Origin of the sequence: Streptomyces sp. NPDC014733 (genome assembly GCF_043083385.1) — a bacterium.
Classification (GTDB): Bacteria; Actinomycetota; Actinomycetes; order Streptomycetales; family Streptomycetaceae; genus Streptomyces.
This window is the reverse complement of sequence record NZ_JBIBYO010000024.1, coordinates 1-41006: the sequence shown is the minus strand read 5'-3', so window position 1 is coordinate 41006 and position 41006 is coordinate 1. Positions and strand designations below refer to the sequence as shown.

General features: G+C 70.4%; 31 protein-coding genes and 7 pseudogenes. 23 read left to right on the top strand and 15 right to left on the bottom strand.

The window, feature by feature from the left end:
* The 3 genes from ACF1BH_RS30290 to ACF1BH_RS30280 form a co-directional block, all read left to right on the top strand.
* A partial coding sequence (locus tag ACF1BH_RS30290; protein ID WP_391647607.1) for a type I polyketide synthase occupies positions 1-5313 on the top strand: 5313 nt, incomplete at its 5' end.
* Positions 5313-10349: a type I polyketide synthase gene (locus ACF1BH_RS30285; RefSeq protein ID WP_391647606.1), complete on the top strand. Its 5037-nt coding sequence runs from the start codon at positions 5313-5315 to the stop codon at positions 10347-10349. The genes ACF1BH_RS30290 and ACF1BH_RS30285, both read left to right, overlap by 1 nt.
* The gene (locus ACF1BH_RS30280; RefSeq protein ID WP_391647609.1) at positions 10235-10741 is read left to right on the top strand and encodes an alpha/beta hydrolase fold domain-containing protein; all 507 of its coding nucleotides are present in this window, start codon (positions 10235-10237) and stop codon (positions 10739-10741) included. The genes ACF1BH_RS30285 and ACF1BH_RS30280 overlap by 115 nt, the downstream gene beginning before the upstream one ends.
* A gap of 93 nt (positions 10742-10834) precedes the next feature.
* Here the strand turns inward: ACF1BH_RS30280 and ACF1BH_RS30275 are convergent, their stop codons facing one another.
* From ACF1BH_RS30275 to ACF1BH_RS30260, 4 genes are all read right to left on the bottom strand, one after another.
* A complete protein-coding gene (locus tag ACF1BH_RS30275) occupies positions 10835-11509 on the bottom strand; it encodes a LysR family transcriptional regulator (protein WP_391647605.1) in 675 nt (224 codons plus the stop codon).
* Between the two features lie 302 nt (positions 11510-11811).
* Entirely contained in the window at positions 11812-14187 is a 2376-nt protein-coding gene (locus ACF1BH_RS30270) for an NACHT domain-containing protein (protein ID WP_391647604.1), read from the bottom strand.
* A gap of 771 nt (positions 14188-14958) precedes the next feature.
* Positions 14959-15447 (bottom strand): hypothetical protein, encoded by a 489-nt coding sequence (locus ACF1BH_RS30265; protein ID WP_391647602.1) that lies wholly within the window; start codon positions 15445-15447, stop codon positions 14959-14961.
* Positions 15448-15449: 2 nt separating this feature from the next.
* Positions 15450-16016, bottom strand: coding sequence for a hypothetical protein (locus ACF1BH_RS30260; protein ID WP_391647611.1), 567 nt, complete (start codon positions 16014-16016; stop codon positions 15450-15452).
* Between ACF1BH_RS30260 and ACF1BH_RS30255 the strand changes: the two are divergent.
* Positions 15932-16426: pseudogene (locus ACF1BH_RS30255) on the top strand (cell division protein SepF); the annotation flags it as partial. The gene ACF1BH_RS30260 and the pseudogene ACF1BH_RS30255 sit on opposite strands and share 85 nt — an antisense overlap.
* Positions 16427-16539: 113 nt before the next feature.
* Positions 16540-16677 carry a hypothetical protein gene (locus ACF1BH_RS30250; protein WP_391647610.1) on the top strand — a complete coding sequence of 46 codons (138 nt, stop codon included), beginning with the start codon at positions 16540-16542 and terminating at the stop codon, positions 16675-16677.
* A gap of 536 nt (positions 16678-17213) precedes the next feature.
* Here ACF1BH_RS30250 and ACF1BH_RS30245 read toward each other — a convergent pair.
* Entirely contained in the window at positions 17214-17594 is a 381-nt protein-coding gene (locus ACF1BH_RS30245) for a hypothetical protein (protein WP_391647601.1), read from the bottom strand.
* Positions 17595-17604: 10 nt separating this feature from the next.
* Between ACF1BH_RS30245 and ACF1BH_RS30240 the strand changes: the two genes are divergently transcribed.
* From ACF1BH_RS30240 to ACF1BH_RS30230, 3 genes are all read left to right on the top strand, one after another.
* Positions 17605-18222, top strand: a complete 618-nt coding sequence (locus ACF1BH_RS30240; RefSeq protein WP_391647600.1) for a hypothetical protein — start codon at positions 17605-17607, stop codon at positions 18220-18222.
* Positions 18219-18578: a hypothetical protein gene (locus ACF1BH_RS30235; RefSeq protein ID WP_391647599.1), complete on the top strand. Its 360-nt coding sequence runs from the start codon at positions 18219-18221 to the stop codon at positions 18576-18578. The genes ACF1BH_RS30240 and ACF1BH_RS30235 overlap by 4 nt, the downstream gene beginning before the upstream one ends.
* Positions 18579-18656: 78 nt before the next feature.
* Positions 18657-20786 carry a site-specific integrase gene (locus tag ACF1BH_RS30230; protein WP_391647598.1) on the top strand — a complete coding sequence of 710 codons (2130 nt, stop codon included), beginning with the start codon at positions 18657-18659 and terminating at the stop codon, positions 20784-20786.
* Between the two features lie 129 nt (positions 20787-20915).
* On the opposite strand, the gene ACF1BH_RS30225 is transcribed toward ACF1BH_RS30230, so the two are convergent.
* Both ACF1BH_RS30225 and ACF1BH_RS30220 read right to left on the bottom strand, forming a co-directional pair.
* On the bottom strand, positions 20916-21164 hold the full coding sequence (locus ACF1BH_RS30225) for a hypothetical protein (RefSeq protein WP_391647597.1): 249 nt from the start codon (positions 21162-21164) through the stop codon (positions 20916-20918).
* A gap of 30 nt (positions 21165-21194) precedes the next feature.
* Positions 21195-21437 (bottom strand): NUDIX domain-containing protein, encoded by a 243-nt coding sequence (locus tag ACF1BH_RS30220; RefSeq protein WP_391647596.1) that lies wholly within the window; start codon positions 21435-21437, stop codon positions 21195-21197.
* A 186-nt stretch (positions 21438-21623) separates the two neighbouring features.
* Here ACF1BH_RS30220 and ACF1BH_RS30215 point away from each other — a divergent pair.
* The 7 genes and pseudogenes from ACF1BH_RS30215 to ACF1BH_RS30185 form a co-directional block, all read left to right on the top strand.
* A pseudogene (locus ACF1BH_RS30215) lies at positions 21624-21881 on the top strand (hypothetical protein); the annotation flags it as partial.
* A gap of 34 nt (positions 21882-21915) precedes the next feature.
* Positions 21916-22743: a HipA family kinase gene (locus ACF1BH_RS30210; protein ID WP_391647595.1), complete on the top strand. Its 828-nt coding sequence runs from the start codon at positions 21916-21918 to the stop codon at positions 22741-22743.
* Positions 22740-23135 carry a DUF3037 domain-containing protein gene (locus ACF1BH_RS30205; protein ID WP_391647594.1) on the top strand — a complete coding sequence of 132 codons (396 nt, stop codon included), beginning with the start codon at positions 22740-22742 and terminating at the stop codon, positions 23133-23135. The genes ACF1BH_RS30210 and ACF1BH_RS30205 overlap by 4 nt, the downstream gene beginning before the upstream one ends.
* Positions 23136-23368: 233 nt before the next feature.
* On the top strand, positions 23369-24130 hold the full coding sequence (gene fabG / locus ACF1BH_RS30200) for a 3-oxoacyl-ACP reductase FabG (protein ID WP_391647593.1): 762 nt from the start codon (positions 23369-23371) through the stop codon (positions 24128-24130).
* A gap of 29 nt (positions 24131-24159) precedes the next feature.
* Positions 24160-24930 (top strand): SDR family oxidoreductase, encoded by a 771-nt coding sequence (locus ACF1BH_RS30195; protein ID WP_391647592.1) that lies wholly within the window; start codon positions 24160-24162, stop codon positions 24928-24930.
* A 212-nt stretch (positions 24931-25142) separates the two neighbouring features.
* Positions 25143-25823 carry a uracil-DNA glycosylase gene (locus tag ACF1BH_RS30190; RefSeq protein ID WP_391647591.1) on the top strand — a complete coding sequence of 227 codons (681 nt, stop codon included), beginning with the start codon at positions 25143-25145 and terminating at the stop codon, positions 25821-25823.
* 177 nt (positions 25824-26000) lie between these two features.
* The gene (locus ACF1BH_RS30185; protein ID WP_391647590.1) at positions 26001-26663 is read left to right on the top strand and encodes a hypothetical protein; all 663 of its coding nucleotides are present in this window, start codon (positions 26001-26003) and stop codon (positions 26661-26663) included.
* A gap of 80 nt (positions 26664-26743) precedes the next feature.
* Here the strand turns inward: ACF1BH_RS30185 and ACF1BH_RS30180 are convergent, their stop codons facing one another.
* On the bottom strand, positions 26744-27205 hold the full coding sequence (locus tag ACF1BH_RS30180) for a hypothetical protein (RefSeq protein ID WP_391647589.1): 462 nt from the start codon (positions 27203-27205) through the stop codon (positions 26744-26746).
* Between the two features lie 323 nt (positions 27206-27528).
* Here ACF1BH_RS30180 and ACF1BH_RS30175 point away from each other — a divergent pair, with 323 nt between their 5' ends.
* Positions 27529-28452, top strand: coding sequence for a Gfo/Idh/MocA family protein (locus ACF1BH_RS30175; RefSeq protein WP_391647588.1), 924 nt, complete (start codon positions 27529-27531; stop codon positions 28450-28452).
* Between the two features lie 235 nt (positions 28453-28687).
* Here ACF1BH_RS30175 and ACF1BH_RS30170 read toward each other — a convergent pair whose 3' ends face one another.
* Positions 28688-29113 carry a hypothetical protein gene (locus ACF1BH_RS30170; RefSeq protein WP_391647587.1) on the bottom strand — a complete coding sequence of 142 codons (426 nt, stop codon included), beginning with the start codon at positions 29111-29113 and terminating at the stop codon, positions 28688-28690.
* A 99-nt stretch (positions 29114-29212) separates the two neighbouring features.
* On the opposite strand from ACF1BH_RS30170, the pseudogene ACF1BH_RS30165 reads away from it, so the two are divergent.
* Together ACF1BH_RS30165 and ACF1BH_RS30160 are read left to right on the top strand one after the other, a co-directional pair.
* Positions 29213-29676: pseudogene (locus tag ACF1BH_RS30165) on the top strand (transposase family protein); the annotation flags it as partial.
* A gap of 16 nt (positions 29677-29692) precedes the next feature.
* Positions 29693-30076 (top strand): annotated as a pseudogene (locus ACF1BH_RS30160) (gfo/Idh/MocA family oxidoreductase); the annotation flags it as partial.
* On the opposite strand, the gene lnt reads toward ACF1BH_RS30160, so the two are convergent.
* Complete coding sequence (lnt, locus tag ACF1BH_RS30155; RefSeq protein ID WP_391647586.1) at positions 30042-31601, bottom strand: apolipoprotein N-acyltransferase; 1560 nt, start codon at positions 31599-31601, stop codon at positions 30042-30044. The pseudogene ACF1BH_RS30160 and the gene lnt overlap by 35 nt on opposite strands.
* Positions 31602-31792: 191 nt before the next feature.
* Positions 31793-33706: an ABC transporter ATP-binding protein gene (locus ACF1BH_RS30150; RefSeq protein WP_391647585.1), complete on the bottom strand. Its 1914-nt coding sequence runs from the start codon at positions 33704-33706 to the stop codon at positions 31793-31795.
* Between the two features lie 404 nt (positions 33707-34110).
* Between ACF1BH_RS30150 and ACF1BH_RS30145 the strand changes: the two genes are divergently transcribed.
* From ACF1BH_RS30145 to ACF1BH_RS30135, 3 genes are all read left to right on the top strand, one after another.
* Positions 34111-34494 carry an STAS domain-containing protein gene (locus ACF1BH_RS30145; protein WP_391647584.1) on the top strand — a complete coding sequence of 128 codons (384 nt, stop codon included), beginning with the start codon at positions 34111-34113 and terminating at the stop codon, positions 34492-34494.
* A 56-nt stretch (positions 34495-34550) separates the two neighbouring features.
* Positions 34551-35039: a glutathione peroxidase gene (locus ACF1BH_RS30140; RefSeq protein WP_391647583.1), complete on the top strand. Its 489-nt coding sequence runs from the start codon at positions 34551-34553 to the stop codon at positions 35037-35039.
* Between the two features lie 1256 nt (positions 35040-36295).
* Positions 36296-36646, top strand: coding sequence for a hypothetical protein (locus ACF1BH_RS30135; protein WP_391647582.1), 351 nt, complete (start codon positions 36296-36298; stop codon positions 36644-36646).
* Between the two features lie 27 nt (positions 36647-36673).
* Here ACF1BH_RS30135 and ACF1BH_RS30130 read toward each other — a convergent pair.
* A pseudogene (locus tag ACF1BH_RS30130) lies at positions 36674-37555 on the bottom strand (IS5 family transposase).
* A gap of 581 nt (positions 37556-38136) precedes the next feature.
* Here ACF1BH_RS30130 and ACF1BH_RS30125 point away from each other — a divergent pair.
* Positions 38137-38331: a hypothetical protein gene (locus ACF1BH_RS30125; RefSeq protein ID WP_391647581.1), complete on the top strand. Its 195-nt coding sequence runs from the start codon at positions 38137-38139 to the stop codon at positions 38329-38331.
* A gap of 97 nt (positions 38332-38428) precedes the next feature.
* On the opposite strand, the pseudogene ACF1BH_RS30120 reads toward ACF1BH_RS30125, so the two are convergent.
* A pseudogene (locus ACF1BH_RS30120) lies at positions 38429-38557 on the bottom strand (integrase core domain-containing protein); the annotation flags it as partial.
* Between the two features lie 77 nt (positions 38558-38634).
* Here ACF1BH_RS30120 and ACF1BH_RS30115 point away from each other — a divergent pair.
* Positions 38635-39174: a GNAT family N-acetyltransferase gene (locus ACF1BH_RS30115; protein WP_391647608.1), complete on the top strand. Its 540-nt coding sequence runs from the start codon at positions 38635-38637 to the stop codon at positions 39172-39174.
* A gap of 18 nt (positions 39175-39192) precedes the next feature.
* Here the strand turns inward: ACF1BH_RS30115 and ACF1BH_RS30110 are convergent, their stop codons facing one another.
* Together ACF1BH_RS30110 and ACF1BH_RS30105 are read right to left on the bottom strand one after the other, a co-directional pair.
* A complete protein-coding gene (locus ACF1BH_RS30110; RefSeq protein WP_391647580.1) occupies positions 39193-40440 on the bottom strand; it encodes an IS110 family transposase in 1248 nt (415 codons plus the stop codon).
* Between the two features lie 472 nt (positions 40441-40912).
* Positions 40913-41006: pseudogene (locus ACF1BH_RS30105) on the bottom strand (integrase core domain-containing protein); the annotation flags it as partial.

Genomic DNA, 41006 nt, shown 5'->3' with positions numbered 1-41006 from the left:
ACCGGCACGACTTTGGGTGATCCCATTGAGGCGCAAGCACTTCTCGCCACCTACGGCCGTGATCGTGATGAGCCGTTGTGGTTGGGGTCGGTGAAGTCGAATCTCGGGCACACGCAGGCCGCTGCCGGTGTCGCGGGTGTGATCAAGATGGTGGAGGCGATGCGGCACGGTGTGTTGCCGCGGACGTTGCACGTCGACGCCCCGAGCCCGCATGTGGACTGGTCTGCGGGTTCGGTGGAGTTGTTGACGTCGGAGCGGCCCTGGCCGGTGGGTGACAACCCCAGGCGCGCGGGTGTGTCGTCGTTCGGGATCAGCGGCACCAACGCGCACGTGATCATCGAGGAGCCACCGGCGGTCGCGGCGGAGGAGTCGGACTCGGTGCTGCCGGCGGTGCCGTGGGTGTTGTCGGCCAAGACCGCTCCCGCCCTAGCCGAGCAAGCCCGCCAGCTGCTCGCACACGTCGAGCAACGTCCCGACCTGGACGCCTGCGACATCGGCTATTCCCTGTCGAGCCGGCCCTTGTTCGAACACCGGGCGGTGGTGGTCGGCGCTGACCGGACCGAACTGCTCCAGGGCCTGGCCGGCCTGGTCGAGGGCGAACCGGGTCGCGGCGTGGTCCAGGGCCGCGCTGAGAGCGGCGGCAAGACGCTGTTCGTCTTCCCGGGCCAGGGATCGCAGTGGATCGGCATGGGCGCACGGCTTTTGGAGACCTCGCCGGTGTTCGCGGAGAAGATCCGGGCCTGCGCGGCGGCACTGCACGAGTTCGTGGACTGGTCGCTGGTCGATGTCCTGCGCGGGGCGCAGGGCGAGCCGGAGTTGGACCGCGTGGATGTGGTGCAGCCGGTCCTGTTCGCCGTCATGGTGTCGTTGGCCGAACTGTGGTGCTCGTCGGGCGTGCGCCCGGACGCGGTGATCGGACACTCTCAGGGCGAGATCGCGGCGGCCCACGTGGCGGGGGCGTTGTCGCTGCGAGACGCCGCGCGAGTGGTCGCGCTGAGGAGCAAGCTGTTGACGGCGGTGGCGGGCGCGGGCGGCATGGTCTCCCTGGCATGCGACGCGGAACGCGCGAAGACGCTGATCGAGGACAGCGGTCACGAACTCGACATTGCGGCCGTCAACGGCCCCGCGGCCGTTGTGGTGGCGGGTGAACGGGCCGGGCTGGACGAGCTGATGAGCCGGTGCGCCGCCGACGGAGTGCGGGCCCGGCGGATCGAAGTCGACTATGCCTCGCACTCGGCCCAGGTCGAGGCGATCCGTGACGACCTGAACGCCGCGCTGGCCGGCATTGAGCCGCATTCGGCGGAGATCGTGTTCTTCTCCACGGTCACCGGTGGCCCGGTCGACACCGAGACGCTGGGCGGCGAGTACTGGTACCGGAACATCAGGAACACCGTGCAGTTCGAGGCGGCCGTGCGGGCCGCCCGGGACCAGGGGCACCGGTTCTTCATCGAATCCAGCCCGCATCCGGTGCTGATCGCCGGCATCGACGACGAAGGCGTGGTGACCGTCCCGACGCTCGGGCGCGGCGACGGCGGCCAGGACCGGTTCCTGACGTCGCTGGGCGAGGCCCATGTCCGGGGCGTCCGCGTCGACTGGTCGGCCCTGTTCGGACCCGGTCGGCGGCGGGTGCCGCTGCCGACCTACGCCTTCCAGCACCACCATTACTGGCTGCGGGGTTCCGGCGTGCCGGCCGACGTCAAGCGGTTCGGGCTGGAGGACACCGGCCATGCCCTGCTCGGTGCCGTCATCGAGCAGCCGGACTCGGGCGAGCTGGCGCTGACCGGCAGGCTGTCGGTCCAGGCCCAGCCGTGGCTGGCCGATCACGCCGTGGCCGGAACGGTCCTCTTCCCGGGCACGGGCCTCGTGGAGCTCGCCATCCGGGCCGGCGACGAGGTGGACTGCGGCGTCGTCGAGGAACTCATGCTGCGGGCCCCGCTGGTGGTGCCGGTCGGTGGCGTGCAGGTCCGGGTCGCCGTCGGCGAGGCCGAGGAGTCGGGCCGCCGCCCGGTGGCGGTGTACTCCCGTGGCGACGCCGACTGGGTGCTGCACGCCGAAGGCGAACTCGGCCCAACCACTCAGGCGCCCGACGTCGCAGACCTGTCGGTATGGCCGCCGGCGGGGGCGGAGACGATCGACACGACCGACGCCTACGAGCGCCTGGCCGACCGGGGCTACGAGTACGGGCCGACGTTCCGTGGGCTGACGGCCATGTCGCGGCGCGGCGAGGAGCTGTTCGCCGAGGTCACCCTCCCGCCGGACGTGGAGGCGGCCGGGTTCGGGCTTCACCCGGCGCTGTTCGACGCAGCCCTGCACGCGGCGGCGGTCGCGACCGGCGGTGCGGAGCTGGCGCTCCCCTTCGCCTGGGAAGGGGTTTCACTGCACGCAGCCGGCGCGACCGCGGTGCGGACGCGGATTGCGCCGACCGGGCCGAACGCCGTGTCGATGGAGTTCGTCGATGCCACCGGGTTGCCGGTGTTGTCGGTGCGGTCGATGACCGTCCGCGCGGTGTCGCCGGAGCAGCTGCGGGCCGCCGGGCCGGCCTCGGACCGGTTGTTCGAGGTGGCGTGGTTGCCGGCCTCGGCCGGGCCGTTCCCGGCCGTCTCGACGGCGTCCTGGGACGAGCGCCAGGAATCCACCGCAGACGCGGTGGTCTTCGAATTACCCCGGACAGCGGATGCGGTGGTGGCCGGTGTGTACGCCGCCACGCACCGAGCGCTGGAGGTTGTGCAGACCTGGCTGTCGGAATCCCGTGACGGCAAGCTGATCGTCCTCACCCACAAAGCCGTGGGTCTGCCGGGCGAGGACGTGGTCGATCTGGCCGGCGCCGCGGTCTGGGGGCTCGTCCGCTCGGCACAGAACGAGAACCCGGGGCGGCTCGTGCTGGTCGACACCGATGCCGGCCTCGACGCCGGCGCCGTGCTCGCCCTGGACGAACCGCAGCTCGTCAGCCGGGACGGAAAGATCCACATTCCCCGGCTGGCCGCCGCGCCGACCGAAGGCGTGCTGGAGCTCCCCGCCCAGCCGTGGCGACTGGGGCTCACGGAGAAGGGCACGCTGGAGAACCTGACCGTCGAGCCCTTCCCGGCGGCCGATGCGCCGCTGTTGCCGGGGCAGGTGCGGGTCGAGGTGCGGGCCGCCGGCATGAACTTCCGCGATGTGCTGATCGCCCTCGACATGTACCCGGACAAGGACGCGATCCCGGGCGGCGAGGGCGCGGGCGTGGTGCTGGAGGTCGGGCCCGGCGTGACCGATGTGGCGGTGGGCGACCGGGTGATGGGCGTGTTGGTCGGCGTCGGCCCGCGGGTGGTCACCGACCACCGCCTGATCGTCGCCATTCCGTCGGACTGGTCCCTCACCGACGCCGCCGCCGTCACCGTGGCATTCATGACCGCGTACTACGCACTGGTCGACCTCGGCCGGGTGCGGGCCGGCGAAGCACTGCTGGTGCACGCGGCGACCGGCGGCGTCGGCATGGCCGCTGTCCACCTGGCCCGGCATCTGGGCCTGGAGGTCTTCGCCACGGCCAGCCCCGGCAAGTGGCAAACCCTGCGCCGGATGGGATTCGACGACAGCCACATCGCCAGCTCACGGACCGTCGAGTTCGAGGAGAAGTTTCTGGCCGGCACATCAGGCCGCGGCATCGACGTCGTGTTGGACTCGCTGGCCGGCGAGTTCGTCGACGCTTCGCTGCGACTGCTGCCGCGCGGCGGGCGCTTCCTGGAGATGGGCAAGACCGACGTGCGGGACGCCGATGCCGTCGCCGCCGCCCACCCTGGGGTCCGCTACCGGGCGTTCGACCTGTTCGAGTCGGGCGCCGACCGGCTCAAGGAGATCCTGACCGAGCTGCGGCGACTGTTCGAGGCCGGGGTGCTGCGGCCGCTGCCGGTCACCACCTGGGACGTGCGCCAGGCCCCGGCCGCGTACCGGTTCCTCAGCCAGGCCAGGCACACCGGCAAGGTCGTGCTCACCCTGCCCGGCTCACTGGCCGACGGCACAGTGCTCATTACCGGCGGCACGGGCATGGCCGGCGCGATCATCGCGCGACATCTGGTTGCGGCGCATGGGGTGCGGGACCTGCTGCTGGTCAGCCGCCGCGGCGCCGAGGCTGATGGCGCTGCGGCGCTGATCGCGGAGCTGTCCGCTCTCGGCGCGAACGTGCGGGTGGTGGCCTGCGATGTCGCCGATCGGGCGGCGCTGGCCGAGGTGCTGGCCGGCGTTTCGCTGACCGGCGTGGTCCACGCGGCCGGTGTGCTCGATGATGCGGTGATCGGTTCGTTGACGCCGGATCGCGTCGACGTGGTGTTTCGGGCGAAGGTCGACGCGGCCTGGAACCTGCACGAGCTGACCCGGGACCTGGAACTGTCGATGTTCGTGCTGTTCTCCTCGATGGCCGGCACCGTCGGCGCGCCCGGACAGGGCAACTATGCGGCGGCCAACACGTTCCTCGACGGGCTGGCCGCGCATCGCCGGGCACTCGGACTGCCGGGCGTGTCGCTGGCGTGGGGTCTGTGGGCGCAGGCGAGCGCCATGACCGGCCATCTGGGCGCGGCGGACCTGGCCCGGTTGGGTCGGGGCGGTTTGCTGCCCATGGCCACCGACGAGGCGGTCGAGTTGTTCGACCAGGCGGTGCTGGCCGGTCGGGCCCACCTGGTGCCGGCGCGGGTCGACGTGGCCGGGCTGCGTAGCCGGCGGGCGGGCGGAGTGTTGCCGCCGCTGTTCGCGCGCTTGGTACGGGGCCGGACACGTCGAACCGTCGACGGCGATCGCGCGGCATCGGCGTCGAAGTCGGCGCTGGTGCAACGGCTGGCCGGGCTGCCGGAACCGGAACGCGACGCCGTGGTGCTGCAGCTCGTGCGGTTGAATATCGCGACTGTGCTCGGGCATGCAGCCCCGGACGACGTCGATCCCGATCGTGCCTTCCAGGACCTCGGATTCGATTCCCTCACCGCGGTCGAACTACGCAACCGGCTCAAGAGCGCGACCGGCGTGACGCTGTCGGCGACGGTGGTGTTCGACTACCCCACGCCGAAAGCGCTGACCCGGCACATCCGGGACAGCATCGCGATCGACACGGCCGGGCCGACGCCATCCGCGGATCGGGAAGAAGGGGAGATCCGGAGGCTGATCGCCTCCATTCCGGTTGGGCGGCTGCGGCAGGCGGGCGTGCTGGACACCCTCATGGACCTGGCCGGTCAGGACGCCGGTGCGGCGACCACCGCGGAGCGCGCCGGAAAGGACCTCGCCGACATGGACCTGGAAGACCTTCTCGGCGTCGCTCTCGGCGGCCACGACAACGTGCAGGAGACTGACTGATGCCCACCAAACTGGACCAGGCAACCGAGGCGCTGCGCACCGCGCTGGTGCAGGTCGAGCGCCTGAAGCAGCGGAACAAGGCTCTGACCACCCGTATGACCGAGCCGATCGCGATCGTCGGCATGGCGTGCCGGTATCCGGGCGGTGTCGATTCGCCCGAGGACCTGTGGGAGTTGGTCGTCGGTGCGCGGGATGTGGTCTCCGGGTTCCCGGCCGATCGCGGCTGGGATATCGAACGTCTTTTTGATCCGAATCCCGATGCAGTCGGTCGTTCATATACGCGTTCCGGCGGGTTCCTGTCCGATGCGGCTGGCTTCGATGCCGGGTTCTTCGGTATTGCGCCGGCTGAGGCGTTGGCGATGGATCCGCAGCAGCGGCTGCTGTTGGAGTTGTCGTGGGAGGCATTGGAGCGCGCCGGCGTTGACCCGCTTTCCTTGCGCGGCAGCGCCACCGGCGTGTTCGCCGGCATCGCGACCCAGGGCTACGGGATGGTGTCGACCGGCGGTGGCGAGGGCTACCGCATGACGGGCCTGACCTCGAGTGTGGCATCCGGTCGAGTGTCGTACGTGCTGGGCCTGGAAGGGCCGGCGGTATCGGTGGACACGGCGTGTTCGTCGTCGTTGGTGGCGCTGCATCTGGCGGCGCAGTCGTTGCGGCTCGGTGAATGCGACCTGGCCTTGACCGGTGGTGCGACGGTGATGGCGTCGCCGTCGATCTTTTCGGAGTTCAGTCGGCAGCGTGGATTGTCGGTCGACGGTCGTTGCAAGGCTTTTGCGGCTGCCGCGGACGGCACTGGCTTCGCCGAGGGCGCCGGCGTGCTGGTGGTGGAGCGGCTGTCGGATGCCGAACGCCACGGCCACGAGATCATGGCCGTGGTGCGGGGTTCCGCAGTCAACCAGGACGGCGCCTCCAACGGGCTCACCGCCCCCAACGGCCCCTCACAGCAACGCGTCATCCGCGCCGCGCTGGCCAATGCCTGCCTGTCCACTTCGGACGTTGGCGCTGTGGAGGCACATGGCACCGGCACCACACTCGGCGACCCCATCGAGGCGCAGGCCCTCCTCGCGACCTACGGCCGCGACCGTAGCGAGCCGCTGTGGCTGGGTTCGGTGAAGTCGAATCTGGGTCACACCCAGGCCGCTGCGGGTGTGGCGGGTGTGATCAAGATGATCGAGGCAATGCGGCACGGCGTGCTGCCCCAAACTTTGCATGTCGACGCCCCGACTCCGCACGTCGACTGGTCGGCGGGCGCGGTCGAACTGCTGACCGAGCAACAGCCGTGGCCCGTGAACGGCAAGCCTCGGCGGGCGGGTGTCTCCTCGTTCGGGATCAGCGGCACCAACGCGCATGTGATTCTCGAGCAAGCGCCGGCAATCGAGGGAGCCTCGCAACGGACGAGCCCGGCGATGCCCGCGGTGCCGTGGGTGTTGTCGGCCAGGACCGGCCAAGCTCTGGCCGGCCAGGCCAGCCGACTGCTGGCGCATGTCGAGGGGCATCCCGATCTGGACGTGGCCGACGTCGGCTTCTCGCTGGCGGCTCGTTCCCTGCTCGAGCACCGGGCCGTGGTGGTCGGCCGGAACAAGGCCGAACTGGCCGAAGGGCTCGCGGAACTGGTCGTCGGCGAGCAGGGGCGTGGCGTCGTGCGCGGCCGCGCGGACAACAGCGGCAAGACGGCCTTCGTGTTCCCGGGGCAGGGAACGCAACTGCTCGGCATGGGAGCGGAGTTGTATGCGGCCTTCCCCGCCTTCGTCCAGGCATTCGATGCCGTGGCACAGGAGTTGGACAAGCATCTCCGGTTGCCGGTGCGCGAGGTGATGTGGGGCGAAGACGCCGAACTGCTGAACGCGACGGAGTTCGCGCAGCCGGCGTTGTTTGCGGTGGAGGTGGCGTTGTTCCGGTTGCTGGAGAGCTGGGGCGTGCGGCCGGACTTCGTCATGGGGCATTCGGTAGGCGAGCTGGCAGCAGCGCACGTGGCCGGGGTGTTGTCGCCGGCCGATGCGGCGACACTGGTGACCGCGCGCGGGCGGTTGATGCAGGAGCTTCCGGCGGGTGGCGCGATGGTGGCGATCCAGGCCGGACCCGATGAAGTAGCGGCGTCGCTGGTGGAAGGGGCCGTCATCGCGGCCGTCAACGCGCCGGACTCGGTAGTGGTTTCCGGTACCGAGGACGCCGTGAGCGAGATCATCCAGAAGTGGCGGGAGCGGAGGACGCACCGGTTGGCGGTGTCCCATGCCTTCCACTCGCCGTTGATGGAGCCGATGCTGGCCGAGTTCGGCAAGATTGCCGCGAGTATTGTCCCAAGCGCTCAGGCGATCCCCGTGGTGTCGAATGTGACGGGTCAGCTCGCCGCGAGTGATTACGGCTCTCCGGCGTACTGGGTGGAGCACGTCCGGGAGCCGGTGCGGTTCGCTGACGGGGTGCGGAGCCTGGCGACGGCGGGGGCGACCAGGTTCGTCGAGCTGGGCCCGGCAAGTGGACTTACCGCAATGATCCAAGGCGCGCCATGCGTTTCGATGCTGCGCAGAGAGCGGCCGGAGACGGCATCGGTGATCACTGCCTTGGGGCGGCTGTCCGTGGCTGGTGCGGCGGTCGAGTGGCAGCCGGTGTTCGCCGGACGGGACGTCAGGCGGGTGCCGCTGCCGACCTATGCCTTTCAGCACCGGCGGTTCTGGCTGGAAGGGCCAACGCCAACGGGCGACGCGGCGAAGCTGGGCCTGACGACTGCTGGGCACGGATTGCTGGGCGCTGTCGTCGAGCAGCCGGACACCGGCGGTGTGGTGCTCACGGGCTGGGTGTCCTTGGCGGCACAACCCTGGCTGGCCGATCACGCGATCGCGGGAACGGTCCTCTTCCCGGGCGCGGGCTTCGTGGAGCTGGCGGTCCGTGCTGGCGCCGAAGTGGACTGCCCCGTCGTCGACGAGCTGATGCTGCGCGCGCCGCTGGTGTTGCCGGCCGAGGACGGAACGCAGATCCGAGTCGTGGTCGGCGCGGAAAGCGAGCAGGGGCGCCGACCGGTGATGGTGTACTCCCGTGGCGAGGAGGCGAGCTGGGTGCTCCACGCCCAAGGCATCCTGGGCTCCTCGGCAGAAACCGCCGAATTGTTGGCGTGGCCGCCGACGGACGCGGAAGCGGTGGACGCGACCGGCATCTACGAGCACCTGGCCGACCGCGGTTATGAGTACGGGCCGGCGTTCCGAGGGCTGCGCGGCATCTGGCGTCGCGGCGAGGAGCTGTTCGCCGACGTTGCCCTACCCCCGACGGCGGACGCGTCGAAGTTCCACATACATCCGGCCTTGCTGGACGCGGTGCTGCACGCGGTCGTGGTGGCCACCGACAGGCAGGAGCTGGCGCTTCCCTTCGCCTGGGAGGGGGTTTCGCTGCACGCGCCGGGGGTCACGGCGGTGCGTGCGCAGATCATGCCTGCCGGGACCAACTCGATGTCGTTGCGGCTTGCCGATGCCGAGGGCCGACCGGTGTTGTCGGTGCGGTCCATGACCACCCGCCCGGTGTCCGAAGATCAGCTGCGGGCGGCCGCCAGCGGCCTGTCGGACCGATTGTTCGAGGTCGTGTGGTCGCCGGCCCCAAGGCATGGCTCGCGGCCGACCGGCGAGGCGGTGGTGTTCGAGATGCTGCGCAAGGAGCCGGTGGTCGACGGTGCCCATGAGGCCGCGCATCAGGTTCTCAAGGCATTGCAGGACTGGGGGAGCGGTCGGGACGACGGCAGGCTGATCGTCGTGACACGGGGGGCCGTCGGGCTGCCCGGCGAGGACATCGTGGACCTTGCGGGATCGGTGGTGTGGGGGCTGGTGCGCTCGGCGCAGACGGAGAACCCGGAGCGGATCATCCTGGTCGACACCGATGGCGAGATCGACGCCGGAGCCATCCTCGCCGCCGGTGAACCGCAGCTCATCGTCCGCAACGGAACCCTCCACGCCGCCCGTCTCAGCCGTACGGCGAACCCGCCGGTCACCGCCAAGCCCGCTCTTGGAGAAGGCACGGTGCTGATCACCGGCGGCACGGGCATGGCCGGCGGGGTCCTGGCCCGTCATCTGGTCACGGCGCACGGGGCGCGGGACCTGCTGCTGGTCAGCCGGCGTGGTCTTGCGGCCGACGGTGCTGAGTCGCTGGTCGCGGAACTGGCCGCCCTCGGTGCGGACGCGCGGGTAGTGGCATGCGACGTCGCCGATCGGGCGGCGTTGAAGGAGGCACTGGCCGGCGTCCCGCTGGTCGGCGTGATCCACGCGGCCGGCGTGCTGGACGACGCGGCGATCGGATCGTTGACCCCGGATCGGATCGACAGGGTGCTGCGGGCGAAGGTCGACGCCGCCTGGAACCTGCACGAGCTGACCCGGGACCGGAACCTGTCGATGTTCGTGCTCTTCTCGTCGATAGCCGGCACGGTCGGCGCCCCCGGGCAGGGCAACTATGCCGCGGCCAACACCTTCCTCGACGCCCTTGCCGCGCATCGGCGCGCGTTGGGGCTGCCGGCGGTGTCGCTGGCCTGGGGACTGTGGGCGCAGGCCAGCGAGATGACTCGCAACCTCGGCGCGGCGGACCGGGCGCGGATGAACCGCGGCGGCCTGCTGCCCATGCCCATCGACGAGGCGACCGGCCTCTTCGACGCGGCGGTTGCCGCGGGCCCAGCGAACCTGGTTGCCGCACACCTCGACCTGACCGCGTCCGGCGGGACGCCGGTCCCGCCGCTCTTCCAGGACCTTGTGTCGATCCGGCGCCAGGCCCGGCCGACGGCTGACTCACAGCTGCCTGATCTCGCTGGCATGAGCATCGACGAGCGTCGATCCCGATTGACGGCCATCATCCGCGAGGAGGTCGCCTTCGCCCTCGGGCACGACGGCCCTGACGACATCGACCCGGATACCCCGTTCGAAAACCTGGGTATCGACTCGATGAGCGCCCTCGAATTGAGGAACGCGATGACAGCGGTGGTCGGCCGCACGCTCTCGCCAGCGCTGGCGTTCGAGTACCCGACGACGACCGCGCTTGCCGATCACCTGGCGACCGAACTCGTGCCGTAGCCCTGGAAGTCCCGTTCCGGTCGACCAGAGAGGGCTCGCCGTGCCCGCCAACACCGAACTCCCGAGCAGCCGCCCTGACCTGGATCGCCGGCAACCCGGCCGAACTCGGCGCAGACCCCACCCGCATCGCGGTCGCCGGCGGCAGCGTCGGCGGGAACATCGCCGCCTCCGCCGCGCTCCGCGCCCGCGACCAGGCGGGCCCGCACCTGCTCTTCCAGTCCCTGACCTACCCCGGCCTGGACGGCAGCCTCCCAGCGCCTCGGCACAGGAGCTGCGCACTCCTCGCACGAGTTCGGCGAGTTCGGGGGCGGCATCGAGGTTCACGGGGACGTAAGCGTGGACGAGGGAAGTCGATGCGGGATCCCACAGCCCCGTGCCCTGCTGAAAGGTGAACGGCCTCATGGGTGTTCAACGTACCGACCCGGGCGTGCTCGGTGGTCTGAACGACGAAGTTCGCCTCGTTGAGCAGCGTTCCCCGGCCGGGCTCACCGAGTGCTCTCGTGGTCGAGGTGAGCGGTGAGGCGGTCGGTGTACGGCTGGGCGGTGGCGAGGACGGTGTTGCCGAAGGCGGTGGGCCTCATCCGGTGGCCGCATTGGCCGCGGCCGAGGAGTTGTCCTTGGAGGTCGCGTTCGAGGTGCTGGATCTGCACGGTCAGGCTGGAGGCGGATGCCGGCCTCCCGGCAGAACGCCGCGAGCGAGGGGTGAGGGGCGGCCTGCAGGAACCTGTGCAGTCGGAGGCGGCCGGCAACCGTCCGTACGGCGGGCTGCAGGAGTTCGGGGAAGGCGTCGGTGCCGGGGCGTCGTCGGGGCGGGGACGGGGCTTGCGTGGGGTGCGGGGCGGGCGGTGTCTCATCGCGCGATCCCAGGTCTGCCGGGGGCTGTCGGCCAGGGTGTGCGCCCACGTCTCGATGGCCTCGATGACGTCGCGGCCGAGCGGGGTGACCTCCAGGTGCCGGCCGCGTCCCGCGCGGATCAGCAGCGGGCCGCCGAGGTCCTGCTCCAGGCGTTTGAGTTGGTTGGTGAGCGTCGCTGCTGCGATGCCGTGGACCTGGCACGCCTCGGTGAGGGTGGGGTGGCGGGCAACCTGGAGAAACACGCGGAGGCGGCGGATCGCGTAGGTGTTACCCAGGGCTGGCCGGAGCACGTGCGGCGCCGACATGAACTCCTGGCGAGGGAAACGGTGGGTAGGAAGGAGGACACGCCCCCCTTCCTGGATCTCGACATGCGTCCGGCAGAACCGTTGAGCTCGTTCTTCCTGGAGGTGCGGAAAGCCGCTCGAGACCACACGCGTAGGACGTCTTGGACCTCTTCGCTTCCTGGATCGACTCCCGCTCGCAACCGACCTGTTGCCGGAAGTAGCGGAAGGTCTGATTTTCCACCGAGAGGACGGCACCGAGCACCGTGAGCGCCGGACAAGCCGCCACACGGCGAAGGCGCCGGTCGACGATCAACAACTGCGCTTTACCGGGGGCGCGGCTGCTCGGTGGCCGCGTCCGGTTCAGGCCCGCGGCAGGTGGTCAGGAGGTGCTGTTGAAGGCGGGCATGGCGGAATTGGTAGACCGCCCCGGTCTGCCGGAGCACGCCGCGGCGGTAGGCATCGGTGAGGAACGCCTGGACACGCCACGGCAGGTGGCCGGTGACCGGCAGCCATCCACGTACCAGTACCAGCCAGTGAACCCAGGCGCTCGTAGCACGCACACTCACGAATCCCGCCAGCACCGCGGCCGCGACCCCGAACGGGAGGCTGTACATGGCAGAAACCATAAGGCCGACCGCCAGCCCTACCACGAGCCCTTTACGGATGGCGTTTCGCCGGTCCCGGGCCAGCGATTCCGCCGCACCGACCACATCGGCCGGATGGGCGGGTGCCTCAAGCCCGAACGCGAGCGCGGCTACGAGAGCAAGCACGAGCCCCACCACCGACAAGATCACGAACGCGTCTCCGAGCACATCCGTTCCCCCGAACGAGAGCCCCTCCGCTACCCGGGCAGCGGCGCCGCTCCCGAAGCTGAAGATCCCGTTGGCGAACCCGTTCACAAGCCCCAGCAGCAGCCCGACGAGCATCCCCGCCACGAACCTGCCGGAGATGAACCGGACCCGGCCACGGATCTGAAGGCGCGTGCCGGTCGGTTGAGGGCCCGCGCCGCGCAATCCGACGAGTCCCGCCGCAAGACCGGCTATGAGCCCAAGAATCGGACCCGCACTGAGCCCCTCCCCCGCGTCCCCGGTCACAAGCGTGAACGCGAGCCCACTAGCGACTGCGGTCCCGAGCCCGGCCCCGAGGGCAACGGTGAACCTGCGCAGACGTTTGATGTGGAGCCATCTGCCGAGTCCGGCCGTCAGGGCGACTGCGACCCCGCTGCTCAGCATGACCAGAAGCCCGTCCATCGCCCCTCGCACAAGCGCGAGCACCCGCTCTTGCGCGTCCACCGGCCAATCCGGGGCCGACCCCCATCTGGTGAAGGCCGGCACCAGCCCTGTGCTCGTATCCATGAACCCGAGCGCCACAGTCACCAGCAGTCCGTCCACCATGGCGAGGATGAGGGTGCGTTTCCACCGCGGGATGGTGTCACGCAGCTGCCACCAGGCCAGATCGACTGTGCCTGCCTGGCGGAGGTGGCCGGCGAGGTGGGTGAGGTAGCGGCGTGCGCGGTCTTCGGGCCAGCGCGGTGGGCGGTCCGGCCGGCCGGAACGGTAGACGGCGGGCAGGAACTCTTTCAGCAGATGGTCCTGTAGGGCCGTCCTGGTGGGGAAGCGGTTGGTGTCGAGCAGCTCGGTGGGCTCCTGGCGGGGGTTGTCGCTGTAGATAGTGCGGGCCAGGAAGACCATCAGAGGGTTGGTCAGCACGCGGCGCAGCGCGGCTGGGCCCGGCTCGACCGGTGCGGTGTTCATCTTCTCCAGGACCGGGTCCCAGACTCCGGTGCGGCGCCCGGCCACGGTGCGGGGCAGGTAGCCGGCCAGATCCTCCACCGTCAGATCGTCGATTTCCACTACGGCAGCCGCGGTCAGCACGTCCACGTCGTGTACCGCCGCGGTGAATTCCGGTGCCCGGCTTGTGATCACCATCGGGGTGTCCGGGGCAGCGTTGAGCTCGCGCAGTGCGTCTTTGTGCAGCCCGGTGTGGATCTCGTCGAAACCGTCCAGGATGGGCAGCACCCGGCCGGCCTCGATGAGCGCGCGGGCCCGGCTCGGTCCGCCCCGTCCGGCGGGAGCGGCCAGGCCGGGGTGGTCGCGCGTGAGTTGCTCAACCAGCCAGACCTGCAGCGATCTGGCCGTTGGGTCCCAGGCCCCGATGTTGACGACGACCGGTACCCGCCGTCCCGGCCGGTGCTTCTCCAGCAGGCCCAGCGCCAGGCGGCCGACGAGCACGGTCTTCCCGGCGCCGGCGGGGCCGAGGATGACCAGCCGGCCGGAGGGGACGGACCGATAGATCTCACTCAGTTGCTCGATGCGCCCGGCCAGCGCCAAGGGTTCGCTGGCGTCACCGGCCTGAAGACGACGGATGTTGGCGGGGTGATCGGCCAGCTCGGCAGCCGGGTGCCAGCGCACCGGCAATGCCACTGGATCGTGTACCCGCCGCTGCTCCTCTTCCCTCTCCCACAACGTCCTGACGCCTTCGGCCAGGCCCTCGGCCCACTCGTCCAGATCGGACGGCCCACCGCGGGGCGATGAGCCTCGCGTACCCCACCGGCGTTGCCGGGGAGCGGGCCCGGCGGTGATGTTGACACCGCCGGTGATCGAGCCGGCCTGCACCACCGATCCGTATACCCGGCCGCTGACCTCGTTGTGTGTAGCCGCGGGTGGCTGCTTCGATTCACCGTCGTTGTGGTCCCCCATGGCCCAATGGTGGCACGGGCCCGAGGACGGCATCCGGGAACGCCGCGCTCGTCCGGCAGCAACGGCAGGGACTGGCTGTCGTGCGCCTGCCCGGGCGTCACGACGGCGGCCGGCGGTCGGCCCTGACCGTCCAAGGCGGGGTGGATCTTCGTGGTCTTGTGTCCTGAACATGAAAGGGAGTTGGTTGTAGGGCCGCTTCTCGAAATGGTGCTGTGCGAAAGATGAAGGTATGGCCCTTCAGAGTCGCCCTACGGGGGGAGGCTCTAAACCGCCTCATGCTGCGTTGGCTGAAGACCGTCCTGGTGAGCGATGAGGAAAAGGCGTCGTGAGAGGCGTCAGGTGGGGATCGGGAAGGCGAACGTAAGTGAATCGCTGCTGACGTGTCGAAATAGATAAAGATGACATCGAAACCGGGGTGTGACCACTATCCCGGGGTGAGCCTGGCGGGTGCCCGTTTATTGGCCAGGTGGTGTCCGGCATGTAGGCGACGCGAGTCCGGTCTGCTGCTTTCGTATGGAACAGGAGAAGGCAGGTACCGATACTGCCCGATGGGTAGTGGGCGAGAGGGAGTACCCCGAGCAGCAGAAACTGTGAGGGGCGGAGTACCGACGCGGGGCCTGCTGGCGGACAGGTACAACGGCCGTCGGCAATCCGGCTTGCCGCAGCGGAAAGCGGTCCCGTACAACTGCTTTACCGTCGCCTCCGTCGGCTCCGGATATACCACTGGGCTGCGACGACTCGCGCTACCACCCGTCACCGCAGCATTGTGCCCTACGGGTGGGGCGCCGTACCGAGGCCAGGAGCCGGAAGTATGCGGACGTTGCCGACGGCGTCGATCTGTGTGCGCAGGCGTTCGATCTCGTCGTACTGCGCGGCCAGCCGGGAGATCGCCAGGGTCTTGAACTCGGTCAGCTCGGCCAGTTGCTCATCTCGGGTGGCGATCCGCTCCTTCAGCTCGTCGACCTGTTTCTTGAGCCGGTCGATCTGGGAGTCTCGCGGGTCGACGATCTCTCCGGCGGCCCGGAGCTCCTGCAGCCGCCGTTCGAACTCTTCGGCGAGGTGCTGGTAGGGCCCGGGCCTGGGGGTGCCGTCGCGGTTCTTCTTCGGGTAGAAGCCGGTACGGGTGACGCCGGCCGTGGCGGCGAGGGTCTTCAGGTCGGCTTTGCCGCCGGGCGGGAGGTCGCCGGCCAGGATGCGGTCCATGGCGGCCCGGATCGCGGCCTCGTTACGGGCCTTGTCCGTTTCGGTGAGGCGGGCCACGGTCAGCTCCTCCCTGCGAGGACGGGGGTGGTGGCGGCGTCGATCTCGGCGACGACCCGCAGGGCACGGTCGCGTTCGGGGACGAGCCGCTGCTTCTCGCCCTTGGCGATGCGGGGGCTGGTGATGAAGACGTCGATGGTCTGGGCTTGCCCGGCCCAGACCGGGCGGTGACAGGGGTGGTGGGTGGCCTGCGGGCAGCGGGCCGAGTCGCACATCCCCACCAGCGGTCGCTTCGCGTCAGGGGTTCCGGCCAGCCGCAGGCACAGGGCCTTGGCCGGGTCGCGGAACCAGCAGAAGTTCGCCGGTCCGACGTGGAGGGTGTTGGCGAGCTTGCGCAGCAGGTTCTCCAGGTGCCGGTCGTCGTGCGGGATTTTCGGATCGGTGCGGGCAGCGTCGTTGAGCTCCGCGTCGATGTGCGTGAAGGCGGCGATGAGGCCGCGGGCTCCTGGCCCGGCGGGCATGATCCCGGCCTGGGTGTCGCGGAATGCCTGGACGGTCAGCGCCAGGTGTTCCTCTTCCGCGGCTTCGACCTCGGCGTGGAAGAGATGCTGCGAGCCGCCGGGGCGCACTAACGGTGGAGTCGGGTATTGGAACTCTCGGAATACCTAGCGACGTCGTGCGCGTCACGCGAACCTCCTGCCGTGTCGGCAGATTAGGGGTATTCGCGCGAATCACCCCCGTGGCGTCCATCACACCTGAACGTCCGAGCCTGGGGAAGTGCGCACCGGTGATCATGCCCAAGGTTGCGTCCGAGCGGGAGCCGTACCGCATCACGACGTTGCACCCTTGGACCTACAACGAGGCCAGCACCATCGGGGAACACTTCCGCGAGGGCACTCCGATGATCATGAATCTCACGGAGATGGACGACACCGACGCGAAGCGACTTGTCGACTTTGCCGCGGGTCTGGTCTTCGGTCTGAATGGCAGCATTGAGCGAGTGACGCAGCAGGTGTTCCTGTTGTCGCCTGCTAACGTCGCGTCACGGAGAACAACAGCTCATTCCCTTGCCAGGAACGTGAGTTCGCTGGGGATCCCACTGCCGCGTGGGAGCCCCAGGGGGCTCATGGCGCCCCGGGAAGGAGAGAGAAGATGCCCGGTTCAGACCAGCAGGACAACAGTTCGGTCGGCCGGGAATCCCGTCGCATACTCGGTCGAGTGGGTCAGTTTCTGGCGCTGGTTGCAGCGCTGGTAATTGACCTGACGATCAGGCACCTGTTTGGCGCTTGATACGAGCACGGCCCCGGCGGTAGGACGCCAGGGCCGTGATGCTGCGGGTTCTCCCGAGCGGGTTGGCCCTGTCTGTCGTAGCCACGTCGGCAGGGCCTTCCTGAGCATCAGCGTAATCCCAGTCTCTGCTCCAGCCGACACCGGGCGCCCCTCCTACTGCAAGCAATATGCCCATAGTCCGTGGGCGACGTCACTTCCTACGAATCAGGGAAGCCAGTGACCAGTACTTTGCCTCAAGGCTGCGTGGTACCCCCAGTTGCGAGCAGGATCACCGGAACTGACAGGCTGTCCGGGCTGCCTGCCACTGCGCGGGTTCGTGCGACGACTTGCCCCTCCGCATTCGCCGCCGCTGAGGGGGCAACTCCGTCGACGGGTGCGACCGACACGCCGGTGCGGAAGTCGGGGAGATATTCCGCAGCCCGTCACCAGCCGACCGAACCCGGTGCTCGCTCCACGGGCGGTCCGGGAGACCAAGGTAGCGTGGTGGCGAGAGCAATGACCCGAGCTGACTGTTCTGGGCTGGCCCTCCACGAGTGTCATGTCGGTCTTGTCCGTTGACTGACGTCGGCAGCGTAGGCGGCCCAGTCCCCCGCGGATGCCTGCTGCCACTGGACGGCGACTTTGATGTGGACGCCGAGCATGCGGGCGAGGATCGCGGCGGGGACTTCGGTGGCGAGGGTGAACAGCGCGGTGGAGCGGTCCTGCTTGGGCCGGATCCCGATCTTGTGGAGGCGCTGGCCGATCCGGTCGTCGCCGAGGGGACGTCCCGGCTGACCTCCGGGGAAGAGCCAGGGAGCGTCCTCCGGAGTGCCGATCTTGGCCTTGCCGCGGCGGGTCGCGACGAGCTCACGGACCAGGGTGGCCAGCGGCGCGGGGAGGACGCCGATGAAGATCCACCGCGCACGGATCCGCACCACTCATCACGCGATGCGGGACAAGAGCACGTGGGCGGGGCGGGGACGGGCGACGATCGATCCGAACCACACCCCCGAGGTCGAGGGCGACCGCTATCTGACGGCCACGACCCCGGTCCAGCAGCAGGCCATTGAGGCGGTCGTCGAGGACGCCCAGCACGACATGCTCCGGCGGGCCCACCCGCCCACGGTGATCACTGAGGAGGAGGCGGCCGCGCTGGCCGAGGGCTATCCGCAGCTGGTGGCGGCCCTGGATTTGGATGATGCGGCGATCGCCGCACTCATCGGCGGGCAGCGTGATGTGTTCACCGCCGCCTGCGGGGACCAGCTGTCCGGGCTGCACGGTCCGAAGGGCAAGCCCTGTCCGGCTCGTCCCTGGGTCTGCCTGCTGTGTCCCCTGGCGGCGTTCGCTCCTCGGCACGCGGTCAACCTGCTGCGCCTCAAGGCGTTCTTCTCCCGGCAGTGGCAGCAGATGCCGGCCGCCCACTTCATGGCCGTCTTCGGCCCCTATGCCGCCCGCATCCAGCAGGTCCTGGACCGCTTCGAGCCGAGTGTCCTCGCATCAGCAACCGGCCAGGTCGACGACGTGGACGAGGAGCTGCCGCTGCGCCCCGAGGAGATGACCGCGTGACCGCCGCCCTCCCGATCCTCTTCGACGGTCCTTCCGCCGTCTTCACCGGCGCAGATGTCTGCCGCGAGGCCGGGCTGCCTCTTCCTGACGGCTGTCACCGCCCGTTGTTCGAGGACGAGGTCTGGGACTTCAACGAGGTCGTCGGCCTGCCGGTTCAGCTGCCGATCTGCCACCGGCATCTCGACTTCACCGGCATCCGTGATCTGCGCTGGCGGCTGGTCGCCAAGGAACTGCTCCTGGCGATGCTCGCCCCAAGGCACCCGGCCGTCGCCCCGCTGCCCCGGGCCCACCGCACAGCACTTCACCTGCGCAGCTGCGTCGGTCGTCTCGATGAACTCACCCGTCTCTTCCAGTAACTCGACAAGCGATCCATCGCCAGCCTGGAGGCGCTCGATACACGCCTTTGCGAGGCATACCTGGCCCACCGCCGCTACGTGCTCGACGAACACGGCGCCATCGTCGGCGAACACAGCCCCGGGACGCGACGCGCCGCCGCTCAGGCCGTCGTCGACCTGGTCAACTACCGCGACCTGTTCACTGCGGACCGGGTCGCGGCGACCCTCCGGCCCTGGGGCGGTGCCACCGCCTCAGCGATCGCCGAGATGCCCTCCGGCCGCACGGAGAACAAGACCCAGCCCGTCGAAGACGCCGTCCTGCAGCCCATGCTCGCGGCCGCTCTCTACCTCGTCGACACGCTCGGCCCGCACGCCGTCCAACTGGCGCACGAGATCCGGGAGGCAGACCAGCACTCGGCACGACGGCTCAGGGGCCTGCGGAAAGTGGGCGCGAAGAGCAGGGTCCCGGCCCATGAGATCAGCCGGGTGCTCAGTGAGTACACGGATACGTGCACACCCCTGCCCATGCTCGAAGACTGGTACGTCACCCGACGACTGGCTGACGGCTGGGACCCACACGATCCTCTTCTGCGGGTCGCGACGGGCACCCTTGCCCGGCAGGCCGGCCTCAGCCAGTTCGCCACGCCGTGGATGTCCACCCTTCGCGGGCCGCTCGAGGACGCCCTTGCCCAGGTCGGAGTCGGCAAACCCTTCGGACAAGACGCGTCCCCCATTCCCACAGCGGATGGGCAAGACTCGCTGCAATGGACTCTGTCACTGCACCGACTCGAGGCCGTCGCCCTGGTGGGGATCGTCCGCACCGCCGCGATCATCGCCACGGCCGCGATCTCCGGGATGCGCGCGAGTGAGCTGATGGAACTGCGGATCGGCTGCCGCCGCCCGCCCCAGGAGCCCGTTCCGGGCCTGGTTCGCTACCGCATCGCGAGCAAGGTCGTCAAAGGCCAGCCGCTGGGCGGCACCGACGACGAATGGGTCGTCATCGAACCGGTCCACCGAGCAATCGGCCTCCTGGGACAACTGCACGAAGACCCCGCAGACGGAGCCCTGCTACTTGGCCGTTTCGCCTTCAACGTCCGCTACCAGTGGTTCAAGAACTGGGTCAACTCCGATGCCGGACAGCGGCTCGGGCTCGCCCGCATTCCCGACGGGCCGGTCAACCTGCGGATGCTGCGGCGGACTTTGTCTCTTGAGATGGCCTACCGGCCGGGCGGTCTCCTGGCCTCCAAGATCCACCTAAAGCACATCGCCGTGGCCACAACGGAAGGTTATGCCTCGCGCCCCGGCGGGGCCCAGGCCGAGCTGTTGTCCGAGGTCAACAAGCACGAGAGCGAGCGCGATCTCCAGCTGGTCCTGGAGGAGTTCCGGAACTACCAGCAGGGCATTCTGCCCGCCGGGCCGGGAGCCCGCAGCCTCACCGAGTTCTTCGCCGGCATCGACGAGAAACTCGACCCCTCGGCAGCATCGGCGCCCAAGATCCAGCGCAATGACCGCGACGTGCTCAACCTGCTGACCAAACGCGCCAAGGTCCTCCACCTCGGACCGGCGAACTACTGCTGGTTCACCGACCCCTCCCGGGCACTCTGCCTCAAGCTCGCCGGCACCCCGACGGCGGATCGTCCGCTGGTCGGGATGTGTGACTCCGCCCGCTGCCCGCAGGCCACCCACCACCCCTGCCACCGCCCCGTCTGGGCCGAACACGCCGACCGCACCATGACGTTCCTCGGCCAGCTCGGCATCCCGCGCAAAACCGAACGCACCCGTCTCCAGGCTGATCACGACAGAGCCCTCCGGGTCGTCGCCGAGATCGACGCCGCCAGCGCCACCATGCACGAGGAGTCCTCAGGAGAATCTCCGCAGCCCAGCGGGCCGAAAACGAGAACCGCATCCGGGCTGCCATGGACCGCCTCCTGCGCGGCGAGATCCCGCCCGGCGGCAAGTGCGACGTCAAGACCCTCGCCCGCGAGGCCGACGTCGACCGCACCGCGTTCTACGGCACCCGCCCCTACAGTCACCTCCGCCTCGAGTTCGAACGACGGGTCCAGGCGCTGCAGGACGCCGGCGAGATCCCCGACCGTCGCGAGGCGAGATCATCCGGCTCAAGGCAGAGAACAGCAGACTCAAGGAACGGCTGGACCAGTCAGAACAGAGGAACGACGAGCTCTCGGACTTCCGCACACAGGCCCTTGCCCAGCTCGCCGCACAGCATGAGGAAATTGCCCGGCTCCGCGAAACGGCCGCCGGAACTTCCGGGATCAGGCGCCTTCCGACCCCGCGAACCACCGTCATCGGATCCTGCAGTTGATGCCCGCCCTGACCCGAGGCGAGCCGAATCGCCGATCACTCGGCTGCCGGCTCCCTCGCACCGTTCCCGAATCCGGACTCCAGGTATTGGCGCAGAGCTTCCCGCCCTCCCGGAACGAAGCGCCATTCATCAACGACTTCGCGCAGCTCGGCCACTGTCATCCAGTCCTGCCAGCCGATCTCACCCGAGTCTGGGATCAGTGCCTCCGGCACGACGGCCTCATGCACCCCGAGCCAGATGGGGCCAATCCCTTTCCGGCAAAGGAACTTGAACAGGAAGTGCACCGGCACACGAACACCCAGCTCTTCGGACAGCTACCGGGCCGCTGCTTCTTCATACGACTCGCCCACGTCCACGGCGCCGCCGACCATCACGTCGTAGTAGCCCGGAAACCGGGGATGCGTCTCGGACCGCCGCAGCACCAAGATCCGTCCTGTTCGATTACGGCAGATCGTCGTTGCGATGCGATGCGGCCAGCCTTCACGCTCCGCCTCGCCTCGCTCGACGACACCCAACACACGGTCGTACTCATCGACATGCTCAACCGGTTCACTCACGGAGGCACGATCTCACCACCCGCTGACAACGCGACCCCACGGGCACAGCGGCGAGTGATCTGCGTCACGAGCGATGCCGTGGAATGCAACACGTTCGAGCGTCTGCGTCACGCAAAGCGGCCTCACGATCCGGCCTGCTCAATCGCCACACGAGGTCATGCGCACACGGCCTCTGCGGACACAAGTCACACCTACGCCTCGATCATGCTGGAATCCGGAGAGTCCGTCGTGACCCTGGCGCGGTGGCTCGGACACTCCTCGCCGGCGATCACTCTCGGTTACTGTGCTCACTTCATGCCGGAAGCTGGCAGCAAGGGGCGCGGCACCATCGATGGTCTGCTTGGGGAGCGGGGAAACCGGCTCGCTGGCCGAAACTCCCCAGATTCTCCCCAGGGGGATTCAGGGCGGACCGCCGGGTCGGAGGGCCTTGTCAGTCCGTCGTGATTCCTAAGGTCAGAGGGCCGTATAGCCTGGGGAAATGCTGACAGAAGTCATTGCGACCCGCTACGTCACGCCGTTGCGTGAAGGCGGGTCGTTGCCGGGGATCGTCGAAGCCGACGACCTCGGCACGTACGTCATGAAATTCACCGGTGCGGGGCAGGGGCGGAAGACTCTGGTCGCCGAGATCATCTGCGGGCAGTTGGCGCGGCGGCTGGGGCTGCGGGTGCCGGAGCTGGTGCGGATGCAGCTCGACCCGGTGATCGGCCTGAGCGAGCCCGACCAGGAGGTCCAGGAGCTGCTCAAGGCGAGCGGCGGGCTCAACCTCGGGATGGACTACCTCCCGGGATCCCTCGGCTTCGACCCGCTCGCGTTCGAGGTGGGCGCGCGCGAGGCGGGCCGTGTGGTGTGGTTCGACGCGCTGATCAACAACGTCGACCGGTCCTGGCGGAACCCGAACCTCCTGGTCTGGCACGGCAAGTTGTGGCTGATCGACCACGGCGCCACGATGATCTGGCACCACAACTGGCCGGGCGCGGAGAAGGCCGCGGTCAAGCCGTACGACGCGACCGACCACGTCCTGGCCACCTTCGCGCCCGATCTCGCCTCGGCCGCCGCGGAGCTCGCCCCGCAGATCACCGAGGAACTGCTCACCGAGGTCACCGCGGACGTCCCCGACGAGTGGCTGGCCGACGAGCCCGGCTTCGCCTCCCCGGACGAGGTGCGCGCCGCGTACGTCCGGGCGCTGCTGGCCCGCGCCGAGGGCATCGCCGACCGCATCACCCTGGGGGAACGCACCCCGGACGGGCCGTCCCGGGCGCCGGAGTGGCTGACCGGCAAGCTCCCCCCGCGGAGGGCAGTGAAGTGACCGGACTGCACAACGGGCGCGACGTCTTCGAGTACGCGCTCCTCAAGGTGGTGCCCCGCGTCGAACGCGGCGAGATGATCAACGCCGGGGTGGTCGTCTACTGCCACGCCCGCCGCTTCGTCGAGGCCCGTACCCATCTGGACGAGGCGCGGCTGCTCGCCCTCGACCCGGCCGCCGACGTGGAGGGCGTACGCGCCGCCCTCAGCGCCGTCGAGGGTGTCTGCCACGGCGGCGCGCTGGCGGGTCAGGCGGCGGGGGACGACGCCGGGCGCCGCTTCCGCTGGCTGATCGCGCCGCGCAGCACCGTCGTCCAGCCGGGCCCGGTGCACACCGGCCTGACCTGCGACCCCACCGGTGAGGCCGAGCGGTTGCTGGAGCTGCTGGTGCGCTGAGCCGCAGCAGATCGCCGGGGGAAGCCGGAGCGGGCCACGGGCCGTGCTCCGGCTTTTCCCATGGGCGGGCGGTCATGCGCGGGTGAGCTGCGTAACGGCGCGGCGATGGGCGTTGACAGGGGGTGGCCGGGCTTCTAGCGTCACCGGTGCTGGAGATACTAAGCGGTTGCTCACTACGGGCACGGTGCGCACACCGCTTGTCGAGGCTGGATTCGAGGCTAGGGAGAACCCGCATGTCCACCACCGAGCAGCGCGTCGCCATCGTGACGGGCGCGGCCCGCGGCATCGGCGCCGCCACCGCGGTCCGGCTGGCCGCCGAGGGCCGCGCCGTCGCCGTACTCGACCTCGACGAGGCGGCCTGCAAGGACACCGTCGACACCATCACCGCGGCCGGTGGCCGGGCCCTCGCCGTGGGCTGCGACGTCTCGGACGCCGCGCAGGTCGAGGCGGCCGTGGCGCGCGTCGCCGCCGAACTGGGCGCGCCCACCGTCCTCGTCAACAACGCCGGTGTCCTCCGCGACAACCTGCTGTTCAAGATGAGCGACAGCGACTGGGACACCGTCATGAACGTCCACCTGCGGGGCGCGTTCCTGATGGCGCGCGCCTGCCAGAAGCACATGGTGGACGCCGGGTTCGGCCGCGTCGTCAACCTCTCCTCCAGCTCCGCGCTCGGCAACCGCGGCCAGGTCAACTACTCCGCCGCCAAGGCCGGTCTCCAGGGCTTCACCAAGACCCTCGCCATCGAGCTGGGCAAGTTCGGCATCACCGCCAACGCCGTCGCCCCCGGCTTCATCGCCACCGACATGACCGCCGCCACCGCCGAGCGCGTCGGCATGGGCTTCGAGGACTTCCAGGCGGCGGCCGCTACCCAGATCCCGGTGCGGCGCGTCGGCGAGCCGGCGGACATCGCCAACGCCATCGCCTTCTTCACCGGTGACGCGGCCGGCTTCGTCTCCGGCCAGGTCATGTACGTCGCCGGCGGACCGCTCAACTGACCGCACCACCCCACCGGGAGAAACGACACATGACCGAGCAGCACAACGCGCTCCCCGCCCTCTCCGGCAAGGTGGCACTGGTCACCGGCGCCAGCCGCGGTATCGGCTACGGCATCGCCGAGGCGCTGGTGGCCCGCGGGGACCGGGTGGTCATCACCGGCCGCAACGAGGACGCCCTCAAGGAGGCCGTCGAGCGGCTCGGCGCGGAGCGCGCGATCGGCGTCGCGGGCAAGGCACACGACGAGGCCCACCAGGCCGTCGCCGTCGAGCGGGCGATGGAGACCTTCGGCCGCATCGACCACCTCGTCAACAACGCCGGGACCAACCCGGTCTTCGGCCCGATCGCCGACCTCGACCTCGGCGTCGCCCGCAAGGTCTTCGAGACCAACGTGATCTCCGCCCTCGGCTTCGCCCAGCGCACCTGGCACGCCTGGCAGAAGGAGAACGGCGGCGCGATCGTCAACATCGCCTCCATGGCCGGGATCGGCGCCTCGCCCTTCATCGGCGCGTACGGCATGAGCAAGGCGGCGATGGTCAACCTCTCGCTGCAGCTCGCGCACGAGTTCGCACCCGTGGTCCGGGTCAACTCCATCGCACCCGCGGTGATCAAGACGAAGTTCGCCGCGGCGCTCTACGAGAACCGCGAGGAGGAGGTCGTGGCCTCCTATCCCATGGGACGGCTGGGGGTGCCGGAGGACATCGGCGGCGCCGCCGCGTTCCTGCTCTCCGACGCGGCGGGCTGGATCACCGGCCAGACCCTCGTCGTCGACGGCGGGCTGCTCCTCAACTCCGGGGTGTAGCCGGGCGACGGCCGGGACGCCCGGCCGCCTCAGCGGCGGGACGCCGGTCACTGCGGGCCGGCGTCCCGCGCCTTTCCCCTGGCCGGAGGGGTGAGGCGCCGGCCGCGGGACGCCGTCCGGCCCCGGCCGGTCACCGCGCGTTGCCGCGTTGTCAGTGGTCGCCGGTAGGTTCTGGAGTGCGAGATACGGAACGCACACCGGAGGTTGTTCACGTGGTCACCGACACGCTGCCCGAGTCCTGGCGCGGCGCCCTCGGCGAAGAGCTGGCGAAGCCCTACGTCAAGGAGCTGGCCGACTTTGTGGCGCAGGAGCGGGCCCAGGGGCCGGTCTACCCGCCGCGCGACGAGGTCTTCGCGGCGCTGGAGGCCACGCCGTACGACCAGGTGAAGGTCCTCATCCTCGGCCAGGACCCGTACCATGGCGCGGGGCAGGGCCACGGCCTGTGCTTCTCGGTACGGCCCGGCGTCAAGACCCCGCCGTCGCTGCGGAACATCTACAAGGAGATGAAGGAGGAGCTGGGCCACCCCGTGCCGGACAACGGCTATCTGATGCCGTGGGCCCGCCAGGGCGTGCTGCTGCTCAACGCCGTGCTCACCGTCCGGGAGGGCGAGGCCAACTCCCACAAGGGCAAGGGCTGGGAGAAGATCACCGACGCCGTGATCCGCGCCGTCGACGCCCGCCCGGACCCGGCGGTCTTCGTCCTGTGGGGCAATTACGCGAAGAAGAAGCTTCCGCTGATCGACCAGGACCGCCATGCGGTGGTGCAGGGCGCGCACCCCTCGCCGCTGTCCGCGAAGAAGTTCTTCGGCTCCCGCCCGTTCACCCAGATCAACGAGGCGGTCGCGGCCCAGGGCCACGCCCCGATCGACTGGCGCATCCCCGACCTGGGCTGACCGGCCCCGGGGCCGGTCGGGCGGGCCGGTGGGCGCGGCCGGTGTGCGGGGTGCCCCGAGCGGCTTCCGCGGGCGCCCGGGCGTGGCGCCCACACCGCGCGGGGGCGGCGTCCGGCGGTTAGCGTCGGGAAGCAGCGGCGGGTGGCGAGGCCGCGGCGGACCGATGTGGGAGCGAGCGTGACGGAGCGGCAGCAGGAGCGGACGGCCGAGGGCGGCGTCCCCACCCGGATCGGCCAGGCGGTCATGCTGCACCGCGCCGGCGACCGCGAAGAGGCCCGCAACCGCCTCCTCGCCCTCTGGCACGAACTCGGCCCGTCCGCCGACCCCCTCCACCGCTGCACTCTCGCCCACTACCTCGCCGCCACCCAGGACACCCCGCAGGCCCGCCTGACCTGGGACCTCACGGCCTTGGAGGCGGCGGAAGGTTTCGTGACGACCGGACGGACCCGGACGCCGGAGGGCGGGCGCGACGAGCCGTGCACCGGACCGTACGGAGGGGAGGGCACCGGCCCGTCGGGGGCGGCCGGGGCCACGGGGAAGGCCGACGGTCCGGGGCACGGTGGTGCCCCGGGCGGCGGTGCCCCGGGCGGAGGTGACGAGCCCCGGGCCGCCCGCACCCCCGAGCGGGCGTGGGCCGCGCTCCGGGCGCTCTTCCCCGCGTTGCATCTGAGCCTGGTCGCCGACTACACCGCGCTGGGCCGCCCCGGGGACGCCCGGACGCACCTGCTGCGGGCCAGGACCTGGGCCGCAGCCCTGCCCGACGGCGCCCACCGCCAGACCCTGTACGCCGACATCGACCGCCTCGGGGCACGGCTGGACGGCGGCCCGGGCCGGGGCTGACCGGGCCGCCGTCCAGCCGGAACGGCTCCCGGTCCGGACCGCACCGGGGCGCCCGGGCCGTCTCGGTCCCGGCCGCCGCGTCAGCCGTACGTCTGCCGGCAGATCCGCAGCGCCGCGCCGTTCCCCTGCCAGCGGCCGTACTTCCGTCCCAGGGCACACAGCTCCGCCCCGGCCGACAGCCCGTCGCCGAGGCGCGGCAGCCGGGAGGGCGCGGGCGGCGCGGGCGCGTGCCCCCGGTGGGACGCGGGCGGGGGCAGTGGCCGGGCGCCGCCGCCCGCACCCCCGTGGGCCCCGCCGTAGCGGTGCGGGAATCCGCCGGCCGGCGGCGCGGTCCGGTCGGCGGCGTCGGGCGGCCGGGGCGCCGGTCGCGTGGTCACCGTCCCGATCCGGCCCGGCGGGGGGAGCGGCGCGGCCGGGCCGGGGCGGCCGGTGGGGGCGGGAGGCGTCGGATGATGGCCCGCCGGTACCGGTCGCGAGGGGAGCGTCACGCAGCCGGTGGTGGTCGCCGCGACCATCACCGAGAGGAGCACGAGAACGGACAAACGGTGCATCCTTGCAGCTTTGCCCGGCCCGTACGGGCATGGGAAGTCCCCGCAGGGGTGATCGCGCGCGCCCCGGGACGACGCGGGGAGCCGCCCGCCCGCCGGAAGCGCCGCCGGCCCCGGGACGGGCTCCGGCACCCCGGGGCCCGTCCCGGGCCCGACCGTCCACCCGGCCGGGGCAGGCCCCTGGCCCCCGGCCTCCCACCCCGCCTGCCCGCTCCGTAAACTCCGCACGGACGGCCGGGTACGGGAGAGACGGACGGCCGGCAGGGGGCATACAGACGGTCGTGCAGCGGGCGGGCCGTCCGGTACAGGGAGAGCGTATGAAGGTCGGTTGCGTAGGGCTCGGCGACATCGCCCGGAAGGCCTATCTGCCGGTCCTCGCCGCCCGGCCCGGGCTGGAGCTGCATCTGCAGACCCGTACCGCGGCCACCCTCCGGCAGGTCGCCGAGGCCCACCGGATTCCCGCCGCGCAGTGCCACGCCGATCTCGACGCGCTTCTCGCCGCGGGCCTCGACGCCGCGTTCGTGCACGCCCCGACCGCCGCGCACCCGGAGATCGTCGCCCGGCTGCTGGACGCCGGGGTGCCGACCTATGTCGACAAACCGCTCGCCTACGACCTGGCCGACTCCCGCCGGCTCGTCGACCTCACAGAGGAGCGCGGTGTCGGCCTCACCGTCGGCTTCAACCGCCGTCACGCCCCCGGGTACGCCGAGTGCCTCGCGCACCCCCGCGAGCTGATCCTGCTGCAGAAGAACCGCGCCGGGATGCCCGAGGACCCGCGGACGACGGTCCTCGACGATTTCATCCATGTCGTGGACAGCCTGCGTTTCCTGGTGCCCGGCGAGGTCGAGCACATCGACGTCCGCGCCCGGGTCCACGACGGGCTGATGGACCACGTCGTCCTCCAGCTCTCCGGCGGTAGTTGCTCTGAAGCACGATCCGGCTTCACGGCGATCGGGATCATGAACCGTCTGAGCGGGTCCGCTGAGGAACGCCTCGAAGTCTCCGGGCAGGGCGCAAAGCGCGAGGTCGTGAACCTTGCCGAGGTCATCGACCACAAGGGTCAGCCGACCATTCGTCGCCGCGGCGATTGGGTATCGGTTGCCCGGCAGCGCGGCATCGAGCAAGCGGTGCTCGCGTTCCTCGACTCGGTGCGCGCCGGTGAGGTGCTCAGCGCCGCTGACGCCCTGAAGACTCACGAGCTGTGCGAGCGGATCGTGCGCGAGACGACCCAGGAGGATTAAGGGCGCCGTCATGCGGCGCGGCGCCTGCCCCCGTCCCGCGGAGACAGGGACAGGGGGAGCCATTGCATCAGCGCCTCGACCTGGTCTTTGCGGAGACGAGGGGGCGGGGTGCTGTGTCACCTCTCCAATATCGCGCAAGGGTTGGTGACACTGGGCCGCCCGCACTCCGTATTGCGGAGAGCAGGGGGAGTTCACCTACTGCAAAGAGTTGTCCCGTAGCCCTATGAGTTGAGGGTCATGCTGTGTAAAGGTCGATGCCGATGGCACCGACCGAGCGAAACGAACGCCCGAGATCTCCGGTGAGGATGCGGGGGTATCGCCGCCACCACCACAGGTCGGGGCCGGGCGGCCTGTGGAACTGGTGGAGGAACTGTTGGAGCGCTTGACCGTCGTCGTCGACGGTCGCGGCCTTGTACCGGTCGTCCAGAGCTTTGATCTGTGGGGTCCAGATCTGGACGATGTGTTCGTCCAGTAGCAGCCACGCCTGGCGCAGCCAGTTTCGGCAGTAGAGATCGTTGATGTATTCGTCGATGTCGTCGTCGTAGCCGCACTCGATGGCGCGAACCAGAGCGGCCCACGTGTCCACCCTGTCAGCGACTGTGAATGCCGCCAGCCAGCCGCGCTGGTGCAGCAGTTCTCCCACCTCGGTCTCCGTAGCCATGGGCGTGAGGCTCTCACGCCGAATCCATGCGGGCGAGCGGGATAGGCCCTGGTCAGAGACTGCGGGTCCGGAGCATGATCGAGGTGAGACGATCTCGCCGTGGCTGGTGTGATTACGGCGTGAACCCCCTTGGATAGCCCCGTTCACCGGGCTGAGGCCGCGATAATTCGGGAAGCACGTGACCGCGTTACGGCAAGAGGGCGCCGGCCCAGTGAGCAGAGGCCGCCCCTGGGGCCTATGGCTGGAAGACAGATTCCTGCTGGTGGCCGCGTACCGGCGGAACCTACCCCTGCGGAAGCTGGCCCGTTGTTCGGCGTCTCCAAGTCGGCCGCCGAACGGATCGTCGCCCACCTCGGGCCATTGCTCGCCCTGCAGCCTCGTGCAAGATTTCGAAAGGAGGCCGTGCTCATCGTCGACATACCCCGGTCCCCACCCGGGTCCACACGATCGCCGAGCAGTCGAAGAACTACAGGTACTCCACCAACCACCAGGATGTCATCGGCACCGACATCCGTCTGGTCGTCGCTGCTGGCCGGCCGGTCCCGGGGAACTGCAACGACTGCAATACCGCTCGTTGTGCGCGTGCCAGGCGCCGAGGTGCTCGTCGCAGTGCTCGCAGCGTCCGGCGACAGTTGCTCTGAAGCACGATCTGCCTTCACGGCGATCGGGATCATGAACCGTCTGAGCGGGTCCGCTGAGGAACGCCTCGAAGTCTCCGGGCAGGGCGCAAAGCGCGAGGTCGTGAACCTTGCCGAGGTCATCGACCACAAGGGTCAGCCGACCATTCGCCGCCGCGGCGACTGGGTGCCGGTCGCCCGGCAGCGCGGCATCGAACAGGCGGTGCTGGCCTTCCTCGACGCGGTGCGGGCCGGGGAGCGGCCGTCCGCGCGGGACGCGCTGCGCACCCACGAGCTGTGCGAACGGATCGTCACCGACGCGCTCGCGCGGACCGGCGGAGCCTGATCCGCCGCACCGCCACCGGCGCGCCCGCCAGGATCAGCGCCACCACGGCCGCGTACACCGGCCAGTCGCCCAGCCGGGTGTACGGGCTGGTGCCGTGGGCGAGCGGTACGTCGTAGACGGCGGCGGCGCTGCGGTCGGTGGACAGCCGTTCGCCGACTGGTTCGCCCCGGGGGCCGTAGACCGCGCTGATGCCGGTGAGCGTGGCGTGCACCATCGGCCGCCAGGTCTCGGCGGCCCGCAGCGCCCCGAGCGAGGCGTGCTGGGCCGGCGCCCAGCTGTCCTGGAACGACGAGGTCGACGACTGGGCGACCAGCATCCGCGCGCCGTCGGCGGCCAGGCTCCGGCTCATGTCAGGGAACGCCGTCTCGAAGCAGACCAGCGGGCCGATCGGCAGGCCGTGCGCGGCGGGCAGGTCCATCACCACCTGGTGGGTGCCGCGCATCCGGTCGGTGGCCGCCGCCTTGCCCACACTGGTGGCCCAGCCCAGCAGCGGCCGGGCCGGGATCGCCTCGCCGAACGGCACCAGCCGCATCTTGGCGTACCGGTCACCGGTCGGCCCGTCCGGCCCCACCAGCACCGCGCTCTTGTGGACGCCGGGCCGTCCGGCGCGCGGCGCGTCCACCCCGACCAGCAGATCGGCGCCGGTGCTCCGGGACAGCGCGGCGAGCTTCCCGGACAGCGCCGGGTCGTCCGCCGGATCGCGGGTCAGGCTGCTCTCGCCCCAGACCACCAGGCGCACGCCCCGCCCCGCCAGCTGCCGGGTCAGCGCCTCGCTGCGCGCCAGCCGCGCGCCGGGGCCGCCGTCCGGGCCCGGCTGGACGATCGCGATCCGCGTGCTGCCGCCGGGCCGCGGCACCGGCGCGGCGTACTCGACGGCGGTCACCGTCAGCGCGCAGACCAGCAGCGCGGCGACGGCGACCGGGCGGGCCCGGCGGAGCGCTGTCAGCTGGGCCAGAGCCGTGTTCACCCCGACGATCACCAGGCTGACCAGCCAGACCCCGCCCAGGGAGGCGAGCCGCAGCGCGGGCGGCACCTGCCACTGCCCGGCGCCGAGCAGTCCCCACGGGCCGCCCAACTGCTCCCAGGACCTGATCAGTTCGACCATCAGCCACCCGGACGGCACCAGCGCCAGGGCGGCCAGGCACCGCCGCGCCCCCGGGGCGCCGCCCAGCAGCGTCCGCACCAGCGGCCCCCACGGCGCCCACAACGCGCCCAGCAGCGCCGCCAGCACCACCAGGAACACATGGAGGCTCGGCAGCAGCCAGTGGTGCACGGCCACCATGAACCCGATCCCGCCGAGCCACCCCTCCAGCGCCGCCCGCCGGTTCGTCGGCGCCGTCCGCAGCAGCAACAGCCAGGGGACGAGGGAGACGTACGCGGTCCACCACAGGGACGGGGCTGGGAAGGCGAGGGCCGGGAGCGCGCCGCACAGCAGCGCGGCGACGGCCCGCAGCCACCAGGGCCGGGGGCGTCGGCCGGCCGCCGCATCGGTCGGCGCGGTGGTGGTGGCACTGGGTGTGGCCATGCGTTTCCCCTCCGGCGATGCCGTCCGGGCCCGTTCCGCTCGCGGGCGACGCGGCCAGTCTGCGCGCTTCGGCCCGGGACGGACAGGGGGCGGCGGCGATCCCCACCGTTCCGGGGGCCCGTGGACGGCTGAGCGGCCGAACGCCGCGTCCCGCGGGCGGGAGCGCGGCGTTCCCGGTCCGGCCGGCCCGCTCAGCCCACCAGGGAGGACGCCCCGGCGGCGCCGGTGGCCTCCGGCCCGTCGGCGCCGTCCGCGAACTGGGTGCGGTACAGCTCGGCGTACCGCCCGTCCGCGGCGAGCAGCGTCTCGTGCGTGCCCCGTTCGACGATGCGGCCGCCCTCGACCACCAGGATCTCGTCGGCGGCGCGGACCGTGGAGAGGCGGTGCGCGATGACCACGGAGGTGCGGCCGGCCAGCGCCTCGGTGAGGGCTTCCTGCACCGCCGCCTCCGAGCTGTTGTCCAGGTGGGCGGTGGCCTCGTCGAGGATGACCACCCGGGGCCGGGCGAGCAGCAGCCGGGCGATGGTCAGGCGCTGGCGTTCGCCGCCGGAGAGGCGGTAGCCGCGTTCGCCGACGACGGTGTCCAGACCGTCCGGCAGCGACCGGACCAGCTCCGCCAGCCGGGCCCGGCCCAGCGCGTCCCACAGGTCGTCCTCGGTGGCGCCGTCCCGGGCCAGCAGCAGGTTCTCCCGGATCGTGTCGTGGAAGAGGTGGCCGTCCTGGGTGACCATGCCGAGCGTGTCGCGCAACGAATCCGCGGTCAGCTCCCGGACATCGATCCCGCCGATCCGCACCGCCCCGGCGTCCGCGTCGTACAGCCGCGGCAGAAGCTGCGCGATGGTCGACTTCCCGGCGCCCGACGAGCCGACGAGCGCGACCATGCGGCCCGGTTCGGCGCGGAAGGAGATGTCGTGCAGGACGCGTTCGCCGCCGCGGGTGTCGAGCGTGGCGACCTCCTCCAGGGAGGCCAGCGACACCTTGTCGGCGGACGGGTAGGCGAACCGTACGGCGTCGAACTCCACGGAGACCGGGCCCTCGGGGACCGCGCGGGCGTCCGGGCGCTGTGTGATCAGCGGCTTCAGGTCGAGCACCTCGAAGACCCGCTCGAAGCTGACCAGCGCGCTCATCACCTCGATGTGCGCACCGGACAGCGCGGTCAGCGGGGCGTAGAGGCGGGTCAGCAGCAGCGCGAGGGAGACGATCGCGCCGGGTTCCAGGCTGCCGGCCAGCGCCAGGTAGCCACCGAGCCCGTAGACGACGGCCAGCGCCAGCGCGGAGACGAGGGTGAGGGCGGTGACGAAGGACGTCTGCACCATCGCGGTGCGCACACCGATGTCCCGGACCCGGGCGGCCCGCGCGGCGAACTCCGCGGACTCCCGGGACGGCCGCCCCAGCAGCTTGACGAGGGTGGCACCGGGCGCGGAGAACCGCTCCGTCATCCGGGTGCCCATCGCCGCGTTGTGGTCGGCGCCCTCCCGGCGCAGTGCGGCCAGCCGCCGCCCCACCCGGCGGGCGGGCAGCACGAACACCGGCAGCAGCACCAGCGCGATCAGCGTGATCTGCCAGGACAGTCCGAGCATCACCACGAGCGTCAGCAGCAGCGTCACCAGATTGCTGACCACACCGGAGAGGGTGTCGCTGAACGCCCGCTGGGCGCCGATCACATCGTTGTTGAGCCTGCTGACGAGGGCGCCGGTGCGGGTCCGGGTGAAGAAGGCGACCGGCATCCGCTGGACGTGGTCGTACACGGTGGTGCGCAGGTCCAGGATCAGCCCCTCGCCGATGCTCGCCGACAGCCACCGGGTGAGCATCCCCAGCCCCGCCTCGGCGAGCGCGATCCCCGCGATGACCGCCGCGATGCCGAGGACGAGCCCGGTGGACCCGCGGTGGACGATCGCGTCGACCACCCGCCCGGCCAGCAGCGGCGTCACCACCGCCCCCGCCGCGGTGACGGTGCTCAGCACGAGGAACCACACCAGACGGCGGCGGTGCGGTCGGGCGAAGGCGGCGATCCGGCGCAGCGTGGCGCGCGACAGCCGCCGGGTGCCCTGCTGCGCGTACACCGTGCCGTGCAGCGCGTGCCAGGCGGTCACTTCCATGTCCATCGCGGTCTCCCGTCATCGGTACGTCGAGACCGCCGCGGCGTGGCGGCGGTAGAACGGAAACCTAGAATCTCAAGCATTGTTGAGGTCAAGGGGCGGCCGGTCACACCGCCTGTTCGCTGCCTTCCCCGTGGCGGTGCGGCCGGATCGCGCCAACCTCGTCCTCCGGGGCTCGGGCCGGGACTTGACACCGCGTCCAACGGGTAGTCCGTAGACACCCGCGGCACATCCGTACACCCGGCACACGCGGCGCACGCTTCACTCCGGCGCCCGGCGCCGCGGCGAACAGCGCGCGCCACCGGCGGCCGGAAGCGTCCGGTCCGCGGTGGCACCCCCACATCCTCCGCACGCCTTCGCCGTCTGCGGGTGGCGAAAACGCGCGCCCCGGCACGGAAGAGGGACGGGCGATGAGAGACGACCACACCCCCGTCCGGCCGTATCTCGGCCGGACCGACACGAACGACGGCGTCACCGTCGTCGCACTCCACGGCGAGCTCGACCTCCTCGCGGCCCGCGCGCTCGCCGCCACACTGGACGACCTGACCGGCACCCGCCGCCCCGACCTGGTGCTGAACCTGCGGGCGGTGAGCTTCATCGACTGCTCCGGACTGTCGCTGCTGTGCCGCGCCCGCCACCGGGTACGCGCCGCCTCCGGCAGGCTGCGGCTGGCCGGGATCACCCCCGGCGACGCGGTGAGCCGGCTGCTCGAACTGACCGGTCTGGCCGACGCCTTCGACCGCCTGGAGCCGGACGCGGCGCCCGGGCGCGACGCGCCGGTGGGCCGATGGTGAGCGCGGCTCGCGCCGGGCCGCCGCCTCCGGGGCGCGGCGGGCTACGCTCCCATGCCATGTCTGTTCACACCGTGGAAATCGATGCCCTCCAGGGCGGCCCCGCCGATCTGGCCCAGTACCGCGGCAAGGCCGTCCTCCTCGTCAACGTCGCCTCCAAATGCGGCCTCACCCCGCAGTACGCCGCGCTGGAGCGGCTGCACGCGCAGTACGCGCCGCGCGGCTTCACCGTCCTCGGCGTGCCCTGCAACCAGTTCATGGGCCAGGAGCCCGGCACCGCCGAGGAGATCGCGCAGTTCTGCTCCGCGACGTACGGCGTCACCTTCCCGATGACCGAGAAGATCGACGTCAACGGCGCCGCCCGGCACGCCCTGTACACCCAGCTGGCCGACGCGCCGGACGCGGAGGGGTACACCGGCGACATTCGCTGGAACTTCGAAAAATTCCTCATCGCCCCCGACGGCACCGTCGCGGCCCGCTTCGCCCCGCAGACCGAACCGGACGCCCCGGAACTCGTCGCGGCCCTTGAGGAGCAGCTGCCTGGATGACGGCCCGAACCGCGCCTGCAGTGGCAGGCGCGGTTCGAGCTGGGCGTCGGGGGTGAAGCGCTGGGAGGCGAAGACCTCTTTGCCCTTCGGGGCGAGGGAGTCGCCGAGCTGCGGCAGGGTGCCGCCGCGGTCGAGCACGATCTCGCTCGTTCCGGTGCGGATCGTCGGCGCCCCGAGCTGCAGCGCTTGACGCGCCGCCCCGAGCCCGCGTCGCGGTAGGAGGCGATACGCCACTCGAACCCGCCCTGCACGGCGGCGAGCTGGTCGAGCAGATCACGCACGATGGGCAGGTCGTAGCGGCTGTACGTGCGGCCGCGCGGGGTGCCCGACAGCTCCGTGCCGTACGCGATGCCGATGTCCCCGCCGGGGGTGTTCTGCACGTAGTCGAGCAGGCCGCGCGCAATGTCGAACTGATCAACCGAGGCGGATTCGAGGGTGTCGACCACCATCCGGTGATCGAGGTACGTATCCCACGTCCCGGCCTGGATCTGCGCGGAGAGGGACCCGCGCTCCGTGCTCTGGATGCTGGCGGTCCACAGGATGCCGCCCCACCAGATTTCCCAGGCGCGCTCGACCCATACCGCGGTCCGGCCGGGCACCAGGGCGGCACGCACCCGCGCGGCGACGGCGGCGTTCGGCAGGGGGGTGGTCGCCGAGAGGCTTCCGGCCTTGCCGATGTAGGCGTCGATGCTGAGCCCGGAGACGGGCACGGCGTCGAGGAGTTGATCGGTGCGCAGGTCGCGCAGCAGCACCCGGTAGGCGGGGCGGCCAGGGCTCACCCCTGGTGCCCACCGATGACGGCGTCGTACAGTGAGCCTTGATTGAGGGCGCGTCCTCCAGGACGACCGGCATTGCGTGTCAACCCGGTCGTGAACCTTTTCGGCGCACCGTCTCAGCCAACCACCGTGTATTTCACGGCGGTCGGACTGAGGCGGCATGCCTCGGAACGGCCGCCCTTCACAGAAGGATGTTCGGCCGTTGAACTCGGGAATCTCAACGCGAGCCCTGTTTCTGACCCTTGCAGTTCTGCTCTCTCTGCTGGTCGCCGTGATTGCCGGTGGGCTGTCGTGGGCCTCGGGTACGAACGTCCCGGGGGCTGTGCTCTACGGCGGCGGAGCGTTCGTCGTGTGGATGACGCTATGCGTGTCCGTGCTGTCGGCCCTGGGACTGCTCGACCGGGGCCATAGCCGGTGACGGTGTGTGACTAGGGTCTGTCCGGCGGATCATGTTTGGGCGGGGCTCGGTAGGTTGGCCGCATGTCTTCTGCACTTGTTGTTGGTTACGACCCGCAAGCGATACCTGGCGTCGACGGAGAGGCTCTTCGTGCGGCGCTCGATGCGGAACTGGCCCGGTTCGGTGAGCACGGCATCGACGCGGCCATGACTCTGATCGTGTTCGACGAATCGGCCGAGTCCACCCTCCTCGCATCGTTGACCAAGCAGCCGTGGGATGTCGTGGTCGTCGGCGGCGGGATCCGCAAGACCGAGCAGCTGCTTCCGCTCTTCGAACAGATCGTGAACCTGATCCGGTGCCATGCGCCCCAGGCCGCCATTGCGTTCAACACCAGTGGCGGGGACAGCGTTGAGGCGGCACAGCGGTGGCTCTGAATCCCGGTCGCCCGATCACGTCCTGAGTCACAGTCGGATCGCGGCAACGGTAACGGTGCCGTGGAAGACGTAGGCGCGCTTGTCGAACCTCGTGGCCACGGCCCGGAAGTTTTTCAGGGCGTTGATCGTCCGCTCCACTTCGTTCCTGCGCTTGTAGATCGTCTTGCCGAAGCCAGTGGGCCGCCCGCCGCGGCTGCCGCGGCGTTTGCGGTTGGCCCGCTGGTTGTTCGGCTCGGGGATGGTGTGCTTGATCTGCCGTCTGCGCAGGTAGCGGCGGTTGCGGCGCGAGGAGTACGCCTTGTCACCGCCGAGATGGTCCGGCCGGGTGCGGGGCCGCCCGCCGCCGAGGCGGCCGACGCGGATACGCTCCATGACAGGGATGAGCTGCGGGGCGTCGCCCCACTGGCCCGGAGTGACCAGCAAGGCCAGAGGGCGGCGTCCGCCTTCCCCGGCGAGGTGAATCTTGCAGGTGAGACCGCCCCGGGAGCGTCCGAGTCCCTCATCGGGGCGGTGCTGCCGGGGCGTGCGTCTTTTCCCGGCACCCGTGGGGGGATCTCTTGCGCGCTCCCGCGGCATGCTGGTGGGCTCGGCAAGTGGTGGAGTCCACGCTCACCATCGACCAGTCGATGCAGCCCCCGGCATCCGCGTCGGCCAGGACGGCCGCGTAGATCCGTCCCACGTGCCGTCCGCCGACCACCGTCTGTGACGCTCGTATGCCGTCCTCCACTTCCCGAAACGCGCAGGCAGGTCCCGCCGCGGCACCCCAGTCCGGTTCCGGTACAGAATCCCGTCGATGACCCGTCGGTGACTGGACCAACGGCCACCGCGCTGCCCGGACTTCGGCAGCTGCGGCTTCAACCGAGCCCACTCCTCGTTCGTAAGATCTCCCCCGCCCCATGAACATGCCAACGGTCCGGAGCGTGAGAAGTCACATGATCCGCCGGACAGGCCCTAGCAGGCTCAGCCTCGGTGAAGGCGTCGCCGGAGACGCCTGCCGGGCCGTAGTCGACCAAGCCGAGGCCGTCTGGGGAGCGGGCGAGGCCGTCAGACGAGGGCGCGGCCGTCTGCTTCGCGGTCACACGGGACTTACCCGCGTCCCGCCGGGGCGCCCTGCTCGCCGGTGCTCGTGCTGATGGTGGTGTCGCTCACGACCTGTGCACTTCTGGTGCGTCGGGCCCGTTCCTGGCGGGCGTGTGGGCATACGAAAGGGGCCAGCTGCGGTGGGCCCTGGGAAGGTGGGAGCGGTCGGCGCCTGGTGCCGTGACCGCGGAGGTTCGGCGGGTGGGCCAGATTGCGGCACACAGATAGCGCCGCGGACGGCGGAAATCGGCGCCGGCCGTGGCCGTAGATGGCTCCGGGCGGTGGTGGGTGATGAGTGTGAAGGCAGGGGCAGTTGACGGCGCACGTAGGGTGGGGAGGAAACGCATCAACGCCCGCCCTGGGGCTGTGAGCCGGGCGGGCCGAGCGGGGGGAAGAAAGGTGCGTGCCCGATGGTGATCGGGCTCCTCTCCACAATTGCTGCTGTGTTCTACGGGGGCACGATCTCGGTCCTCGCCCTGACTGCGACCTTTGCTCGACGCCGGACGCTGCGGCGTGAAGCGCGCAGCACGCTTGCCCTCCTGATGCCGAGGAGGGGTGTGGAGCCGCAGCAGATAGACGGTGCGGCAGCCAGTCCGAACAGCTGACCGGTCACGGCGAAATCAAGTGGTCAGCGCCGGGTTGGTCGGGCTGCCTATCCAACCGATCCCACCGCCAACCCGGCGAACCTCCGCAGGAAACGCCCTAGGTGTGTTGTTCGGTGAGGTTGGTGACGCGGCTGGCGGGTGTGTGGCCGCTGATTCCGGTGTGGGGTCGGTGGTAGTTGTACCAGTGCAGCCAGTCGGTGAACGCTTCTTGTCTTTCGGCCTCTGAGACATCTCAGGGGGATAAGAAGTCAAGAGGGACCGCGAGTCTTGATCGTTGCTGAGGCCGCTGATTGGCTGGCCGACATGGATGATCTCGGACCTGTTGCGTGGCCGTCTGCACCGATCAAGACCGAGAGGCTCGTGTTGCGTGAGCCCGAGGCCCGGGATCGTGCGTCGTTCGTCGAGCTGCACGCCTCGTCGGAGGTGCACACCTATCTCGGCGGCCCCCGCCCGCGTGACGAACTTGAGCGCGAGATGCCCGAGGTGCCCGGGCGGCGGCCCGGGAGTTTCGTCGTCGATCTCGACGGGGCGATGATCGGCCAGGTCCTGCTCAGGAGAGCAACGGAGCACCGTTGCCCCGCTGCCGTGGGGAAGGTCGATCTCGGCTACCTGTTCCTGCCGCGGGCATGGGGATTCGGGTATGCCGCCGAGGCGTGCGCGGCGGCACTGGACTGGCTCGAAGACGTCCTTCCAGGTGAGCCGGTGGTGCTTGCCACTCAAACCGCCAACGTCCGTTCGATGCGCCTCGCTGCGAAGCTGGGGTTCACCGAAGTGGAACGGTTCCGGGCCTGGGACGCCGATCAGTGGCTCGGCCTGAGGTCTCCGGTGCTGGCCTCCGATTGAGCCCGACAGCAGCCGGGACTATCTCTGAGCGCCTGACACTTCCGGAGACAGAGCCAGCGGCGCGAAGGCGAGTTGCTCGTCGAATGGCTGCCGGGTCTGGAGGCAGTGGTGGAGTTGTCCGAGGAAGCGGTTGAGCAGGTGGCGCTGGGCGGCGTTGTGCCAGTCTCCGTGCTCGCGCCGGCGCCGGTAGTGGGCGTTGGCTCCGGGGGAGGCCTGGAGGGCTGAGAAGGACCAGAGGAAACCGGCGTTCATGAGCCGGTTGTTCTTGACGAAGCGGCGGCCGACATAGCGTTTCTTGCCGGAAGCACGGGTGATCGGGGCGGACCCGGCGTACGACTTCAAGGCTCTGGCGTCGGCGAAGCGGTTGCGGTCGTCGCCGATTTCGGCGAGGACGCGCGCTCCGAGCAGGGGGCCGAGGCCGGGGAAGCTGAGCAGGATCTCGCTGTCGGCGTGCTGGCGGAAGGCCTCATCGACGGCTGCCGCGAGGTCGTCCGCGGCCTGGCAGGCGGCGTCCAGCTGCTTGAGGAGAGCCAGGAGCTGATGACCGAAGGCCTCCTCGACGGCTGGGAGCTGGCGAGCGTACTCCGAGCGGAAGATGCCCCGCAGGCGCTCGGTTTCGCTGTCGAAGGAACGAGTGCGGCCGCTGCGCTTGAGAGCGGCTCGCAACTGGGCGAGGGTCAATTTCGCGGCTCTCGCCGGGGTGGGGGCCAGGGTGAGGACAACGCGAGCATCGGGGCGGGTCAGACCGTCTTCCTTGCCCTGGAAGGCATGCAGGGCGGCGGGGTAGTACTCCCGCAGCAGTGAGCGAACCTGGTTGGCGATCTGCTGCCGGCTCCAGACGGCGTCCTGCTGGGCGCGGGCCAGGACGGTGATGGCCTGGGCGAGCTCGGAGTCGGCGGGCAGCGGCCGATGGGCGTGCATATCGGTGCGCAGGATGTTCGCCAGGACCAGAGCGTCGCCGGGATCGGACTTCTTGCGGCTGACGCTGTGCCGGTCGCGGTAACGGGCGGCGGCGAGCGGGTTGATCGCGAAGACCTTGCGGTTGCCGGCGCGCAGGGCCGCCACCAGCAGGCCGTGGTTGGTCTCGATGGCCACCGGTATGGGATCGCTGGGGCTGTCGCCGTGTTCGGCCAGAAGGTCCAGCAGCTTGCCGTAACCGGCCGCGTCGTCACTGATGCGGGCTTTGGCGAGCAGGGTCCCGGTGTCGTCGACGAGAGCGATGTCGTGGTGGCGTTCGGCCCAGTCGATGCCGCAGAACACGGTCAAGCTGTCCTCCTAGATCTGTCCATTTATGCAGGTCACGAGCACATGCGGGTCACGCGGCGCCCTAATCCAAGGACTCGTCGGTCCGCCATCTCAGTAGCCGTTCGTGACACCAGCGCACCCCAGGGACCCCGGTCTGTATGCAGAGCTCGCGGGCTCGCGGATGGAACGAGGGGTCAGCCCTGGGGCGGGCTCGCGCCGTAACGGTCAACGACCGGCCGGGCGTCGGATCACGCTGTCCCGCGGTGGTGCGAAGGCGCCGGGCCGCCGGTCTAACGGGAGGCCTCGCGGGCCAGGCTGACCACAGGCGTTGCCCGGCGCCCACGTCACCGCCACGGGACTCAGGGGGACAGCGGCGCCAGTCTCAGAGCGGGTCTCAATGGACCGTGAGGGCCGAAGGCGTTCCGCTGTCCCCCGCAAACAGCTCGCCAGTCCTCTTGCAGGGACCGGACCGAGCTGCCTACACCCTGGATTAGGTGTAGGGCCGGTGGTAGGCCCATTCCTCAAGCAGGGTGCGGTGGAAACGTTCGACCTTGCCGTTGGTCTGGGGGCGCCAGGGCCGTGTCCAC

What these genes read in the sequence shown, in the direction of transcription:
- ACF1BH_RS30270 (WP_391647604.1), bottom strand. Translation starts at nt 14,187, where the DNA reads ATGGGGGACCACAACGACGGTGAATCGAAGCAGCCACCCGCGGCTACA.
- lnt (WP_391647586.1), bottom strand. Translation starts at nt 31,601, where the DNA reads ATGGCCACACCCAGTGCCACCACCACCGCGCCGACCGATGCGGCGGCC.
- ACF1BH_RS30115 (WP_391647608.1), top strand. Translation starts at nt 38,635, where the DNA reads ATGGATGATCTCGGACCTGTTGCGTGGCCGTCTGCACCGATCAAGACC.
- ACF1BH_RS30125 (WP_391647581.1), top strand. Translation starts at nt 38,137, where the DNA reads ATGGTGATCGGGCTCCTCTCCACAATTGCTGCTGTGTTCTACGGGGGC.
- ACF1BH_RS30275 (WP_391647605.1), bottom strand. Translation starts at nt 11,509, where the DNA reads ATGTCGGCGCCGCACGTGCTCCGGCCAGCCCTGGGTAACACCTACGCG.
- ACF1BH_RS30170 (WP_391647587.1), bottom strand. Translation starts at nt 29,113, where the DNA reads ATGGCTACGGAGACCGAGGTGGGAGAACTGCTGCACCAGCGCGGCTGG.
- ACF1BH_RS30240 (WP_391647600.1), top strand. Translation starts at nt 17,605, where the DNA reads ATGCGGGACAAGAGCACGTGGGCGGGGCGGGGACGGGCGACGATCGAT.
- ACF1BH_RS30150 (WP_391647585.1), bottom strand. Translation starts at nt 33,706, where the DNA reads ATGGACATGGAAGTGACCGCCTGGCACGCGCTGCACGGCACGGTGTAC.
- ACF1BH_RS30250 (WP_391647610.1), top strand. Translation starts at nt 16,540, where the DNA reads ATGCCCGGTTCAGACCAGCAGGACAACAGTTCGGTCGGCCGGGAATCC.
- ACF1BH_RS30140 (WP_391647583.1), top strand. Translation starts at nt 34,551, where the DNA reads ATGTCTGTTCACACCGTGGAAATCGATGCCCTCCAGGGCGGCCCCGCC.
- ACF1BH_RS30285 (WP_391647606.1), top strand. Translation starts at nt 5,313, where the DNA reads ATGCCCACCAAACTGGACCAGGCAACCGAGGCGCTGCGCACCGCGCTG.
- fabG (WP_391647593.1), top strand. Translation starts at nt 23,369, where the DNA reads ATGTCCACCACCGAGCAGCGCGTCGCCATCGTGACGGGCGCGGCCCGC.
- ACF1BH_RS30210 (WP_391647595.1), top strand. Translation starts at nt 21,916, where the DNA reads ATGCTGACAGAAGTCATTGCGACCCGCTACGTCACGCCGTTGCGTGAA.
- ACF1BH_RS30195 (WP_391647592.1), top strand. Translation starts at nt 24,160, where the DNA reads ATGACCGAGCAGCACAACGCGCTCCCCGCCCTCTCCGGCAAGGTGGCA.
- ACF1BH_RS30175 (WP_391647588.1), top strand. Translation starts at nt 27,529, where the DNA reads ATGAAGGTCGGTTGCGTAGGGCTCGGCGACATCGCCCGGAAGGCCTAT.
- ACF1BH_RS30135 (WP_391647582.1), top strand. Translation starts at nt 36,296, where the DNA reads ATGTCTTCTGCACTTGTTGTTGGTTACGACCCGCAAGCGATACCTGGC.
- ACF1BH_RS30145 (WP_391647584.1), top strand. Translation starts at nt 34,111, where the DNA reads ATGAGAGACGACCACACCCCCGTCCGGCCGTATCTCGGCCGGACCGAC.